The 56,555-nt window shown below is 70.8% G+C and carries 52 protein-coding genes and 2 tRNA genes (1 of these 54 only partly in view); 22 read left to right on the top strand and 32 right to left on the bottom strand.

What is annotated here, in order from left to right; all coding sequences use genetic code 11:
• The 3 genes from ACIRP7_RS04440 to ACIRP7_RS04430 all read right to left on the bottom strand — a co-directional run.
• Positions 1–274, bottom strand: the 5' portion of a protein-coding gene (locus ACIRP7_RS04440; RefSeq protein WP_403653798.1) for an ABC transporter ATP-binding protein. Its footprint begins 674 nt before the window's first position; only the first 274 of its 948 coding nucleotides appear in the window; it begins with the start codon at positions 272–274; the stop codon falls past the left edge of the window.
• A gap of 263 nt (positions 275–537) precedes the next feature.
• A complete protein-coding gene (locus ACIRP7_RS04435; protein ID WP_403653795.1) occupies positions 538–1,383 on the bottom strand; it encodes an EamA family transporter in 846 nt (281 codons plus the stop codon).
• Positions 1,380–1,877, bottom strand: a complete 498-nt coding sequence (locus ACIRP7_RS04430; protein ID WP_403653792.1) for a YbaK/EbsC family protein — start codon at positions 1,875–1,877, stop codon at positions 1,380–1,382. The genes ACIRP7_RS04435 and ACIRP7_RS04430 overlap by 4 nt, the downstream gene beginning before the upstream one ends.
• Before the next feature lie 99 nt (positions 1,878–1,976).
• Between ACIRP7_RS04430 and ACIRP7_RS04425 the strand changes: the two genes are divergently transcribed.
• Positions 1,977–2,630 (top strand): GNAT family N-acetyltransferase, encoded by a 654-nt coding sequence (locus ACIRP7_RS04425; protein WP_403653790.1) that lies wholly within the window; start codon positions 1,977–1,979, stop codon positions 2,628–2,630.
• A 42-nt stretch (positions 2,631–2,672) separates the two neighbouring features.
• On the opposite strand, the gene ACIRP7_RS04420 is transcribed toward ACIRP7_RS04425, so the two are convergent.
• The gene (locus tag ACIRP7_RS04420; RefSeq protein WP_403653787.1) at positions 2,673–4,871 is read right to left on the bottom strand and encodes an MMPL family transporter; all 2,199 of its coding nucleotides are present in this window, start codon (positions 4,869–4,871) and stop codon (positions 2,673–2,675) included.
• A 103-nt stretch (positions 4,872–4,974) separates the two neighbouring features.
• Complete coding sequence (locus ACIRP7_RS04415; RefSeq protein ID WP_403653784.1) at positions 4,975–5,580, bottom strand: TetR/AcrR family transcriptional regulator; 606 nt, start codon at positions 5,578–5,580, stop codon at positions 4,975–4,977.
• A 183-nt stretch (positions 5,581–5,763) separates the two neighbouring features.
• Here ACIRP7_RS04415 and ACIRP7_RS04410 point away from each other — a divergent pair, with 183 nt between their 5' ends.
• Positions 5,764–9,048: a S41 family peptidase gene (locus tag ACIRP7_RS04410; RefSeq protein WP_403653781.1), complete on the top strand. Its 3,285-nt coding sequence runs from the start codon at positions 5,764–5,766 to the stop codon at positions 9,046–9,048.
• Positions 9,049–9,132: 84 nt separating this feature from the next.
• On the opposite strand, the gene ACIRP7_RS04405 is transcribed toward ACIRP7_RS04410, so the two are convergent.
• The 4 genes from ACIRP7_RS04405 to ACIRP7_RS04390 form a co-directional block, all read right to left on the bottom strand.
• Positions 9,133–9,330, bottom strand: a complete 198-nt coding sequence (locus ACIRP7_RS04405; RefSeq protein ID WP_403653778.1) for a hypothetical protein — start codon at positions 9,328–9,330, stop codon at positions 9,133–9,135.
• Positions 9,331–9,419: 89 nt separating this feature from the next.
• Positions 9,420–10,304: an SDR family oxidoreductase gene (locus tag ACIRP7_RS04400; RefSeq protein WP_403653775.1), complete on the bottom strand. Its 885-nt coding sequence runs from the start codon at positions 10,302–10,304 to the stop codon at positions 9,420–9,422.
• The gene (locus ACIRP7_RS04395) at positions 10,301–11,218 is read right to left on the bottom strand and encodes an alpha/beta fold hydrolase (protein ID WP_403653772.1); all 918 of its coding nucleotides are present in this window, start codon (positions 11,216–11,218) and stop codon (positions 10,301–10,303) included. Before ACIRP7_RS04395 ends, ACIRP7_RS04400 begins: the two co-directional genes overlap by 4 nt.
• Positions 11,215–12,732 carry a flavin-containing monooxygenase gene (locus tag ACIRP7_RS04390; protein ID WP_403653769.1) on the bottom strand — a complete coding sequence of 506 codons (1,518 nt, stop codon included), beginning with the start codon at positions 12,730–12,732 and terminating at the stop codon, positions 11,215–11,217. The genes ACIRP7_RS04395 and ACIRP7_RS04390 overlap by 4 nt, the downstream gene beginning before the upstream one ends.
• 152 nt (positions 12,733–12,884) lie before the next feature.
• On the opposite strand from ACIRP7_RS04390, the gene ACIRP7_RS04385 reads away from it, so the two are divergent.
• On the top strand, positions 12,885–13,526 hold the full coding sequence (locus tag ACIRP7_RS04385; protein WP_403653766.1) for a MerR family transcriptional regulator: 642 nt from the start codon (positions 12,885–12,887) through the stop codon (positions 13,524–13,526).
• A gap of 7 nt (positions 13,527–13,533) precedes the next feature.
• Here ACIRP7_RS04385 and ACIRP7_RS04380 read toward each other — a convergent pair whose 3' ends face one another.
• Positions 13,534–14,337, bottom strand: coding sequence for an exodeoxyribonuclease III (locus ACIRP7_RS04380; protein WP_403653763.1), 804 nt, complete (start codon positions 14,335–14,337; stop codon positions 13,534–13,536).
• Positions 14,338–14,366: 29 nt separating this feature from the next.
• Here ACIRP7_RS04380 and ACIRP7_RS04375 point away from each other — a divergent pair, with 29 nt between their 5' ends.
• Positions 14,367–14,843 (top strand): GNAT family N-acetyltransferase, encoded by a 477-nt coding sequence (locus ACIRP7_RS04375; protein ID WP_403653760.1) that lies wholly within the window; start codon positions 14,367–14,369, stop codon positions 14,841–14,843.
• 60 nt (positions 14,844–14,903) lie between these two features.
• On the opposite strand, the gene ACIRP7_RS04370 is transcribed toward ACIRP7_RS04375, so the two are convergent.
• From ACIRP7_RS04370 to galU, 7 genes are all read right to left on the bottom strand, one after another.
• Positions 14,904–14,977 (bottom strand) — tRNA-Ala (locus tag ACIRP7_RS04370).
• An 89-nt stretch (positions 14,978–15,066) separates the two neighbouring features.
• A complete protein-coding gene (gene glpR / locus ACIRP7_RS04365) occupies positions 15,067–16,350 on the bottom strand; it encodes a gephyrin-like molybdotransferase receptor GlpR (RefSeq protein ID WP_403653757.1) in 1,284 nt (427 codons plus the stop codon).
• Positions 16,351–16,534: 184 nt separating this feature from the next.
• Positions 16,535–17,173 (bottom strand): GNAT family protein, encoded by a 639-nt coding sequence (locus ACIRP7_RS04360; RefSeq protein WP_352388887.1) that lies wholly within the window; start codon positions 17,171–17,173, stop codon positions 16,535–16,537.
• Positions 17,170–17,676 (bottom strand): molybdenum cofactor biosynthesis protein B, encoded by a 507-nt coding sequence (locus tag ACIRP7_RS04355; RefSeq protein WP_403653754.1) that lies wholly within the window; start codon positions 17,674–17,676, stop codon positions 17,170–17,172. Before ACIRP7_RS04355 ends, ACIRP7_RS04360 begins: the two co-directional genes overlap by 4 nt.
• On the bottom strand, positions 17,673–18,152 hold the full coding sequence (gene moaC / locus ACIRP7_RS04350) for a cyclic pyranopterin monophosphate synthase MoaC (RefSeq protein ID WP_053852462.1): 480 nt from the start codon (positions 18,150–18,152) through the stop codon (positions 17,673–17,675). The genes ACIRP7_RS04355 and moaC overlap by 4 nt, the downstream gene beginning before the upstream one ends.
• A gap of 62 nt (positions 18,153–18,214) precedes the next feature.
• Entirely contained in the window at positions 18,215–19,537 is a 1,323-nt protein-coding gene (glp, locus tag ACIRP7_RS04345; RefSeq protein WP_403653751.1) for a gephyrin-like molybdotransferase Glp, read from the bottom strand.
• A gap of 4 nt (positions 19,538–19,541) precedes the next feature.
• Positions 19,542–20,444, bottom strand: a complete 903-nt coding sequence (gene galU, locus ACIRP7_RS04340) for a UTP--glucose-1-phosphate uridylyltransferase GalU (protein ID WP_403653748.1) — start codon at positions 20,442–20,444, stop codon at positions 19,542–19,544.
• A gap of 93 nt (positions 20,445–20,537) precedes the next feature.
• Here galU and ACIRP7_RS04335 point away from each other — a divergent pair, with 93 nt between their 5' ends.
• Positions 20,538–21,161 carry a 5-formyltetrahydrofolate cyclo-ligase gene (locus tag ACIRP7_RS04335; RefSeq protein WP_403653745.1) on the top strand — a complete coding sequence of 208 codons (624 nt, stop codon included), beginning with the start codon at positions 20,538–20,540 and terminating at the stop codon, positions 21,159–21,161.
• A 54-nt stretch (positions 21,162–21,215) separates the two neighbouring features.
• On the opposite strand, the gene ACIRP7_RS04330 is transcribed toward ACIRP7_RS04335, so the two are convergent.
• Complete coding sequence (locus ACIRP7_RS04330) at positions 21,216–24,065, bottom strand: penicillin acylase family protein (RefSeq protein WP_403653742.1); 2,850 nt, start codon at positions 24,063–24,065, stop codon at positions 21,216–21,218.
• Between the two features lie 336 nt (positions 24,066–24,401).
• Here ACIRP7_RS04330 and ACIRP7_RS04325 point away from each other — a divergent pair, with 336 nt between their 5' ends.
• The 6 genes from ACIRP7_RS04325 (at position 24,402) to mscL (ending at position 30,020) form a co-directional block, all read left to right on the top strand.
• Positions 24,402–25,961, top strand: coding sequence for a potassium/proton antiporter (locus tag ACIRP7_RS04325; protein ID WP_403653739.1), 1,560 nt, complete (start codon positions 24,402–24,404; stop codon positions 25,959–25,961).
• A gap of 207 nt (positions 25,962–26,168) precedes the next feature.
• On the top strand, positions 26,169–27,434 hold the full coding sequence (locus ACIRP7_RS04320) for an MFS transporter (protein WP_403653737.1): 1,266 nt from the start codon (positions 26,169–26,171) through the stop codon (positions 27,432–27,434).
• A gap of 67 nt (positions 27,435–27,501) precedes the next feature.
• The gene (locus ACIRP7_RS04315) at positions 27,502–27,828 is read left to right on the top strand and encodes an FmdB family zinc ribbon protein (RefSeq protein WP_403653734.1); all 327 of its coding nucleotides are present in this window, start codon (positions 27,502–27,504) and stop codon (positions 27,826–27,828) included.
• A 97-nt stretch (positions 27,829–27,925) separates the two neighbouring features.
• Complete coding sequence (locus tag ACIRP7_RS04310; RefSeq protein WP_352388432.1) at positions 27,926–28,759, top strand: S-methyl-5'-thioadenosine phosphorylase; 834 nt, start codon at positions 27,926–27,928, stop codon at positions 28,757–28,759.
• Positions 28,760–28,904: 145 nt separating this feature from the next.
• Positions 28,905–29,441 carry a hypothetical protein gene (locus tag ACIRP7_RS04305; protein ID WP_403654246.1) on the top strand — a complete coding sequence of 179 codons (537 nt, stop codon included), beginning with the start codon at positions 28,905–28,907 and terminating at the stop codon, positions 29,439–29,441.
• A gap of 102 nt (positions 29,442–29,543) precedes the next feature.
• Complete coding sequence (mscL, locus tag ACIRP7_RS04300) at positions 29,544–30,020, top strand: large conductance mechanosensitive channel protein MscL (RefSeq protein ID WP_403653731.1); 477 nt, start codon at positions 29,544–29,546, stop codon at positions 30,018–30,020.
• 22 nt (positions 30,021–30,042) lie between these two features.
• On the opposite strand, the gene ACIRP7_RS04295 is transcribed toward mscL, so the two are convergent.
• Positions 30,043–30,225, bottom strand: a complete 183-nt coding sequence (locus ACIRP7_RS04295; protein WP_352388437.1) for a hypothetical protein — start codon at positions 30,223–30,225, stop codon at positions 30,043–30,045.
• Between the two features lie 134 nt (positions 30,226–30,359).
• Here ACIRP7_RS04295 and ACIRP7_RS04290 point away from each other — a divergent pair, with 134 nt between their 5' ends.
• The 3 genes from ACIRP7_RS04290 (at position 30,360) to ACIRP7_RS04280 (ending at position 33,777) form a co-directional block, all read left to right on the top strand.
• Positions 30,360–31,385, top strand: coding sequence for a P1 family peptidase (locus tag ACIRP7_RS04290; RefSeq protein ID WP_403653728.1), 1,026 nt, complete (start codon positions 30,360–30,362; stop codon positions 31,383–31,385).
• Positions 31,386–31,627: 242 nt separating this feature from the next.
• Positions 31,628–32,854 (top strand): Ig-like domain-containing protein, encoded by a 1,227-nt coding sequence (locus tag ACIRP7_RS04285; protein WP_403653725.1) that lies wholly within the window; start codon positions 31,628–31,630, stop codon positions 32,852–32,854.
• 176 nt (positions 32,855–33,030) lie between these two features.
• Positions 33,031–33,777 carry a DUF6227 family protein gene (locus ACIRP7_RS04280; RefSeq protein WP_403653722.1) on the top strand — a complete coding sequence of 249 codons (747 nt, stop codon included), beginning with the start codon at positions 33,031–33,033 and terminating at the stop codon, positions 33,775–33,777.
• 56 nt (positions 33,778–33,833) lie between these two features.
• Here the strand turns inward: ACIRP7_RS04280 and ACIRP7_RS04275 are convergent, their stop codons facing one another.
• From ACIRP7_RS04275 to ACIRP7_RS04255, 5 genes are all read right to left on the bottom strand, one after another.
• Positions 33,834–34,088, bottom strand: a complete 255-nt coding sequence (locus ACIRP7_RS04275) for a hypothetical protein (protein WP_352388445.1) — start codon at positions 34,086–34,088, stop codon at positions 33,834–33,836.
• 99 nt (positions 34,089–34,187) lie between these two features.
• On the bottom strand, positions 34,188–36,233 hold the full coding sequence (locus tag ACIRP7_RS04270) for a fructose-specific PTS transporter subunit EIIC (protein WP_403653719.1): 2,046 nt from the start codon (positions 36,231–36,233) through the stop codon (positions 34,188–34,190).
• A 163-nt stretch (positions 36,234–36,396) separates the two neighbouring features.
• Positions 36,397–37,344 carry a 1-phosphofructokinase gene (gene pfkB, locus ACIRP7_RS04265; RefSeq protein WP_403653716.1) on the bottom strand — a complete coding sequence of 316 codons (948 nt, stop codon included), beginning with the start codon at positions 37,342–37,344 and terminating at the stop codon, positions 36,397–36,399.
• Positions 37,345–37,356: 12 nt separating this feature from the next.
• Positions 37,357–38,118 (bottom strand): DeoR/GlpR family DNA-binding transcription regulator, encoded by a 762-nt coding sequence (locus tag ACIRP7_RS04260; protein WP_403653713.1) that lies wholly within the window; start codon positions 38,116–38,118, stop codon positions 37,357–37,359.
• Positions 38,119–38,315: 197 nt separating this feature from the next.
• Positions 38,316–39,833, bottom strand: a complete 1,518-nt coding sequence (locus tag ACIRP7_RS04255; RefSeq protein ID WP_403653710.1) for an MFS transporter — start codon at positions 39,831–39,833, stop codon at positions 38,316–38,318.
• Positions 39,834–39,895: 62 nt separating this feature from the next.
• Here ACIRP7_RS04255 and ACIRP7_RS04250 point away from each other — a divergent pair, with 62 nt between their 5' ends.
• Positions 39,896–40,909, top strand: coding sequence for a helix-turn-helix transcriptional regulator (locus ACIRP7_RS04250; protein WP_403654243.1), 1,014 nt, complete (start codon positions 39,896–39,898; stop codon positions 40,907–40,909).
• 292 nt (positions 40,910–41,201) lie between these two features.
• Here the strand turns inward: ACIRP7_RS04250 and ACIRP7_RS04245 are convergent, their stop codons facing one another.
• Positions 41,202–42,200, bottom strand: a complete 999-nt coding sequence (locus ACIRP7_RS04245) for an RNA polymerase sigma factor RpoD/SigA (RefSeq protein WP_403653707.1) — start codon at positions 42,198–42,200, stop codon at positions 41,202–41,204.
• A gap of 193 nt (positions 42,201–42,393) precedes the next feature.
• On the opposite strand from ACIRP7_RS04245, the gene ACIRP7_RS04240 reads away from it, so the two are divergent.
• Positions 42,394–42,924 carry a GNAT family N-acetyltransferase gene (locus ACIRP7_RS04240; RefSeq protein WP_403653704.1) on the top strand — a complete coding sequence of 177 codons (531 nt, stop codon included), beginning with the start codon at positions 42,394–42,396 and terminating at the stop codon, positions 42,922–42,924.
• A gap of 16 nt (positions 42,925–42,940) precedes the next feature.
• On the opposite strand, the gene ACIRP7_RS04235 is transcribed toward ACIRP7_RS04240, so the two are convergent.
• Positions 42,941–43,732, bottom strand: a complete 792-nt coding sequence (locus tag ACIRP7_RS04235) for a dioxygenase (protein WP_403653701.1) — start codon at positions 43,730–43,732, stop codon at positions 42,941–42,943.
• Between the two features lie 136 nt (positions 43,733–43,868).
• Between ACIRP7_RS04235 and ACIRP7_RS04230 the strand changes: the two genes are divergently transcribed.
• Positions 43,869–44,378, top strand: a complete 510-nt coding sequence (locus ACIRP7_RS04230; protein WP_393603016.1) for a MarR family winged helix-turn-helix transcriptional regulator — start codon at positions 43,869–43,871, stop codon at positions 44,376–44,378.
• 105 nt (positions 44,379–44,483) lie between these two features.
• On the opposite strand, the gene ACIRP7_RS04225 is transcribed toward ACIRP7_RS04230, so the two are convergent.
• A complete protein-coding gene (locus tag ACIRP7_RS04225; RefSeq protein ID WP_403653699.1) occupies positions 44,484–46,025 on the bottom strand; it encodes an MFS transporter in 1,542 nt (513 codons plus the stop codon).
• A gap of 130 nt (positions 46,026–46,155) precedes the next feature.
• Positions 46,156–46,794, bottom strand: coding sequence for a TetR/AcrR family transcriptional regulator (locus tag ACIRP7_RS04220; protein ID WP_403653696.1), 639 nt, complete (start codon positions 46,792–46,794; stop codon positions 46,156–46,158).
• A gap of 246 nt (positions 46,795–47,040) precedes the next feature.
• Here ACIRP7_RS04220 and ACIRP7_RS04215 point away from each other — a divergent pair, with 246 nt between their 5' ends.
• Together ACIRP7_RS04215 and ACIRP7_RS04210 are read left to right on the top strand one after the other, a co-directional pair.
• Positions 47,041–48,318 (top strand): M6 family metalloprotease domain-containing protein, encoded by a 1,278-nt coding sequence (locus ACIRP7_RS04215; RefSeq protein WP_403653693.1) that lies wholly within the window; start codon positions 47,041–47,043, stop codon positions 48,316–48,318.
• Positions 48,319–48,712: 394 nt separating this feature from the next.
• On the top strand, positions 48,713–50,305 hold the full coding sequence (locus ACIRP7_RS04210) for a helix-turn-helix domain-containing protein (RefSeq protein ID WP_403653691.1): 1,593 nt from the start codon (positions 48,713–48,715) through the stop codon (positions 50,303–50,305).
• Positions 50,306–50,313: 8 nt separating this feature from the next.
• On the opposite strand, the gene ACIRP7_RS04205 is transcribed toward ACIRP7_RS04210, so the two are convergent.
• Positions 50,314–51,075: an SDR family NAD(P)-dependent oxidoreductase gene (locus tag ACIRP7_RS04205; RefSeq protein ID WP_403653688.1), complete on the bottom strand. Its 762-nt coding sequence runs from the start codon at positions 51,073–51,075 to the stop codon at positions 50,314–50,316.
• A 269-nt stretch (positions 51,076–51,344) separates the two neighbouring features.
• On the opposite strand from ACIRP7_RS04205, the gene ACIRP7_RS04200 reads away from it, so the two are divergent.
• From ACIRP7_RS04200 to ACIRP7_RS04190, 3 genes are all read left to right on the top strand, one after another.
• Positions 51,345–51,420, top strand: a tRNA-Arg gene (locus ACIRP7_RS04200).
• 215 nt (positions 51,421–51,635) lie between these two features.
• Complete coding sequence (locus ACIRP7_RS04195) at positions 51,636–51,902, top strand: hypothetical protein (protein ID WP_403653685.1); 267 nt, start codon at positions 51,636–51,638, stop codon at positions 51,900–51,902.
• A complete protein-coding gene (locus ACIRP7_RS04190; RefSeq protein WP_403653682.1) occupies positions 51,899–52,345 on the top strand; it encodes a hypothetical protein in 447 nt (148 codons plus the stop codon). Before ACIRP7_RS04195 ends, ACIRP7_RS04190 begins: the two co-directional genes overlap by 4 nt.
• A 273-nt stretch (positions 52,346–52,618) precedes the next feature.
• Here ACIRP7_RS04190 and ACIRP7_RS04185 read toward each other — a convergent pair whose 3' ends face one another.
• From ACIRP7_RS04185 to ACIRP7_RS04175, 3 genes are all read right to left on the bottom strand, one after another.
• Positions 52,619–54,625, bottom strand: coding sequence for an ABC transporter substrate-binding protein (locus tag ACIRP7_RS04185; protein ID WP_403653679.1), 2,007 nt, complete (start codon positions 54,623–54,625; stop codon positions 52,619–52,621).
• Positions 54,588–55,319 carry a hypothetical protein gene (locus ACIRP7_RS04180; RefSeq protein WP_403653677.1) on the bottom strand — a complete coding sequence of 244 codons (732 nt, stop codon included), beginning with the start codon at positions 55,317–55,319 and terminating at the stop codon, positions 54,588–54,590. The genes ACIRP7_RS04185 and ACIRP7_RS04180 overlap by 38 nt, the downstream gene beginning before the upstream one ends.
• Positions 55,320–55,539: 220 nt before the next feature.
• Positions 55,540–56,004: an MFS transporter gene (locus ACIRP7_RS04175; RefSeq protein WP_403653674.1), complete on the bottom strand. Its 465-nt coding sequence runs from the start codon at positions 56,002–56,004 to the stop codon at positions 55,540–55,542.
• Positions 56,005–56,555 lie beyond the last annotated feature (551 nt).

Here is a 56,555-nt window from a genome sequence, read left to right as displayed (position 1 = left end):
AGGGGTAGAGACCGGGTCCGTCCACGAACCCGGCGACCCCGTCGGGAGCGGCGAACGCCCGCCCGAGCGGCGTCCCCAGGATCTCCAGGCGGCCGGAGTCGGCGACGGCGAGGCCCAGCAGGAGTCCGAGCAGGGTCGTCTTGCCGGCACCGTTCGGCCCGACCAGGCCATGGACCTGGCCCCGCGTCACATCGAGGTCGACGCCGTCGAGCGCCACGACATCACCGAAGGACTTGGTGATCCCGCGGGCCCGGACTGCGCGAGTTGCGTCCATGAGTCCCTTGCGTCCCTTCTTTGGCGGTCCGCCAGGACCTTAGGGACCGCACACGACCCAGCCACGGACGTCCGCCTGAACTCCCAGGGAACGAACCGTCAAGGCATCGGCAAGTAGGCGAACGCAGGGGCGGCGTTGGGCGGGGCTTGGGCAGCGCTTGGGAGAGACCTGGGCGCCGGACGGCGTGGCCCGGGGAGGCTGGAGCGGGGCCCGGCGCGCGACCAGGCGTCGCAGACCTGCGGCAGTCCGCGGACCCGTTGCGGCTAACCGGCGTGCAGCATCAGCCCGATGCCCGCGACCAGCAGCCCCGCCGCGAGCATCCTCGGCGCCCCGAACCGTTCCTTGAAGAACACGGCTCCGATGGCCGCGCCGACGATGATCGAGGACTCGCGCAGGGCCGCGACCGGTGCGAGTTCCGCCCTGGTCTGGGCCCACAGGACGAGTCCGTACGCGGCGACGGACAGGGCGGCGCCGACGAGTCCGATCCAGGCGAACGGCCTGAGTACGGCGACGGACCGGCCGCGCCACCGCGTGAGGGCGTACGCCGGGATCACGACCCCCTGCACCGCCATCAGCCAGGCGATGTACCCGAGGGAGGAGCCGGAGGCGCGCACGCCGAGCCCGTCGACGACGGTGTACGCGGCGATGGTGAGTCCGGTCGCCAACGCGGCGCCGATCGCCGCCCAGTCGGGCCTACGGCCGCGCAGCCCCCACAGCGCGACGCCGGTGAGTCCCGCGCAGGACAGGGCGATTCCGGCGGCGGCCCACCCGTCCGGCACCTCGTGCGCGAAGAGGGCGGCCAGCACGGTCACCACCAGGGGCGCGGTGCCGCGCGCGATCGGATAGGCCTGCCCGAAGTCACCGAGCCGGAAGGACTTCATCAGCAGCGCGTAGTACGCCATGTGGATGCAGGACGAGGCGAGGAGATACGGCCACGCGCCCGCCGCCGGGACCGCCGCGAACGGGATGATCACCAGCCCGATGAGCATCCCGCCGCCCGAGATCAGCGTGAACCCGGTCAGCTTGTCGGTGATCTGGTGCGCGATGGCGTTCCAACTGGCGTGCGTGACGGCGGCGAGGAGGACGGCCGCGGTGACGACCGGCGTCACGCGGTGCGCTCTCGCACGTCCACGAGGGTGGCACCGGCGTGGGCGACCAGGTCCTCGGGCGCGATGGGGAACACGGCGTACGGAGTGCCGGCGGCGGCCCAGACGAGGTCATGGTCGAACAGCGAGCGATCGGCCAGCACGCGGGTCTTCGTACGGTGCCCGAAGGGCGGCACGCCCCCGATGGCGTACCCGGTCGTCTCCCGTACGACATCGGCCTTGGCCCGGGTGACCTTGCCGGCGCCCAGCTCCTCCTGGACCCGCTCGAGGTCGACCCGGGAGGCCCCGTCCATGAGCACCAGCACCGGCACCCCGTCCGCCGCGAAGATCAGCGACTTGCAGATCTGACTCAGCTCGCACCCGATGGCCGCGGCGGCCTCGGCGGCGGTACGGGTGGCGTCCGGGAAGCGGCGGACCTGCGCGGTGAGCCCGTCGAGCCCCAACTCGCGCAGGGCCTCGGCGAAACGGGGGTGGGCTGCAGAGTCCGAAGGCGTCATGCCCGGCAGATTAGCTGCCGATACAAACGTCACGACTGAATTCACCGTCGCCTTCCGCCTTCGTTCCCCTGTCCGCTTCCCGTCGTGCAGGATGCTGCGATGACCCCACCACCGACCCCACCAACCACCCCCTCTCCCGCCGTACGCCCCTACCACCCGCACGACCGCGACGCCGTCGAGGACATCTGCGTCCGCACCGCCCACGCGGGCCGGGACAGCCGCCCGCACTACAAGGACCCCGGTGTCTTCCCCGCGGCCTTCGCGGCGCCGTACGTCCATCTCGAACCGGAGTTGGCCTTCGTGCTGGACGACGGGGCGGGACACGCCGTGGGGTACATCGTCGGAACCGCCGACACGCCCCGGTTCGTCGAGAACTACCGCGCGAGATGGCTGCCCCTGGTGGTCGGCCGCTACCCGGAGCCCCGCCACGAGCCACGCACCCCCGACGAGGAGATCGTCGCGCTCCTGCACCGCCCCGAGCGGATGCTCGTGCCCGAAGTCGCCGACTGCCCCGCCCACTTGCACATCGACCTGCTCCCCGAGTGGCAGGGGCGCGGGTACGGGCGCGCGCTCATGGAGAGCTTCCTGCGCGCGCTGCACGAGCGGGGCGTGGCCGCCGTACATCTGTCGATGGTGTCCGCCAACACGCCCGCGCGTGCCTTCTACGACCGTCTCGGCTTCCACGAGATCGCCGTACCGGATCCCGGGCCGATCACCTATCTCGGCCGGTCCACGACAGAAGAAGGCCGGTGAGGGCACCCCCTCACCGGCCTCGCCTCTCTCACGCGGTAGGCGTCAGACGCGTACCAGCTCCCGGTCCTCGTCCGGGTCCGCGTCCTTCTCCACCTGCGTACGCAGGCCCTCGCCCTCGACGTCGACGTTGGGCAGCGCGCGGTCCAGCCACTTCGGCAGCCACCAGGCGCGGTGGCCGAGCAGGGCGAGGACCGCGGGGACGATCGCCATGCGGACCACGAACGCGTCGAAGAGGACGGCGATCGCGAGGCCGAAGCCGATCATCTTGATCATCGACTCGCCGGAGCCGATGAAGCCTCCGAAGACGGCCATCATGATGACCGCGGCGGCGACCACGACCCGGGCGCTGTGCTTGAAGCCGGTGACGATGGCCTGGCTCGGTGACTCGCCGTGGACGTACGCCTCGCGCATGCGGGTCACGAGGAAGACCTCGTAGTCCATCGCGAGACCGAAGACCACGCCGACCATGAAGATCGGCATCATCGACATGATCGGGCCGGTCTCCTCGACGCCGAGCACACCGCCGAGCCAGCCCCACTGGAAGACCGCGACCACGGCACCGAGCGCGGCGAGCACCGACAGCAGGAAGCCGAGGGCCGCCTTCAGCGGGACGAGGATCGAGCGGAAGACCACGATCAGGAGGAGGAAGGCGAGGCCCACGACCAGGGCCAGGTACGGGATGAGGGCGTCGCTCAGCTTCTGCGAGAAGTCGATGTTCATCGCGGTCGTGCCGGTGACCAGGACGTCCGCGTCCGCCTTGGACGCGATGTCGTCACGGATCGCGTGCACCAGGTCCTCGGTCTGGGCCGAGGATGGCTTGGAGTCGGGGACGACCGTGATGGTCGCGGTGTCGCCGGCCTTGTTGAAGGTCGCCGGGGTGACCGTGACGACGTCCTTGAGCCCCTTGATCCCGTCGGTCACCGTGGCGGCCGCGGCCTTCGGGTCGTCGCTGTTCTTGGCGTCGACGACGATCATCAGGGGGCCGTTGAAGCCGGGCCCGAAGCCCTCCGAGAGAAGGTCGTAGGCGCGCCGCTGGGTCGTGGACGTCGGCTGCGAACCGTCGTCGGGCAGGCCGAGCTCCAACTGGCTGACCGGCAGCGCGACGGCGCCGAGGCCGACCACGCCGAGCAGCAGTACGGCGGCCGGGCGGCGGATGACGAAGCTCGCCCAGCGGGTGCCCAGGTTGGGCTTCGCGAGCGCCGTCCCGGTGGTCTTCCTGCGCTTCTCGCCCGCCGGGCGGACCTTGCCGCCCGCGTATCCGAGCAGCGCCGGGATCATGGTCAGCGCGATGAGGACGGCGATCACGACGGTGCCCGCCGCGGCGAGGCCCATCTTGGTCAGCATCGGCACGTTGACGACCGAGAGACCGGCCAGCGCGATCACGACGGTGAGGCCCGCGAAGACCACCGCGGAACCGGCGGTGCCGGTTGCCCGGCCCACCGCCTCCTCGCGGTCGCGGCCCTCGGCCAGCTCGGCGCGGTAGCGGGAGACGATGAAGAGCGCGTAGTCGATGCCGACCGCGAGGCCGATCATCGCCGCGAGGGTGTTGGTGGTGCTGCCGAGGTCGAGCGCCTTGGCGAGGGCGGTGATGGTGGAGACGCCGATCCCGACACCGATGATCGCGGTCAGCAGCGGCAGCCCGGCCGCGATCATCGAACCCAGGGTGATGACCAGGACGACCGCGGCGATGGCGAGACCGATGGCCTCGCCGACTCCCCCCGCGTCGGGCTGGGCCTGGAGCGCGTCGCCTCCGAGGTCGACGGTCAGGCCGGTGGCCCGGGCTTCGTCACCGGCGGTCTCCAGGGCGGCCTTGGTCGCGTCCTCGAGAGCGACGGCGGGAGCGTCGTACTTCACCGAGAGGTAGGCGACCATGCCGTCCTTGCTCACCGCGTTCGTCGTGAACGGGTCGGTGACGGAGACGACCTCGGAGCCGTCGCCGAGTTCCTTGACGGTCTTCGCGACGGTCGCCCTGTTGGCGGTGTCGGTCATCTTCTCGCCCTCGGGCGCCTTGAAGACCATGCGCCCGGTGGCGCCGTCGGCGCTGGCTCCGGGGAAGCGCTGTTCCAGCAGGTCGAAGGCCTTCTGGGCCTCCGTGCCCGGAATGGAGAAGGAGGTGGATCCGGCGGCGGGGGCACTGATCGCGCCGACGCCCGCGAGCGTCAGCAGGGCCACCCACATGAGGCCGACGAAGTGCCGTCGCCGGAAGGCGAGCCGGCCGAGGCGGTAGAGGAAAGTGGCCACGAAGGCGTACTCCCGGTCAGGTCGTGGGTTTTCAGGGCAGGGGTGATCAGCCCGACGACGTGAGCGGTTACGTCAGGTGGAGGGCTTGTCGGGGAGACTGGGGTCAGTCGGTCGCAACGCCGAGGGCGGGGAGGACCACGGCGTCGATGTACGAAAGGAGGAAGGCCTGCGTCGGCGGCAGCTCGTCGATCATCTGGCGGGCGGCGAACCCGCCGATCATCATGTGGATCATGAACTCGATCGCCGGGTTGTCCTCACGGACTTCGCCCCGGTCGATCGCCCGCTGCACAAGGCGGCGGAACTGCGCCATCTCCGGCTCGATGAGATGTTCCCGGAACGCCTTCAGGAGGTCCGGGTTGGCGTGGATGGCCATGGCCAGACCCCGCATGAGCGCGGAGTTCTGCTCCATCGTGCAGTCGTCCGAGCGCATGGTGAGCGCGTGCAGGTCGCCCTTGAGCGACCCGGTGTCGATCGCGTCGAGACCGATACCGCCCGGCTTGGTGTGCCGTACCGCCTTCGCCACCAGTTCGGCCTTGCCGCCCCACTGGCGGTAGAGCGTGGCCTTGCTGGAACGGGTGCGGGCGGCGACGGCGTCCATGGTGAGGGCGTCGTAGCCGACCTCGCGGAGCAGTTCGAGCACGGCGGCGTACAGCTCGGCCTCGCGCTCGGGGGTGATACGGCTGCGACGCGCGGTCGAGACCTCGGTCATGTCACTCACCCTTTCGCTCCGGGAGTTCGAACGACACTGTTTCGTACGACACGAATGTAGCGCATCCGCCAACGAAACGAAACGGTTTCGTTCGTGTTGTGGGTCACCCGGGCCGTCCGCGGGTCACCCCCGACCGATTTTTCATAAGTTGCTCCGGTCCATCCCCGGGAAAAGCATGGGGAGGTGAGCTATCTGCGCCTTCCGCATCTGAGCGGCGACCTGTTGTGCTTCGTGGCCGAGGACGACCTCTGGCTGGCCCCGCTCGACGGTCCGGGCCGCGCCTGGCGCCTGACCGTCGACCGCACCAAGGTCGGCCACCCGCGCTTCTCGCCCGACGGCCGCCACATCGCGTATACAAGCTGGCGCAGTCTGGTGCCCGAGATCCACCTCGCGGACGTGGACGGCGGACCGGGCCGCCGGCTCACCTACTGGGGCAGCGCCGACACCCAGGTCACCGGCTGGACGCCGTCCGAAGGAGACAACGGGGGCACCATCCTCGCCGTCGCCTCCCACGGCGAGCCCTTCTCCTACTTCACCTGGGCCTACAAGGTCCCCACCGACGGCTCCCCCGGCCACAAGCTCCCCTGGGGTCCGGTCTCCGACATCCAGGTCGCCGACCGCAAGACCCTGCTCCTCACCGGCACCCCGCCGCACGAGCCGGCCGCCTGGAAGCGCTACCGGGGCGGCGCCACGGGCCGCCTCTGGCTGCACGGCGAACGCCTGCTGCCCGACCTCGGCGGCCACCTCCACTCCCCCATGTTCGTCGGCGACCGGATCGCCTTCCTCTCCGACCACGAGGGCGTCGGCAACCTCTACTCCTGCGCCCACGACGGCTCCGACCTGCGCCGCCACACCGACCACGACGCCTTCTACGCCCGGCACGCCGCCAGCGACGGCACCCGGGTGGTGTACCAGTGCGGGGGCGACCTGTGGATCGTCGACGACCTCTCGGCCGAGGCCCGCAAACTCGACGTACGGCTGAGCGGCCCGCGCGCCGGACGCCGTACGTACCAGGTGCCCGCCGCCCAGCACGTGGACGGCATCTCGGTCGACGAGACGGGCCGCGCGAGCGCCGTCGTCGTCCGCGGCAGCCTGTACTGGCTGACCCACCGGGACGGCCCCGCACGCACCATCACCGACACGCCGGGGGTACGGGTCCGGCTCCCGGAGATGCTCGGTTCCGTCGGCCAGGTCGCGTATGTGACGGACGCGGAGGGCGAGGACGTCGTCGAGATCGCCTATCTGCCCCGGGCGACCGGTGACCGCGAGCCGCGACGGCCGGCCTCGGGCGGGCTGGGCCGGGTCCTGGAGCTGGTCTCGGACCCGCAGGGCGAGCGCCTGGCCATCGCCTCGCACGACGGACGCGTGCTGCTCCTCGACGCTACGGAGGACTCCGACGGCGAGATCACCGAACTCGTCCGCTCGGTCAACGGCCCGGTCCGGGACCTCGCCTTCTCCCCGGACGGCGCCTGGCTGACGTGGTCGCACCCGGGGATCGGCCGCTCGTTGCGCCAGATCAAGATGGCCCGCATAAAGGATCGCCTGATTCTCGACGTCACCAACGGCCGCTTCGAGGACGAGAACCCGGTCTTCACCCGCGACGGCCGCTACCTGGCCTTCCTCTCCTGGCGGGGCTTCGACCCGGTCTACGACGTCCACACCGGCGATCTGTCCTTCCCGCTCGGCTGCCGCCCCTACCTGGTCCCGCTGTCCTCGGCCACCCCCTCCCCCTTCGCACTGAATCCTGAGGGCCGCCCGGCCGCCGGAGGCCTGGACCCGGTCGAGGACGAGAGCGGCGAGGGCGGCGCGGTGACCGTCGAACTCGAAGGTCTGGAGAGCCGGGTGACCCCCTTCCCGGTCCCCGCCTCCAAGTACTCGGCGCTGTACCCCGTCGCGGGCGGCGGCCTGGTCTGGCTGCGCTGGCCCATCTCGGGAGCGCTCGGCGAGACCTTCGTCAACCCGGACGACACCTCCGAGCGCCCGACCCTCGAACACTTCGCCATCGGCAAGGCGAAGAAGACCGAACTGGTCGAACACCTGGACTGGTTCGCGGTCAGCGGCGACGGTTCCCGGCTGGTCGTGGTGGACGAGGGCGAGCTGCGCGCCACGCCCGCCACCGAGTCCGGCGACAGCGACTCGACCGTCTGGATCGACCTGCGCCGCATCCTCCACGAGGTCGACCCGGCCGCCGAGTGGCGCCAGTCCTACGAGGAGGCGGGCCGCCTGATCCGGGCCTACTTCTGGGAACCGGGGATGTGCGGCATCGACTGGGACGCGGTGCTCGACCAGTACCGTCCGCTGCTCGAACGGGTCGCCTCCCCCGACGAGTTCGCCGACCTCCTGCGCGAGGTCCTCGGCGAACTGGGCACCTCCCACGCCTATGTCACCGCCGCCCGCCGCAACGAGGGCCCACCCCACTACCAGCGCCGCCAGGGCCTGCTGGGCGCCAACTTGGTTCTCAGAGACGGGGGTTGGACGGTCCGGCGGATCCTGCCCGGCGACTCCTCGGACTCCAGGGCCCGCTCCCCGCTGGCCGGCACGGGCATCCGCGAGGGCGCGGTCCTCACCCACGTGGACGGCCGCCCGGTCGACGCGGTCGCGGGCCCGTATCCCCTGCTCGCGGCGGCGGGCGGTACGACGGTGGAGCTGACGTTCGCCCAACCCGTCGCCCACCACCACCCTTCCGAGGAAGGCCCTTCGGGCCCCTCTCGTTCCGCACCGGGCGAGGGCGGGGCCCGCCGGGTGGCGGTGGTCCCGCTCCTCGACGAACGTCCCCTGCGCTACCAGGACTGGGTGGCCAAACGCCGGGCGGTCGTAAGGGAGTTGAGCGGCGGCCGCTGCGGCTATCTGCACATCCCCGACATGGGCGGCTCGGGCTGGGCCCAGTTCAACAGGGATCTGCGCATGGAGGTCTCCCGGCCCGCCCTCATCGTCGACGTGCGCGGCAACGCGGGCGGCCACATCAGCGAGCTGGTGGTGGAGAAACTGACCCGCACGATCCTCGGCTGGGACCTGACGAGGAACGCCCAGCCGGTGTCGTACGCCTCGAACGCCCCGCGCGGCCCGGTCGTCGCCCTGGCCGACGAGGCGACCTCCTCGGACGGCGACATGATCACGGCGGCCTTCAAACTCCTCGGCCTCGGCCCGGTGGTGGGCCAGCGCACCTGGGGCGGAGTGGTCGGCATGACCGGCCGCCACCAGCTCGGCGACGGCACGGTGATCACGGTCCCGATGAACGCGGCGTGGTTCGACGCGTACGGCTGGTCGATCGAGAACCAGGGCGTCACCCCGGACCTGGAGATCCTGCGCACCCCGCTGGACTGGGCGGAGGGCCGCCACGCCCAACTGGACGACGCGGTGACGCTGGCGCTGAGCCTGCTGAAGACGAACCCTCCGGCGACACCGCCGGATTACCGGGACGTGCCGGACCGGTCCCGTCCGAAGCTGCCGCCCAGGGGAACTCCCTAGGGGCGCGGGGAACTGCGCAACCAGCGAAACGCAGGGTGCCCTCCCGACAAAGAGAGGGCACCCCACGCGTCAAGCAGCGACTACCTACATGTCGAAGTCGGGGTCCAGCCGCTCCTGCTCCTCGCGGCGCATCCGCTCGGACTCCTCGTCCCGCATGCTGTCGCGGTCCGGGCCCTGACCCGGGCGACCCCGCTGGCCCTTCTCCTTGGCCTGCTCGGCCTTCTGCTTGGCCTGCTGCTGCCACTGCTCGGACTTGTCCTGGAACTGGTCCTTGATACCCATGTGGGTTCACTCCCGTGGGGGTGAGGGGGAAAGGCCCCTGGCCGGGGCCTCGACCAGATTCACACGCCCGGACAAAGAACGCATTTCGATCAGTCACGGTGCGTAGCGCGCGCCTCCTCGTCCGCCGCCCCACCTGCACCGACGAGTCCCACCCTCATCCCCTCCAGCCGCTGTCCGAACCGCCGCATCTCCCGCTGCCCGACGCTCCCGATGAGCCCCGGCAGGTACCCGCGCATCCCCTGCATCCCGCGCAGCCACCCCTGGCCGTACACATGGCTCGACCGCCGCTCGATCCCGGCCACGATCCGCTCGACCGCCGGACCCAGCGGATACGTCTTGTTTGCCGGCCACGGCAGCCGCTGTCGCAACTCCCGCATGACGGCGTCCTGGTCGGCCCCGCGCACCATGTCCGTGTCGGTCCACGACAGATAACCGACCCCGACCCGCACGCCCTTGTGACCGACCTCGGCCCGCAGGCTGTGCGCGAACGCCTCCACACCGGACTTGGACGCGCAGTACGCGGTCATCATCGGCGCCGGCGTGATCGCGGCGAGGGAGGCGATCTGCAGCAGATAGCCCCGGCTCTCCATCAGCACCGGCAGGAACGCCCGGGCGGTGACGGCCGATCCGATGAGGTTGACCTCGATCACCCGCCGCCACGCCACCGGATCGGAGTCGACGAAGGGCCCGCCGGTCGCGACCCCCGCGTTGGCGACCACGATGTCGACCTTCCCGAACCGCGCCTTGACCTCCTGAGCGACCCGGGCCATCGCCGCGTGGTCGGTGACGTCGGCATACCAGTGGTCGCTGTCGCCGTGCAGCCGCTCGGAGAGCTGCTTGAGCGCGTCCGGTTCGAGGCCCACCAACGCGACCTTCGCCCCGCGCGCGGACAGCTTCCGGGCGAGCAACTCCCCGACGCCCCGCGCCGCTCCGGTGACGACCGCGACCTGTCCTTCGAGTCCGACCCTGCTCATGCGCCCTCCTTGACCTGGACGTACGTGGTGACGAGTTCCCGGATCCGCGCGCTGACCGGTTCCGGCGCCTCGATCGGTGTCATGTGGCCGAGGCCGGGCAGTTCGGTGACCCCGAGGCAGTTCGGCAGCGCGGCGGCCAACCGGTGTGCGTGCACGGGCGGGGTGAGCCGGTCGGCCGTACCGACGACGACGGCCACCGGCGCGGTGAGCTGCCGTACGCCGTGATCCAGATCGAGCAGACCGAGGACCTGCGACCAGGCGTACCGCACCTTGCGCGGGCACGCGTGCACGATCCGCGCGCACGCCTCCACCATGTGCGGGGCCGAACCGGGGCCCATGGTCCCGTACTTGAGGATCCGCAGGGCCGCCGGCGTGACGGGCCCGAGCGGCGCCCGCGCCCCGAGGACACGCCGGGTCAGCCAGGTGCGCAGCCGCCCGGCCCGGATCGGTACGAGGGTCGACTCGGCGACCAGCCGCGACGAACCGGTGCTGCACAGCAGGACGGCGGCCGCGTGGTCCCGGAACGCGGGGCGCTCCGCCGCCGCCATCACCGTCATCCCGCCCATGGAGTGACCGACGATCACCGCCTTCTCCCCTGCCCCGAGGGTCGCCTCCAGCACGGCTTCGAGGTCGTCGGCGAGCCCGTCCGCACTGCAGGCCGGGCTCGCCGGACTGCGTCCGTGGCCGCGCTGGTCGTAGGCGATGACCCGGTGGTCCACGGCGAGTTCGCGGATCTGGGCGGCCCAGAAGGCGGTGGAGCAGGTCCAGCCGTGGGCGAGGACGACGGGGGGCGCGTCCTCGGGGCCGTGCACCTCCACATGCAGGCGAGCGCCGTCGGCGGAGAAGGCGGTGAGCTCGCGCGCCGGGGCGGGCGGGGCGTACGGCCCGGAGACGACATGACTCAGACGGCTCATACGGCGGCCTCCGCGCTCTCCTCGGTGACCGCGCCCCGCTGCTCGGCAGGCCGCAGCACCTCGTACTCGGCGAGGTCCACCCGCCGGGTCGCCCGCCGGAACTCGGTCGTCGTACCCGGCCAGATCGTGGTGTTGCGGCCGTTCGCGTCCAGGTACCAGCTGGTGCAGCCGCCGGTGTTCCACACCGTGCGCTTCATGCGCTCCTGCACCCGGTGGTTCCAGTCCCGCACCGCGGAGGGGCGGGCGTCGAGGGCGACCCGGCCGCCGAGGACGTCGAGCTGCCGCAGAAAGTCGGCCAGGTAGTTCAGCTGGGACTCGATCATGAGGATCATCGAGGAGTTCCCGAGGCCGGTGTTCGGCCCGATGATCGTCATCCAGTTGGGGAACCCGGCGGCGGAGGCACCCCGCAGCGCCTCCATCCCGCCCTTCCACGCCTCGGCGAGCGTCCGCCCGTCCGCGCCGACGACCCGGTCGGCGATCGGCATGTCGGTGACGTGGAAGCCCGTACCGAAGACGATCGCGTCGACCTGGGCCTCGGTGCCGTCGGCGGCGACGAGTGTCGACCCCTCGACGCGGCTGAGCCCGCTCGCGACCACGTCCACGTTGGGCTGGGCGAGCGCCGGGTAGTACGTGCTGCTCAGCAGGATCCGCTTGCAGCCGATGCGGTAATCGGGGGTGAGCTTGGCGCGAAGCGCCGGGTCCTTGACGGCACGGGCCATGTTCCGCTTGGCCAGCTGCTCCACGGCACCGAGCTCACTCGGTCGCTTGGTGAACGCCTGGACCTGCAACTCCCTGATCCCCCACTGCAGTCCACGCCGGACTTGCGTGGTGAAGGGCAGCAGCCGGTGCAGCCGGCGCTCGGCGCCGCTGATCGCCCGGTCCATGCGGGGCAGGACCCAGGGCGGAGTGCGCTGGAACAGTGTGACGTGCTGGGCGAGCGGCTGGAGGGCCGGGACGATCTGGATGGCCGAGGCACCCGTCCCCACCATGGCGACCCGCTTGCCGCGCAGGTCGTAGTCGTGGTCCCAGCGGGCGGAGTGGAAGACCTTGCCGGGGAAGGAGTCCAGTCCCGGGATGTCGGGGATCTTCGGATCGGAGAGCGGCCCGGTGGCGGAGACGACGAGGTCGGCCGACAGCCGGCCACTGGTTGTCTCGATGTCCCACCGCAGCTTCTCGCCGTCCCAGGTCATCCGCTTCACCTCGGAGTTGAGGCGGATGTGCGGGCGGAGCCGGAAGACGTCCGTCACATGCTCAAGATAGGCGCGGATGTGCTCCTGCCCGGAGAAGGTGCGCGGCCAGTCGGGATGGGGCGCGAAGGAGAACGAGTACAGATGGGACGGCACATCGCAGGCACAGCCCGGATAGCTGTTGTCCCGCCACGTGCCGCCCACACTGTCGGCCCGCTCCAGCACGACGAAGTCGGTGACACCCTCCCGCCGCAGTCGTACGGCGGCCCCCAGTCCTCCGAACCCGGATCCGACCACCGCCACCCGCACATGTTCGTGTTCGGCCATGCCCGCCGCCTTCCCTGCCCGACTCTGCCAGTGAACACTGGCGCAATCGGAGGGTAGAGCAGCTCCGTACCGATGGGTAGGGGTCGGGGGGAAGGACGTTGACATCAGTGGCTACCGCCACGGGTTCCCGGGGTACGACATAAAGTTCGGGCGTGACGGAGAAGCGCGAATACCGCATGGAGGAACTGGCCCGCCTGGCCGGCATCACAGTGCGCACCCTGCGCTTCTACCGCGAACGCAAACTGATCCCGCCCCCTCGCCGCGAGGGCCGCATCGCCTGGTACGACGACCACCACCTGGCCCGCCTGCGCACGATCGCGGCCCTCCTGGAGCGCGGCCACACCCTCACCGGCATCGCGGAACTCGCCGAGGCCCTGGACCACGGCCGTGACGTGGCCGACGTCCTGGGAGTCGCGCCGACGGAGGAGGAGCCGGTCCGCCTCACCCCCGAGGAACTCGCCGCCCGCTTCGAGGGCGAGGTCACCGCGGAGAACCTGGCGGCCGCGCTCGACCTCGGCTACCTCGGCACCGACGGCGACGAGATCGTCCACATCAGCCGCCGCCTCCTGGACGTCTCCGCCGCCCTGGTCCGCGAGGGCATCCCCCTCGCCGAAGTCCTGGCGGCCGGCAGACACGTCCGCGAACACGCCGACGCCCTGGCCGAGATGTTCGCCGAACTCGTCCTCCGCCACGCCGACGAGAACGACCTCCACCGCCTGCGCCCCCTGGCACGCAGCGTGGTGGAGGCGGAACTGTCCCTGGCGCTGGACCGGCGGTTGCGGAAGCGGGACTGAAGGTGGACTAGAGCTCGTAGACGACCGTCACGGGCGCGTGGTCCGACCAGCGCTCGGCGTGCGTGGCGGCGCGCTCGACGTACCCCTTGACGGCCTTGGCCGCGAGCCCCGGCGTGGAGACGTGGAGGTCGATCCGCCATCCTGAATCGTTGTCGAAGGCCCGCCCCCGGTACGACCACCACGAGTACGGCCCAGCCACATCCGGATGCAGCAACCGTACGACGTCGACGTAACCGCCGTCGGTCTCGTCGAACACGCGGCTGAGCCAGGCCCGCTCCTCCGGCAGGAACCCGGAGCTCTTCTGGTTGGCGCGCCAGTTCTTCAGGTCGGCCTGCTGGTGGGCGATGTTCCAGTCGCCGCAGACGACGACTTCGCGGCCGTCGGCGGCGGAGCGTGCCCGCAGGTCCTTCAGGTGGGCGAGGAACTCGTCCATGAAGCGGACCTTCTCGTCCTGCCGCTCGGTGCCGACCTCGCCGGAGGGCAGGTAGAGGGAGGCGACGGTGACGCCGGGCAGGTCCGCCTCGACGTAGCGCCCGCTGGTGTCGAACTCGGCCGATCCGAAGCCGACCTGGACCCGGTCGGGCTCGCGGCGGGTGTAGAGGGAGACACCGGCGCGGCCCTTGGCGGCGGCGGGTGCGTGCACCACGTGCCAGCCCTCGGGAGCACGGACACTGTCGGGCAGTTGCTGCGGCTCGGCGCGCACCTCCTGCAGACAGAGCACATCGGCGGAGGTCTCCGCGAGCCACTCCACGAAGCCCTTCTTCGCGGCGGCGCGCAGCCCGTTCACATTGGCGGAGGTCACAGTGAGCACCCGGGAACGATACCGGCACACTGGAGGGCATGATGATCCGCCGTGTCCCCTTCGACCACCCCGACGCCGTCAAGCTCAACGACCAGGTCCAGGCCGAGTACCACGTCCGCTACGGCGACGGCGGCGACGCCACCGAGCTGGCCCCGACGGACTTCGATCCGCCGAACGGCGTGTACCTGATCGCGTACGACGAGAACGACAGCCCCGTCGCCACGGGCGGCTGGCGTTCCCAGGACGCGAACGGCGAGGGCAACCTGGACGGCGACGCCGAGCTCAAGCGCATGTACGTGATCGAGCAGATGCGCGGCCGCGGCCTCGCCCGCCGTGTCCTGGCGGCCCTGGAGGAGGACGCCCGCGCGGCGGGCCGGCTGCGCATGGTCCTGGAGACCGGCACCAAGCAGCCGGAGGCGATCGCCCTGTACACCTCCAGCGGCTACGAACCCTGCGTCAAGTTCGGCTACTACCGCCACTTCGAGGAGAGCCGCTGCTTCGCGAAGCCCCTGTGAAACCACCCCACGGATGACAGAAGACCCGCTCCTGAATCAGGAGCGGGTCTTCATGATGCGTGGACCTGAGGGGATTCGAACCCCTGGCCCCCTCGATGCGAACGAGGTGCGCTACCGGACTGCGCCACAGGCCCTTGCAACGAGTGAAACTCTAGCATCCCCGTCCGGATGCTTGGAAATCCGTTCCCGGCTGGTCAGGGCCCGCTGATCCCGGCCCCGTCCCTCACTCGTTGGCCGCGCGCGGCCGCTCGCCTTCCTCGTACTGGTCGAAGAGCGGCGTACGGCCGCGCTCGCGTGCCCGGCGTGCGGAGGCGGCGCGGCGGGCGTCGGTGCGGCCGTCCGCCTCGGGCTTGTCGTCCGCGTCGTCGGACCCGTCCTCCGATCCCCCGTCGTCCGCCATGGGCGCCGCCTCCTGGCCGGAGTGCTCGGGGGCCACGGTGCTGGACCGGGCCGAACTCCACGCGTCCGGCGCGCCGAGGTCCACGTCCGCGGTGGCCCGCGGAGCGACCGGCGCGGTCACGTACGTCGGCAACGGCACCGGTACCGGGTCCCAGCTGTCCCCGTGTCCCGGCCTGCGCTGCCGCTCGCGCTGCTGGTCGACCCACTCGGCGTGGTCGGTCTGCTCGACGAGGGCGCGCCGGTCGGCGGCGAGCGCGGAGAGCCCGGGATCGGTCTGCGCCCCTGGTCCCTCGTCCGGTTCGTCGGCGTCCGAGCCGGTGCTCACGGACGCGCGTCGGCGCGGCTGACGGGCCCGCTCCCGCAGGTGCTGGGCGGCGGCCTCGGCTCGGCGTCGGTCCATCTGGTAGGCGAAGCGGCGGCGTTCCTGGGAGCGCAGGTACGCGATGTACGCGCTGAGCATCACCGCGGGCACGCCCGGCGCCCACAGGAAGGCGAGTCCTCCTACGGCGGCGACGATCGTGCCGAGCGTGAAGGCGAGGAAGAGCATCACCGTCGTACGCCGTCGGCGCGCGAGTACCTTCACACGCCGGGCGCGCGCCGCGGCCGCTTCCGCGGCGGCCGTGCGCCGGGCGGCGGAGGCGGGTGTCTGCTTCCGCGTCGGGGCGCCACCGTGTTCGGGCGCGGGCGCGTTGGTCTTCGCGCGCGCCGGGTCGCCGTGCCCTGCTTCCCGCCCCGCCTGCCGCCCGCGCTCCGGCTCGGCTTCCCGCGCGTGTTCGCGCGGCGCCTGGCGCTCGGACGCAGGCGGCTGGACCGTCGCCTGGGTCTGCGGACGGGTCGGAGGCATGGCGAAGGCCCGGACGTCCACCGAGTCGGTGACGACATCCGGTTCGTCGGCGCCGTGCTCCCCCTCGTCGGTGGAGCGCGCGCGCAGGTCCTTGGCGTATCGACGCTCCATGCCCGCCCGTCCGGACAGCAGCCGGATGGCGGTGCTGAAGCGTTCCGTCGGACGGGCCTCGTTCAGCTCGTCCTGCCTACGGAGCCACATCGGCACCAAGTAGGCGGCCCAGGCCCCGACAATGACTGCGTAGATGAGGCCGCTGCTGCTCACGCCTCACACGGTAGAGGGGTTTGCGTGAGGCCATCTGCCAATTGCGCCGGTGTGTCGCACGATCTGGCTGATATTTCGAGCTTTTTTTCCGACCGATCCGATCAGCAGGCCGCCTCAGTCGGGAATTCAATGCCCTGAGACGGTCATGCACCGATCATTTTCGAACACGTATTCCATTTCCCGGCTATGCGGGATTGTCGTGCGGTGTTCCGCTGGAGCGGGCCCGCTGCCAGCGCCTGAGCAGCCCGTCGGGCACCTCTTCCGCGGTGAGCGCGAACACGAGATGGTCCCGCCAGGCCCCGTCGATGTGGAGATAGCGCGGCCGCAGTCCCTCCTCGCGGAATCCGAGTTTCTCCACGACCCGTCGGCTGGGCACGTTCTCGGGGCGAATGCAGACTTCGATGCGGTGCAGACCGACCGTACGGAAACAGTGGTCCACGACAAGCGCCACAGCGGTCGGCATCACCCCGCGCCCGGCCACCGACTGGTCCACCCAGTAGCCGACGTGCCCCGAGCACATCGAGCCCCAGGTGATCCCGGCGACCGTCAACTGCCCGACGAGCTGGCCCCGGTACTCGATGACGAACGGCAGCATCCGCCCCGCGTTCGCCTCGGACCTCAGGTGGCGGACCATCTGGCGGTAGGTCGGGCGGTGCGCGATCGGGCCGCTCGGGGTGGGCGGCGGGATGGTCGCCTCCCAGGGGCGCAGCCAGTCCCGGTTGCGCCGGTTGACCTCGCGCCAGACCCGCTGGTCGCGCATCTTTATCGGCCTCAGGACGACATCGCCGTCCGCCAGTACGACGGGCCAGGACGGGCTGTTCAGCTCGCACCCCCACTGCCGGCGCCGGGTCTGGGATGGTCGCCGCCGCGGATCTGGTCGACGGCGTGGATCAACAGGGGCTCCAGGACGGCCAGTCCGTCCTTCACCCCGCCACTGGAACCCGGCAGGTTGACGATCAGCGTGTGTCCCGCCACCCCGGCCAGGCCCCGGGAGAGCGCGGCGGTCGGCACCTTCTGCCGTCCGAACGCCCGCACGGCCTCCGCGATGCCCGGCACCTCGTGGTCGATCACCGCGCGGGTCGCCTCGGGGGTGCGGTCGGTGGGCGAGATGCCGGTGCCGCCGGTGGTGACGATGACGTCGTATCCGGCATCGGCACCGGCTCGCAGGGCGGCCTCCACGGGGTCACCGTCGGGGACGACCTGAGGGCCGTCGACGGTGAAGCCGAATCTCTTCAGGCCGTCGGCGATCAGCGGGCCGCCCTTGTCCTCGTAGACACCGGCGGCGGCCCGGTTGGACGCGGTGACCACAAGAGCGCGATACGTCATGCCCGGCTCCAGTCGCCCGACTTGCCGCCCGTCTTCTCCTCGACCCGTACGTCCGTGATGACCGCTCCCTTGTCGACCGCCTTGACCATGTCGATCACGGTGAGCGCGGCGACGGAGACCGCGGTGAGGGCCTCCATCTCGACGCCCGTGCGGTCCGTGGTCTTCACCGTGGCCAGGATCTCCACGGCGTCGTCCGCGACCGACAGATCCAGTTTCACACCGGACACCGACAACGGGTGGCACAGCGGGATGAGGTCGGGGGTGCGTTTGGCGCCCATGATGCCCGCGATCCGCGCGGTGGCCAGGGCGTCGCCCTTGGGGACACCCTCGCCGCGCAGCAGCTCGATCACTCGGGGCGAGACGAGGACGCGTCCACTCGCGCGCGCGGTGCGTGCGGTGACGTCCTTGCCGGAGACATCGACCATACGGGCGGCTCCCGCCTCGTCGATGTGCGTCAGTCGGTCCTGCGTACTCATGGTTGTGCGGCGCTCCCGGTCCGGCCTGTTGTGCGCGACACGGTACCGCCAACCTGGAGTGGTCAGCCGAGCAGGACCACTTCGACCTCGGTGCCGGGCTCCACGGACTCCACGTCCTCCGGTACGACGATCAGCGCGTCGGCCTGTGCGAGGGCGGCCACCAGGTGGGAGCCGGCGCCGCCGACCGGGCTGACGGAGCCGTCGGCGTACGCGCCGCGCAGGAACTGCCGGCGGCCCTTGGGCGAGGTCAGCGCCTTGTCCGCGGTCAGGGTGGCCCTGGTCCGCGGCCGGTGGACGTCGTCGAGGCCCATGAGGGTGCGGATCGCGGGGCGGACGAACAGTTCGAAGGAGACGTACGACGACACCGGGTTGCCCGGCAGGGCCAGCAGCGGGGTGTGGTCGGGGCCGATGGTACCGAAGCCCTGGGGCTTGCCGGGCTGCATGGCGAGCTTGCGGAAGTCGATGCCGCTGCCCGGCTCGTCCGCGTCGCCGACGGAGGACAGCGCCTCCTTGACGACGTCGTACGCCCCGACGCTGACGCCGCCCGTGGTGACCAGGAGGTCGGCGCGGACGAGCTGGTCCTCGATGGTGGCGCGCAGGGTCTCGGCGTCGTCGGCGACGGCCCCCACGCGGTAGGCGATGGCGCCGGCGTCCCGGGCGGCCGCGGTGAGGGCGAAGCTGTTGGAGTCGTAGATCTGGCCGGTGCCGAGACCCTCGTCGGGCTGGACGAGTTCGCTGCCGGTGGACATGACGACCACGCGCGGGCGCGGGCGCACGCGTACGGTGCCGCGGCCGATGGCGGCGAGCAGGGCGATCTGCGGCGGGCCGAGGACGGTTCCGGCGTCCAGGGCGCGGTCGCCGGCGCGGACGTCGCTGCCCTGGCCACGCACATGCGCGCGGGCCTCGGCGGGCCGGTACACGTGCACGTGCCCCTCGGCGCCCTCGGGGGCGAGGCTGCGGGCGCGCATCCCGCTGACCGGGCCCTCGCCGAGGCCGCCGTCGGTCCACTCGACGGGCACGACGGTCTCTGCGCCGGGCGGCAGCGGGGCGCCGGTCATGATGCGGGCGGCCTGTCCGGGGCCGACCTCGAGCGGCTCGGCCTGGCCCGCCGCCACGTCCCCGACGACGTCCAGGACGGCCGGGAACTCCTCGCTCGCGCCCGTCACGTCCGCGACCCGTACCGCGTACCCGTCCATGGAGCTGTTGTCGAACGGGGGCAGGGACACCGGGACCGTGACGTCCTCGACCAGGACGCAGCCCTGGGCGTCGAGCAGTTGCAGCTCGATGGGTTCGAGGGGGCGGACGGTCGCGAGGATGTCCTCCAGGTGTTCGTCCACCGACCAGAGGTGGTCCTGGTCGGCGGGGCGGGGCGCGGCGCTGCTCAAGTGCCTACATCTCCTCGGCTACGTAACTGCGAAGCCAGGTCCGGAAGTCCGGGCCCAGGTCTTCACGTTCGCACGCGAGTCTGACAATGGCACGCAGATAGTCGCCGCGGTCCCCGGTGTCATAGCGGCGGCCCTTGAAGACGACGCCGTGCACCGGGCCGCCGACCTTCTCGTCCTGGGCGAGTTGCTGGAGGGCGTCGGTGAGCTGGATCTCGTTGCCCCGGCCGGGCTCGGTCTTGCGGAGTATGTCGAAGATGTGCGGGTCGAGGACGTAGCGGCCGATGACCGCGTAGTTCGACGGGGCGTCGGCCGCGTCCGGCTTCTCGACGAGGCCGCTCACCCGGACGACGTCGCTGTCCTCGGTCTCCTCGACGACGGCACAGCCGTAGAGGTGGATCTGCTCGGGCGCGACCTCCATCAGCGCGATGACGCTGCCGCCGTGCTGCTCCTGCACCTCGATCATCCGCTTGAGCAGGGGGTCGCGGGCGTCGATCAGGTCGTCGCCGAGGAGGACCGCGAAGGGCTCCTGGCCCACGTGGGGCGCCGCGCACAGGACAGCGTGGCCGAGGCCGCGGGGGTCGCCCTGGCGCACGTAGTGCATGGTGGCGAGGTCGCTGGACTGCTGGACCTTGGCGAGCCGGTCGGCGTCGCCCTTCTTCTGGAGGGCGGACTCGAGCTCGTAGTTGCGGTCGAAGTGGTCCTCCAGGGGGCGCTTGTTGCGTCCCGTGATCATGAGGACGTCATCGAGGCCCGCCGAGACGGCCTCCTCGACCACGTACTGGATCGCCGGCTTGTCGACCACCGGCAGCATCTCCTTGGGAGTGGCCTTGGTGGCGGGCAGGAAGCGGGTGCCGAGCCCTGCTGCCGGAATGACAGCCTTGCTGATCCGAGGGTGCGACTGAGTCATGTCCGCAACCCTATCCGGTGCCTTTGCCTGGAATCTGTGGCTCCGGTTAATAAGCTCTTATATGAGCGCATTGAAAGGGTACGGGTGCAGACCTTGAGTCATGTCGGACGTCCCACCGAGCCTGACAAGCGAACGTTGCGACGAGAGTACCTGGCGGTGAGGAACAGGTTGACGGCCGATGACGTACGGGAAGCGGCTTCCGCGCTGGCCGGCCGGGCCCTCGGGCTGCCCGAGCTGGCGCGTGCGCGCACGGTGGCGGCGTACGTCTCCGTGGGGAGCGAACCCGGCACGCTCACCCTCCTCGACGCGCTGCGCGAGCGGGGCGTGCGGGTCCTGCTCCCGGCGCTGCTGCCGGACAACGATCTGGACTGGGGCGCCTACACCGGCGAGGGCTCCGTCACGCGCGTCCAACACGGCGGGAAAATGGCCCTCTTCGAGCCCGCCGGGGAGCGTCTGGGCCCGGACGCCGTGACCGGCGCCGACGTCGTGCTGCTGCCCGGCCTCGCCGTGGACGGGCGCGGGATGCGCCTGGGGCGCGGCGGGGGGTCGTACGACCGGGTGCTCGCGCGCCTGGAGCGCGCGGGCGCACGGCCTGCGCTGGTGGTGCTCCTGTACGACTCCGAGGTCGTCGCGCATGTCCCGGAGGAGGCGCACGACCGCCCGGTGGACGCGGTGGTGACGCCGTCGGGTGTGCGCCGCCTCCGCACCCCCGCATGAGGAAGGGCCCTCCACACGCGTGTGGAGGGCCCTTCCGCGGTCTGCCGCCTCAGCTCACGGTTTGAGCACCAGCGTGTCGGTGGTGCTCTTGTCGACGGCGTCGTCCGAGAAGGACCAGTCCAGCAGCTCCCCCTTGACCCACTTGCCGGTCTGGTCGGTGTAGTGCGCGCTGTAGGCGTGCCCGGAGGCGCCGGTGAGGTTGATCCACTTCGACTTGTCGAGGTCGCCGAGGTTGACCACCATGCGCATCGACGGCACCCAGACGACGCCGTAACCGCCCGCGGCGTTCCAGCCGGTCGCGTTGACCGTCGCCTCGCCGCCGCTGAGCTTCCAGGGGCCGCGGTTGAGCATGTACTGGACGAAGCCGGGGCCCTCGATGCCCAGGGTCTGGTTCTTCAGGAACAGGCGGTGCAGCCGGCCCCAGCTCCAGGTGTCGATGTCCTTGCCGAGCTTCGCGGTCAGCTCCCAGCGGGCGTCGATCATGGCGCGCTTGAACAGCTGGTCGCGGTTGTCGGCCTTGGGACGGTGGCCGACGCCGGCCGGGGTCTTCCACCAGTCGCTGTTCTCGTCGTCCATGAGCTTGCGCACCACCTCGAACCAGCGGTCGCCGCCGTCGGGCTGCGCCTGGTCGGCGTCGCGCTGGCCGCACTCGCGGACCTTGTCCGTCTCGTCCGCGGGCCCGACGGTGTTGACCGGGTCGACCCACAGGCACTGGCCCTTGACCCGCAGCTCCTTGGGCAGCTTGTTGCCGAAGGCGAGCTTGAGGATGTTGCGCCAGACGGCGTTGAAGTAGGCGGCCGCGGCCGAGTCGGCGTCCTGGGTGTAGTCCCAGCCCTCCAGGAGCTCCTGCGCCTGACGGACGTCCTTGTCCTCGACGTCGATCTTCAGCAGCTTCGGTACGAGCAGCTTGGCGATCTCACTGCTGTTGTCGAGCTGCATCTGGCGCATGTCGTCGGTGGAGATCTTGCCGCCGCCCTTGATCTTCTGCTCGATCAGGTCGGTGATGCGCTGGCTGCGGGTGCCGTAGCCCCAGTCCGTGGTGAGCGTGTAGGGGTACTTGTCCTTGTCGACCACGGCCTGGTTGGCGGTGACGATGTAGCCGCGCTCCGGGTTGTACTCGTAGGGCAGCTCGTCCTGCCCGATGTACTTGCCGGTCCAGGTGTACTTCGGGTTCCAGCCCGGGGCCGGGATGGCGCCGGTGTCGCCCTTCGCGCGGATCGGGATGCGGCCGGGCAGGGTGTAGCCGATGTTCTCGGAGTCGGCGTAGACGAGATTCTGCGAGGGCACGTCGAACAACGCGGCCGCCGAGCGGAATTCGCTCCAGTTCGACGCCCGGTCCATCGCGAACACGGCGTCCATGGAGGTGCCGGGGTCGAGCGCGGTCCAGCGCAGCGCGACGCCGTAGCCTTCGCCGCGGTCGGGGGCCGCGTTGTCGACGGTGGCCTTCTTGCCGACCTTCACGAGTTCGTCGGAGCGGTCGGAGACCAGGGGGCCGTTGTTCGTCTCACGGACGACGATCTTCTTGGAGGCGCCGCCGGCAACCTTGATGGTCTCCTCGCGCGTGGTGAAGGGAACCGTCTTGCCGCCGTACAGGTAGCCGTCGCCGGAGAGCTTCTCCAGGTAGAGGTCGGTGACGTCGACGCCGGAGTTCGTCATGCCCCAGGCGATCTTCGCGTTGTGACCGATGATCACGCCGGGCATGCCCGCGAAGGTGTAGCCGGAGACGTCGTACTGGCACTTGCTGGAGACGGTCCGGCAGTGCAGGCCCATCTGGTACCAGACGGACGGCAGCGAGGCCGACAGGTGCGGGTCGTTGGCGAGCAGCGGCTTGCCGGTGATGGTGTGCGAGCCGGCGACGACCCACGAGTTGGAGCCGATGCCCTGGCCGTTGACGCCGACGGCCGTGGGGACGTCGTCCAGGACGTCGTAGAGGCCGGAGAGCTGGCTCTGGAGGGCCGAGGCGGTCGAGGAGGAGGTCGAGGCCGACGTGCCCGTGACGGTGCCGCCCGCGGCCGTTCCCGAGCCGCTCGTGGAGGTGCCGGTGCCGCTCGTGGACGTTCCGGTGCCGCTCGTGGAGGTGCCGGTGCCGGACAGACCGTTCTCCTGCGAGCTGCCGTTCTGCTCGAAGGTCTCGGTCAGCTCGTTGTACTGGCCCTCCTGGACGATCGCCTGGTTGCGGCTGTACGGGTACTCCGGGTACAGGTCGGCGATCTGCTTCGGGCCGAGGCGGCTGGTCATCAGGGCGCGGTCGATCTCGTCCTGCATGTTGCCGCGCAGGTCCCAGGCCATCGCCTTGAGCCACGCGAGCGAGTCGACCGGGGTCCACTTCTCGGGCTTGTAGTCGTTCTTGAAGGCGAGCGCCGCGTACTCCAGGGAGATGCCCTTGCCGCTCCGGCCCTGGAGGTAGGCGTTGACCCCCTTGGCGTAGGCCTGGAGGTACTTCTTGGTGGAGGCCGACAGTTTGGTGTCGTACTCCTTCTTCGCGACCCGGTCCCAGCCCAGCGTGCGCAGGAACTCGTCGTCCTTGACCTGGCCCTGGCCGAACATCTCCGACAGGCGCCCGGAGGTCATGTGCCGGCGCACGTCCATCTCGTAGAACCGGTCCTGGGCCTGGACGTAGCCCTGCGCCATGAACAGGTCCGCGTCCGAGGAGGCGTAGATCTGCGGAATGCCGTAACTGTCGCGTTTGACGTCCACGGGGCCCGACAGGCCCTTGAGCTCGGTCGAACCCTTGGTCTGCGGGAAGGACGCGCGGACGGTGCTCACCGACCAGTACCCGCCGTAGGCGACACCGCCGATGACGGCCAGTACGAGGACGAGAACGATCAGGCGGGCTCGGCGCCCCTTCTTCCTGCCGGACTTGCCGGGCTGCTGACCCGATGAGGCGGTGGTGGTGGGGGGCATCGCTGTCCTTGCTGTCCTAACGCGAGCGGCAGGGCGGGCTGTGCTTTCGACGGGGAGCCTGCGTCACATTCCCGACTGGATCAGCGCGCGGCGTCTGGTGCGTGCGATCGCAACGCGGCGAGCGTGCGTGCCAGGCGTCGCGCGCCCAGCCGGGGATGTGACGCAGGCTCTGCGCGCTGGAGCAACCATAGGCGCAGGGCTCAGGCGGACTTGACGCGGAGTCGGGTACGAACGCGGACGAGCGTTCGATCTCGCCGCGCGAAGCGTCAAGAAATCGTCAAGAGTTAGGTAAGGTAACGAAGTACTTGGATGCGCTGCTCCACCGCTTCGTGTCCTATGTACGTGAGCTCACACGCGCGTGATGCGGTGAGCCAGGGAAGGGAACGGCCGCTGACTGTCCACCACCTCAACCAGCTCCTGTTCGTCTGCTCGCTCGTCCTGCTCGTCGCCGTGGCAGCGGTCCGGATCTCCTCGCGCAGCGGGCTCCCCAGCCTGCTCGTCTACCTGGGGATCGGCATCGCCATGGGCCAGGACGGCATCGGCGACATCCACTTCGACAACGCCGAGCTGACCCAGGTCATCGGGTACGCGGCCCTGGTCGTGATCCTGGCCGAGGGCGGACTCGGCACGAAGTGGAAGGAGATCAAACCGGCCCTGCCGGCCGCCACCGCGCTGGCGCTGGGCGGGGTCGCGGTGAGCGTCGGGGTCACGGCGACGGCCGCGCACTACCTGATCGGCCTCGAATGGCGCCAGGCGCTCATCATCGGGGCGGTCGTCTCCTCGACGGACGCGGCGGCGGTCTTCTCGGTCCTGCGCAGGATCCCGCTGCCCGCGCGCGTGACGGGCACGCTGGAGGCCGAGTCCGGCTTCAACGACGCCCCCGTGGTCATCCTGGTGGTCGCCTTCTCCCAGACCGGTCCGGTCGAGCACTGGTACACGCTGCTCGCCGAGATAACGCTGGAGCTGGCCATCGGCGCCGCCATCGGCATCGCGGTGGGCTGGCTGGGCTCCTGGGGCCTGCGGCACGTCGCCCTGCCCGCCTCCGGCCTCTATCCGATCGCGGTCATGGCGATCGCGGTCACCGCGTACGCGGCGGGCGCGCTGGCGCACGGCAGCGGGTTCCTCGCGGTCTATCTCGCCGCCATGGCGATGGGCAACGCCAAGCTGCCGCACTGGCCCGCCACCCGCGGCTTCGCGGACGGGCTCGGCTGGATCGCCCAGATCGGCATGTTCGTCCTGCTCGGCCTGCTCGTCACCCCGCACGAGCTGGGCGACGACGTACTGCCCGGGCTCGTCATAGGGCTGGTGCTGACCATGGTGGCGCGACCGCTGAGCGTCTTCCTGTGCCTGACGCCGTTCCGGGTGCCGTGGCAGGAGCAGACGCTCATGTCCTGGGCCGGACTGCGCGGCGCCGTGCCCATCATCCTGGCGACGATCCCCATGGTGAGCGGTGTCGAGGGCAGCCGTCGCGTCTTCAACATCGTCTTCGTCCTGGTCGTCGTCTACACCCTCGTCCAGGGCCCGACACTGCCCTGGCTGGCGCGCACACTGCGGCTGGGCGGCGACTCCGACACCGCCGACCTCGGGATCGAGTCGGCGCCCCTGGAGCGGCTGCGCGGGCACCTGCTGTCCGTCGCGATCCCCGACGGGTCCCGGATGCACGGCGTCGAGGTCAACGAGCTGCGGCTGCCGGCCGGGGCCGCGGTCACCCTCGTCGTCCGCGATGAAAAATCGTTCGTCCCGCTGCCCACGACCGTGCTGCGGCGCGGGGACGAACTGCTCGTGGTCGCCACCGACCCGGTCCGCGACGCCGCCGAACGACGGCTGCGCGCGGTCGGCCACGGCGGCAAGCTGGCCGACTGGCTGGGCACGGACGGCACCGACAGCGCACGTTAAGGGTGTGTTACGCGCCCCCTGTAGGATGGTGACCGACCCCTGATCGAACCAACTCTGCCTGACGCAGAGCTGGCGCGACCGTATGGCGGCCGAGACGTCCCTGAGAGCGGTCTTCGGCATCTACCGCAGTCCGCGCAAGAGGACAGCTCTCGGCGCCCTCCCTTGGGAAAGGGAGCCGCGCTACCAGGCGGCAGAAAGGCACGGGCCGTGGCATCCACGGTCACCTCCCCCCGCCCGGGATACGGACAGCTGCTGCGTACCCGCGGCGCCTGGACGTTCCTGCTCCCCGGCTTCGCGGCACGCCAGCCGTTCGCGATGCTCACCCTCTCCCTCGTGCTGCTCGTCCAGCACACCACCGGCTCCTACGGCGCGGCGGGCGCCGTCGCGGCCGTCACCGGTGTCGCCATGGCACTGTTCGCGCCCTACAGCGGCCGTCTCGCGGACCGCTACGGGCAGCGCGCCGTGCTGGTCCCCGGCGTCCTGGTGCACACCCTGGCGGGCCTGTCCCTGACGGCTCTCGCCCTCGCGCACGCGCCCTTGTGGGCGCTGTTCGTCGCGGCCGTGCCCACCGGCGCCTCGGTGCCGCAGATCGGGCCCATGGTGCGCGCCCGCTGGGGAGCCAAGCTCCAGGACTCCCCCCTGATGACCACGGCGGCCGCCTTCGAGTCCGTCACGGACGAGCTGACCTTCGTCTTCGGCCCGCTGCTGGCCACCGCTCTGTGCACCGCCGTCCACCCCGCCGCGGGGCTGCTGACGGAGGCGTCCCTGACGCTGCTGGGCGGCCTGCTGTTCGCCGCGCAGAAGAGCACGCAGCCCTCCGTCGTTCTCGGGGAGCACACGCGCGTGGAGCACACCCCGGCACTGCGCGTCCCCGGGGTGCGCGTCCTGATCGTGACCTTCCTGGGCATCGGGTCCGTCTTCGGCGGCATGCAGGTCTCCCTGGCCGCGTTCAGCGAGTCGATCGGCGAGCCCGGCCTGAACGGTGTCCTGTACGGCGTCTTCGCCGCGGGCAACATGCTCTCCGGCCTGGTCTGCGGTGCCATCGCCTGGAAGGTGGCCCCCCGGCGGCGCCTGGTCGTCGCCTACGGCGCCCTCGCGCTGACGGCCTCCGGCCTGTGGGCCGCGCACTCGGTGCTCGTCCTGGCCGGCCTCGGCCTCCTGGTCGGCATGTGCATCGCGCCCGCCCTGATCACCGGCTACACCCTGGTCGAGAACCTGGTCCCGGCCGGCGCCCGCACCGAGGCCTTCACCTGGCTGACCGGGGCGGTGGCGCTCGGCCAGGCGGCCGCCGTCACGATCGCCGGGCAGCTGGAGGACCGCTTCTGGGGCGGCGCCGGGTTCCTGGTGCCGATGGGCGGCACGCTGCTCGCCCTGGCGACCCTGGTGGCGCTGCGTTCACACCTCGCGACCCGGCCTCGCGGGCGGACGGTCGCACGTGGCATGGGTCACCGAGTGCCGGTGGCAGTGGACTGATCCCCGGGAATGCGTCACTATGGACCATCGTTAGCACTCATTGAGTGAGAGTGCCAGGAGGAAGACAGTGCCCACCTATCAGTACCAGTGCACCGAGTGCGGCGAGGGCCTCGAGGCGGTGCAGAAGTTCACCGACGACGCTCTGACCGAGTGCCCGAATTGCCAGGGCCGCCTCAAGAAGGTGTTCTCCGCGGTCGGCATCGTCTTCAAGGGCTCCGGCTTCTACCGCAACGACAGCCGCGGCTCCTCGTCGAGCAGCTCGCCGGCGTCGTCGCCCTCGAAGCCGTCGACGTCCACGTCGTCGTCCGAGTCGTCCTCGTCGTCTTCCTCGTCCTCCTCGGACACGAAGTCGTCGAGCTCGGGCACCTCGTCCAGCAGCAGCTCCGCCGCATAGCTCCCCCTTGTGAACCCTGCCGTCACGGGACGGCAGGGTTTTCGGCGTTGTCCGGGCCGGTCGCCGCGGGTTTTCGGGGCCGGATACTGTGCTGTTCATGGCGAACGCAGAGATCGGCGTAATCGGCGGCTCGGGCTTCTACTCGTTCCTCGAGGACGTGACCGAGGTCCAGGTGGACACCCCCTACGGTCCGCCCAGCGACTCCCTCTTCCTCGGCGAGGTCGCCGGCCGGCGGGTCGCCTTCCTGCCCCGGCACGGACGCGGCCACCATCTGCCGCCCCACCGGATCAACTACCGGGCCAATCTGTGGGCGCTCAGGTCGGTGGGGGCACGCCAGATCCTCGGGCCGTGCGCCGTGGGCGGGCTGCGTCCCGAGTACGGACCGGGCACCCTGCTGGTGCCGGACCAGCTGGTCGACCGTACGAAGTCCCGGGCGGGGACGTACTTCGACGGGCTGCCGCTGCCGGACGGGGCCGTGCCGAACGTGGTGCACGTGTCCCTGGCCGATCCGTACTGCCCCGCCGGACGGGCGGCCGCGCTGAAGGCTGCCCGCGGGCGGGACTGGGAGGCGGTGGACGGCGGCACGCTCGTCGTGATCGAGGGTCCGCGCTTCTCGACCCGCGCCGAATCGCTGTGGCACCAGGCGCAGGGCTGGTCGGTGGTGGGCATGACCGGTCACCCCGAGGCGTCCCTCGCCCGCGAACTGGAGCTCTGCTACACGTCGTTGACCCTGGTCACCGATCTCGACGCGGGCGCCGAGACCGGTGAGGGCGTCTCGCACGACGAGGTGCTGCGGGTGTTCGCGGCGAACGTGGACCGGCTGCGGGGTGTGCTGTTCGACGCGGTGGCGGCGCTGCCCGCCCAGGACGAGCGGGACTGCCTGTGCGTCGGCGCACTGGGCGGGATGGACCCCGGGTTCGAACTGCCCTAGCCGGCGCCCGGATTGAGGCGGAAGTCCTCGTTCGGGTGAGGAAGTTTTCCACAACCGGCAGGTAGTCCACCGGGCTCGGCGGGATTCGGCGCGAAGCCGCATCGTGGCAGGGCAAGCCGATGTCCCGTCGCTGGTGGTGGTCCACATGTCCTTCGCTCCCTCGCCCTCTCCCCTCCTTCCGTGCCCGCCCGGCACCGACGCTCCCCCGACCTGCGAGGTCCCGCACTTCGCGCCGGTCCGAGTAGGGCGCGGGCGGTATCGACTACGGCGACTCGTCCGCAGCCGCAGGCGTGCCGTGGCCCTCGGCCTGGCCGTCACCGCGGCCGCACTGGTGGCGGCGGGCCCGCGGGGCGGCGACGGGGCGCGGGGTCATCCGGCAGCCCAGCCCGTGCGCGAACACCGGGTCGTGGAGACGGTGTCGGCGCCGGTACGGATCGCCGACGGTGCGACGGTCCGGCTGTTGCGCCCCGGGGACCGGGTCGACGTCATCGCCGCCGAGGAGTCGGCGCTGGGCGGGGACGCCCGAGTGGTCGCCCGCGGCGCGCGGGTGACGAAGGTGCCGGAGCCGGCGGACGGTGTGAGCGAGGGCGGGGCGCTGATCGTGCTCTCGGTGCCGCGGTCCACGGCGGCTCGCCTCGCGGGCGCGAGCGCGACGGCACGGCTGGCGGTGACGTTGTGTTGAGCCGCCTTTTAGAGCTACCCCATGGGGCAGGCCCACCTCGCGTTGACGTAGGTTGCGGAGCTGTTTGTTCCACAACGTGCGCGTGCGAGAAGAGGCCTCTGGGTGAGCGAGAAGAAGCCGAGCGTCCTGGAGGGCTTCAAGGCCTTTCTGATGCGAGGGAACGTCATCGATCTGGCAGTCGCGGTGGTCATCGGCGCCGCCTTCACCAACATCGTCAACTCGGTGGTGAAGGGCGTGATCAACCCGCTGGTGGGGGCGATCGGCACGAAGAACCTCGACAGCTACAACTCGTGCCTCAAGGGCCCCTGCACGGGTACCGGCGACAGCGCGGAGGGTGTACGGATCCTGTGGGGCTCGGTCCTCGGCGCCACGCTCACGTTCGTGATCACCGCGGCCGTCGTCTACTTCCTGATGGTCCTGCCGATGTCGAAGTACCTGGCCCGGATGGAGGCCCGCCGGAAGGCGAAGGAGGGCACCCACGAGGTCATGGAGGTGACCGAGCTGGAGGTTCTCAAGGAGATCCGCGACGCCCTGGTCGCCCAGCGGGGCTCGGGCCACGAGGGTCACGACTGGCGCTAGCGATCCGGGTGGTGCGGCCCGATCACAGGTGGTGGGGCGGCTTCTCGTCGAGGAAGCGCTTCAGGTCGGCCGCGCTGTCGCTGTCGGTGCGCGGCCGGTCGCCCCAGCCTCGGTCGGTGTCGTCCGAGGACTGCTGGTCCAGCGGATCGTCGAAGACCAGCGCGGGCTTCGGCTCGCGGGGCTCGGGGCGGGGGGCGCTACTCATGGATCCAGGGTACGGCCCCGCCGGACGCACACCGTGGGAGCGGCCATCTGCTCTTCACGGCGTTGCCGGTGGTTCGGGTGGTGTGACCTCCTGGTCTCGGCGGGTCGAGGTGGTGCCTGGACGAGACTGGTCCCATGACAGTTGACGCTCTGACGGATGTCACCGGGGTACGGGTGGGGCACGCGACGCGTACCGGCGGCGGTTGGCTCACCGGCACCACCGTCGTGCTCGCCCCGGAGGGCGGGGCCGTCGCCGCGGTGGACGTGCGCGGCGGAGGTCCTGGCACCAAGGAGACCGACGCGCTCGACCCGCGCAACCTGGTGCAGAAGGTCGAGGCGATCGTGCTGACCGGGGGCAGCGCGTACGGGCTGGACGCGGCCTCCGGGGTGATGGCCTGGCTGGAGGAGCAGGGGCGGGGGGTGCGGGTCGGACCCGATCCCACGCATGTGGTGCCGGTCGTGCCTGCCGCGTGTGTCTTCGATCTCGGGCGGGGCGGCGACTTCCGGGCCCGGCCGGACGCGGCGACCGGGCGGGCCGCTGTCGAGGCCGCCGCGGCGAGTGCCTTCGGTGCGGAGGTGACGGAAGGGTGTGTGGGGGCGGGGACCGGAGCCGCGGTCGGGGCGATGAAGGGCGGGGTGGGGACGGCGAGTGTCGTGCTCCCCTCGGGGGTCACCGTGGCGGCGTTGGTGGTGGCCAACGCGGTGGGGGCGGTGTCGGATCCGGAGACGGGGGTTCTGTACGGGGAGTTGTTCGACGGGAGGGTGCGGTATCCGGAGCCGCGGGTGCACGAGGCGGCGCGACGGCGGCTCGCCGAGACCGCGGCGAGGAATGCGCCGCCCCCGCTGAACACCACGCTCGCGGTGGTGGCCACGGATGCGGAACTGTCGAAGGCGCAGGCCCAGAAGGTGGCGGGGACCGCGCACGACGGCATCGCGCGTGCCGTGCGGCCGGTGCACCTGCTGCACGACGGCGACACGGTGTTCGCCCTGGCCACGGGGGCGCGGCCGCTCGACGCCGTGGACCCGCTCGCGCTCAACGCGGTGCTCGCAGCGGGTGCGGATGTGGTGACGCGCGCGATTGTGCGGGCGGTGCGGGCGGCGGAGTCGGTGGAGGGGGTGGGCGGGGCGTGGCCGGCCTATCGGGAGCTGTACGGCGAGTGAAGCCTGGGGCTGTGTGTGCGGGTTCGGTGGGGGCGGGCGTTGTGCGTAGCGCCCCCAGGGGCGCGGGGAACTGCGCGACCAGCCCCCACCGGCCCGCACCCGACCGACAACCTCACCGCCCCCATTCTGATGGCATTCGTCTGGCATTCGTCGCGCTGGTAGGGAACCCGGGCGGGGACCGGGTCCCTCTTTCTTCACGGAGTGGAGCGGACAACGCATATCACACCAATCTGGAGCAGCCCGTGACAACGCCGGACATAGCAGCGCGGCGCGCACTGGGGGCCTGTGCCGTCCTGATGGTCGGCACCCTCACCCTCACCGCGTGCGGAGGCGACTCCGACGGCAAGAGTGAAGGCAAGGGCGGCAAGGACCCCGCGAAGACCTCCGCGGCGCAGATCGTCATCTCCGCCAAGAACGGTTCGACGGGCGCGTCCATCAACTCGACCGGCGTGAAGGTCAGCGACGGCACGCTGACCGGCGTGAGGATGACGGTGGCCGGCTCGGGCCAGCAAGTGTCCGGGGAGATCGTCGCGGGCGGGAAGGGCTGGAAGCCCGAGGAGCAGCTGGAGCGGGGGACGAAGTACGAGATAGCCGCGACGGCCAAGGACTCGGACGGCAAGGCCGTGAGCGCGAAGTCCGTCTTCACGACCGTCTCCAAGGCGAACAGCTTCGTCGGGACGTACACGCCGGACAACGGCACGACGGTCGGCGTGGGGATGCCGGTGTCGTTCACTTTCGACAAGGCGATCAGCGACAAGAAGGCCGTGCAGTCGCACATCGAGGTCAGCTCCAGCAGTGGGCAGCAGGTGGTCGGGCACTGGTTCGGGGCGCAGCGGCTCGACTTCCGGCCCGAGGAGTACTGGAAGGCCGGCTCCAAGGTCACGATGAAGATCGACCTGGACGGGGTCGAGGGCGCGGGCGGGGTCACCGGTGTGCAGGAGAAGACCGCCAGCTTCGCCGTGGGGCGCTCGCAAGTGTCCACCGTGGACGCGGACACGCAGACCATGAAGGTCGTGCGGGACGGGCGGACCGTCCAGTCGGTGCCGATCTCCACGGGCAGCCCGGAGTTCACCACGTACAACGGGCAGATGGTGATCTCCGAGAAGTACAAGAAGATTCGCATGGACAGCCGGACGGTCGCCCTCGCCAACGCGTACGACATCCCCGACGTCCCGGACGCGATGCGGCTGACGCAGTCGGGGACCTTCATCCACGGCAACTACTGGTACAACAAGGGGAATCCGCCCTTCGGGCGCACCGGCACCAGCCACGGCTGCGTCGGGTTGCGGGACGTCAAGGGCGGGCAGTCGGACACTCCGGCCAAGTGGTTCTACGACAACTCGCTGATCGGGGACGTGGTGATCGTGAAGAACTCCCCCGACAAGACGGTGGCGCCCGACAACGGGCTGAACGGCTGGAACATGCCGTGGGACGAGTGGGTCGCGGGCAGTGCCGTCGGCACCTCCTGATCGTCGCAAGCCCTGTCTGACCGGGGGTTTTTGACGGGTCGTCGGCCGCGTGGGAATTTCCCGCGTGGCCCGGTCGTTTTCCGGGCGTACGTTTTCTCGGTTCCCGGACATGATGTCCGACCGAGGGGCTACGGTATGCACCCACAAGGTGACATGCAGCAACGCCGGGAGAAGCCTTGAGCGTTCCGTACGAGACGGCAGCGTACGAACCACACGAGTCGCCCGAGTCTCCGGAGGAGCATCTCGCGCGGCTCCTCGGTCGTGCCCTGAACTCCTTCGAGCTGCCCGACGAGGCGATACGGCAGCTGGACTGCGCGCTGGCGTACGACAGTTCGCTGCACTCCGCGCACCACAGCGCGGGGCTGCACCGGGAGACGTACCGGCACACGTGGCTGCTCGCCGACGGCTCGGCGCTCACTCTGTGGGAGCTCGTCCACAACACCGCGCGGGACAGCGTTCCGCAGCACGAGGTCTACGTCGACGAGGAGGAGCTGCGTGCGGCGACCGCGCGGCTGCCCTTACCGCCCGACACCCCGGACTTCGAGCTCCCGGTGACGGTGCAGCTCTCGCCTGTGTACGGGCCGCGGCACGCCTACGTCCCGGACGATTCCGCGGACCACGCGCGCCGGCTGCTGCGCCGCGCCGAGAACACGGACCGGCCGGGCCCGGAGACGGCCGCGCGGCTGGCGGAGGCGTTCGCCCACCAGATCACGCAGGCGTTCGGGCGCCCGTGCCGGGCGGGGCGTGCCGGGCTGGGCTTCTCGCTGTACGAGCACGCGTTCCTGCTGCGCGACGGAGCGGAGATCTCCCTGTGGGAGGTCGAGCACACGGCGACACCCGACGGACGGCACATGTGCGAGGTGTACCTCACCGAGGACGCGGCCCGCGACGCCATGGAGCGGCGCGCGGCCCAGGTCTCCTGACCGGGCTCACACCCCGGGCGCGGCTACTCACGTAGGTCCTGGTTCCGGCGCCCGTGTCAGCGGCCGCCGCCGAGTTGTCGTACCAGACCCGCGAACGCGTCCTCCTCCGCCGGGGTCAGCTCGACGCACTCGCGTCCGGGGGCGGCCCGTCGTTGGTGGGGCAGGGCCGGCAGACCGCGTCCGTAGTGCCACGGCACGGTCTTGTAGCGACCGCGGCGCAGCATGAAGGCCAGCCCGATCCCCCAGGCGACGGTCACCAGGACGAGCAGGGTCATACCAAGCAACTGGTAGACGGAATGGTGCTCAGGCATGCGTTCCAGTAGACACCACGGTCCGGGATTTCTGCCCCGGACCGTGACGTATCTCGCAGGTGCCGTGAACGACTCACAGCCGCCCCAAAGGGGCACGGTTCACGCGGCGACCGGCTGCTTCGGCTCGGTCGCCGGGGTGCCGGTGGCATCGGTCGCCGCGGCGGCCGCGGTCCCCGGCGCCGGCTTGCGCATGCTCTTCAGGACGACCACCAGGGCGGTCGTGACGCACACGCCCGCCGCGATGGCGATCAGGTAGAGGAACGGGCTGCCGATCAGCGGGACCACGAAGATACCGCCGTGCGGGGCGCGCAGGGTGGCGCCGAAGGCCATCGACAGGGCGCCGGTGACGGCGCCGCCCGCCATCGAGGCCGGGATGACGCGCAGCGGGTCGGCCGCCGCGAACGGGATCGCGCCCTCGGAGATGAAGGACGCGCCAAGGACCCAGGCGGCCTTGCCGTTCTCGCGCTCGGTCTCGGTGAAGAGCTTCTTGCGGACGGTGGTCGCGAGCGCCATGCCCAGCGGTGGGACCATGCCCGCGGCCATCACGGCGGCCATGACCTTCATCGCGGAGTCGCTCGGGCTCTGCACGGCGATTCCGGCGGTGGCGAAGGCGTACGCGACCTTGTTGACCGGGCCGCCGAGGTCGAAGCACATCATCAGGCCGAGGAGGACACCGAGCAGGATCGCGTTGGTGCCGGAGAGGCCGTTGAGCCAGTTCGTCATGCCCTTCTGGGCCTCGGCGATGGGCTTGCCGATCACCACGAACATCAGGAAGCCGACGATGAGCGAGGAGATCAGCGGGATCACCACCACCGGCATGATGCCGCGCAGCACCGGTGGAATCTTGATCCGCTGGATCGCGAGGACCACACCACCCGCCAGCAGACCGGCGACCAGACCGCCGAGGAAGCCCGCGGCGATGTTGGAGGCGATCATTCCGCCGACGAAGCCGGGGACGAGACCGGGGCGGTCCGCCATGCCGTACGCGATGTATCCGGCGAGGACCGGGATGAGGAAGCCGAAGGCGACCTGGCCGATCTGGAACAGCAGGGCGCCCCAGCTGTCGATCTCGGTCCAGGAGAAGTGCTTCATGACCGAGGGCGCGCTCGCGATCTGCCAGCCGCCGATCGCGAACCCGAGGGCGAGCAGCAGACCGCCCGCGGCGACGAACGGGACCATGTAACTCACGCCGGTCATCAGCCACTTGCGGAGCTTGGTGCCGTAGCCGTCGCCGGGCTCGCCGGCCCGCTCGACAGGCGTCCCCGCGCCCGCGGCGCCCGCCGTCACCTCACCGCGCGCGGCTTTGGCGCGTACTTCGGTGATGAGTTCCGCGGGCCGGTTGATTCCCGCCTTCACGCCGACGTCGACGGTGGGCTTGCCGGCGAAGCGGTCCTTGTCGCGTACGGGGACGTCGTGCGCGAAGATCACGCCGTCCGCCGCCGCGATGACGGCCGGGTCGAGCCGGTCGAAGCCGGCCGAGCCCTGGGTCTCGACGACGAGTTCGACGCCCGCCTCGCGGCCGGCGTTCTCCAGGGACTCGGCCGCCATGTAGGTGTGGGCGATACCGGTCGGGCAGGAGGTGACGGCGACGATCCGGAAGGGGTGCGTGTCGTCGGCGCTCGGTGGGGTGGTGGCCGTTGCGGCATCGGCGGAGGCCGCCGCCGATGCCGCAACGGAGTCTTCGCCGGCGTCCGGCGCCGGCGGCTCGTCCCCGCGGATCAGCACGGCCGCGCTCTCCGCGTTGTCCGCGACCCGCAGCGCGTCCGTGAACTCGGTGTTCATCAGCTGCCGCGCGAGGGAGGAGAGGATCGTCAGGTGGGCGTCGTCCGCGCCGGCCGGTGCGGCGATCAGGAAGATCAGGTCGGCGGGTCCGTCCGTGGCGCCGAAGTCGATCCCGGAGGAGCTGCGCCCGAAGGCGAGCGTCGGCTCGGTGACGTGTTCGCTGCGGCAGTGCGGGATGCCGATGCCGCCGTCGAGGCCGGTCGGCATCTGGGCCTCGCGGGCGGCCACGTCGGCGAGGAAGCCCTCCAGGTCGGTCACCCGGCCCAGGGCGACCATGCGCTCGGCGAGGGCACGGGCCGCCGCTTCCTTGGTATCGGCGGACAGGTCGAGATCGACCAGGTCCGCGGTGATCATGTCGCTCATCGCGGGCTCCTTCGCACGCGTATCGCCCGGGGAGTGGGGTGGGCGGTGGGGAGGGGGACGGGGGTGCAGCGGTGTGGGGTCTCGGGGGTGGTGGCCGTACGGTTCGGCACGGCGTGGTTCCTCGCCGTACGGTTCGCCACCGTCGGGGAAGGCATCGGGCCGGTCATGTCACCGGCTCCGTCAGCACGCGGTCCACCGGCACCTCGGCCGTGACCGTCACCGCTGCCGGGTCCAGGTCGTCCGGTGTCGGCATGACGCTGCCGGGCAGCTGAACGGCCGCCGCGCCGTGCGCGACCGCGGAGGCGAGGGCCCCGGGGCCGCTGCCGCCGGCGATCAGGAACCCGGCCAGGGACGAGTCGCCGGCGCCGACATTGCTGCGTACGGCGTCCACGCGCGCGCTGCCGAACCAGGCACCGGAGCCGTCCACGAGCAGCTGCCCGTCGGCGCCCAGGCTCGCGAGCACCGCCCGCGCACCCATCTCCCGCAGCTCCTCGGCCGCCTTCACCGCGTCACCCACCGTCGACAGGGGGCGTCCGACGGCCTCCGCCAGCTCATCGGCGTTCGGCTTGACCACGTCGGGCCGTTCGCGCAGCGCCTCCAGGAGCGCGCGCCCCGAGGTGTCCAGGGCGATCCGAGCGCCTCCGGCGTGCGCCCGCGCGACCACCTCGGCGTACCAGGAGGGCGCGAGCCCCCGGGGCAGGCTTCCGCAGCACGCGATCCACGAGGCGTCACGCGACTGCGTGCGGACCGTCTCCAGCAGCAACTCCTGCTCGGCTGCGGACAGTTCGGGACCCGGCGCGTTGATCTTCGTGAGCACCCCGTCCGACTCGGCGAGCGCGATGTTCGACCGGGTCGCTCCGGCGACCGGGACCGGTGCGACCTCGATGCCCTGCGCGTCGAGCAGGTCGGCGACGAGGGCCCCCGGCGCCCCGCCCAGGGGCAGGACCGCGACCGTGCGCCGTCCGGCGGCCGCGACGGCACGTGAGACGTTGACGCCCTTGCCGCCGGGGTCCATGCGTTCACCGGTGGCGCGGATGACCTCGCCGCGCTCCAGGGACGGGACCTCGTACGTACGGTCCAGGGACGGGTTCGGGGTGACGGTGAGGATCATGCGCACTCGTTTCTAAACACACAGCACTTCCGTGCCGCCGCGCTCGATCACGGCGGCGTCGTCGGGGCTCAGCCCGCTGTCGGTGATCAGCAGGTCCACATCGCTCAGGTCACCGAAGCGGGCGAAGTGCTCCTGGCCGTGCTTGGAGGAGTCGGCGAGCAGCACCACGCGGCGGGCGGCGCCGAGTGCAGCGCGCTTGACCGCGGCCTCGGCGAGGTCGGGGGTGGTGAGGCCGTGCTCGGCGGAGAAGCCATTGGCCGCCACGAAGAGGACATCGGCCCGGATCTCGCCGTACGCCCGCAGCGCCCAGGCGTCGACAGCGGCGCGCGTACGGTGCCGTACGCGCCCCCCGACCAGGTGGAGCTGGATGCCGGGGTGGTCCGCGAGGCGGGCCGCGATCGGCAGGCTGTGCGTGACGACGGTGAGCGAGGCCTCCAGCGGCACGGCGGCGGCCAGGCGGGCCACGGTCGTACCGGCGTCGAGGATCAGGGTGCCCTCGGCCGGCAGTTCGGCGAGGGCGGCCTTGGCGATGTGGTCCTTCTCGTCGGCCGCGGTCGTCTCGCGCTCGGCGAGGTCCGGCTCGAAGTCGAGGCGCCCGGCCGGGATGGCCCCGCCGTGCACCCGGCGCAGCAGGCCCGCGCGGTCGAGGGCCTTCAGGTCGCGCCGGATGGTCTCGGCGGTGACCTGGAACTCCTCGGCCAGCGAGACGACGTCCACCCGCCCGCCGTCACGGGCGAGCCGGAGGATCTCCTGCTGCCGTTCCGGTGCGTACATGTCCGCTCGCCTCCGACCGATGCCCGAACGTGTGGTTTCAGACGGGAGGCTACGCCCGGATTTCCGGAAAGTAAACAGGTTCGGATGCCATTCGGGCATGAACGGACTTTCACGGGCTTCCTGCGGACCTCCAGTTGTGTCCGGATACGGCACAGGGCCCGGTACCGCAGCCGGTACCGGGCCCCTCACCTCGGATGTCAGGAGACGAGTGCGGGCTCCTGCTCCGCCTGCACCGGAAGCTCGGCCGCCCCCTCCACGTGCTGCGCGGGCCGCTTCGGCAGCGCGAACATCAGCAGGAAGATGACGCCCATCACCGCCGCGACCCATCCGAGCGCGTGCTGGAAGGCGTCCACGAAGGCCGGGCCCACCTGCTCCGGCCGCAGGTCGTCGCCGATGACCCCGAAGAACACCACCGACACCAGCCCGAGCCCGAGCGCGTTGCCCATCTGCTGCACGGTGTTGATGAGTCCCGACGCCGAACCGGCGTGCTCGCGCGGCACCTCGGAGAGCACCGCGTCGGTGAGCGGGGCGACGATCAGGCCCATGCCGACCCCCATCACGACCAGCGGCAACGCCATCTGCCACGAGCTGATCGCCATGCCGTACCGCTCGGCCTCCCACAGGTAGAGGAGCACGCCCACCGCCATCAGCAGCGCACCGGCCTGGAGCACCCCGCGTCCGAACCGCGGCACGAGCACCTGCACGGACAGCCCCGCGGCCGTGGAGACGGCGAGCGAGAACGGCACCCCGGTCAGCCCGGCCCGCAGCGGGCTCCAGCCCAGCCCGGTCTGCATGTACAGCGTCCACACCAGGAAGAAGATGCCGAGCCCGACCCCGAACACCGTCTGCACGGCGATCCCGGCCGCGAAGCTCTTCACCCTGAACAGCGACAGCTCGACCAGCGGCGACCCGTCCCGCGCGGCCTTGCGCCTCTCGTACGCCACCAGCGCCGCGAACACGAGGGGTGCGCCGGCCATCGACACGTACCCCCACACCGGCCAGTCCAGCTCCTCGCCGCGGGTCAGCGGGTAGAGCAGCATCAGCAGCCCGAGCACGACCATGGCCACGCCCACCAGGTCCAGCTTCAGCGCCCGCGGGGCCTTGGACTCGGTGATGAAACGGCTCCCGAGCACCAGCCCCATGATCCCGACCGGCAGGTTGATGAGGAAGATCGGCCGCCACTCCAGCCCGAAGAGGTTCCACTCGGTCAGCAGCGCCCCGAGCAGCGGACCGGACACGGCCCCCAGCCCGACGACCGCGCCGAACAGCCCGAACACCTTGCCGCGCTCGTGCGCGGGGAAGGTCGCGTGCACGATCGACAGGACCTGCGGCACCATCATCGCCGCCATGCCGCCCTGCAGGATCCGGGCCGCGACCAGCATCTCCGGGTTCGCGGCGAAGCCGCACAGCGCCGACGCGAGCGTGAACCCGCCGATACCGACGAGGAACAGCCGCTTGCGCCCGTGGATGTCACCGAGCCGCCCTCCGGTGATCAGTCCCGCGGCGAAGGCCAGGGCGTAACCGGCGGTGATCCACTGGATCTGGCTGACGGAGGCGCCGGCGTCCTGCCGGATGGACGGGATGGCGATGTTGACGATCGTGACGTCGACGAGGTCCATGAAGGCCGCGGTCATCACGATGGCGAGGGCGAACCAGCGGCGCCGGTCGCCCGCGGCGGGCCGCGGAGCGGTGGATGTGGTCTCGGTGGAGGTCATGCAGTGAAGCTACGACCCCATTAGGTCAGATCGTGTCCTACTTCTACGGCATTCTCGAACTCATGACGACGGACACCCCCGCACGGCTCCTGACGCTCCTCTCCCTCCTCCAGACGCCCCGCGAATGGCCCGGCGGCGAGCTCGCCGGCCGGCTCGGGGTCTCCCGCCGCACGGTCCGGCGGGACATCGACCGCCTGCGCGAACTGGGCTACCCCGTCGAGGCGTCCAAGGGCTCGGACGGCGGCTACCGGCTGGTCGCGGGCAAGGCCATGCCCCCGCTCGTCCTCGACGACGAGGAGGCGGTGGCCATCGCGGTCGGGCTGCGGGCGGGGGCGGGGCACGCGGTCGAGGGGATGGAGGAGGCGTCCGTACGGGCGCTGGCGAAACTCGAACAGGTCCTGCCGTCCCGCCTGCGGCACCGCGTGTCCACGCTGCAGGCCGCGACGACTCCGCTGACCAGCGGGGACGGGGCGAGCATCGCGACCGAGACCCTGACGGTGATGGCGTCCACGGTGGCCGGACACGAACGGCTGCGGTTCGCCTACCGCGCCAAGGACGGCGCCGAGTCCCGACGCGTCGTGGAGCCGTACCGTCTGGTCTCCACCGGGCGCCGCTGGTACCTGGTCGCCTACGACCTCGACCGCGGCGACTGGCGGACCTTCCGGGTCGACCGGGTGAAGGACCCCTTCGCCACGGGGGCGCGGTTCGCTCCGCGGGAGTTGCCGACGGGAGGCGCGGCGGAGTACCTGCGGCAGTCGATGTACCACCGCCAGGAGACCTACGAACTGGTCGTGACGTTCGAGGGCGACGCGTCCGTGGTGGGGGCCCGGGTGCCGGCGTGGATGGGGGTGCCGGAGCCGGTGGGCGAGGGACGGTGCCGGCTGCGGACGACCGTCGGGGACGCGGTGGACTGGATGGCGGTGCGGCTGGCCATGACCGGAGTCGAGTTCGTGGTGGAGGAGCCCGTGGAACTGGCGGCCGCGGTGCGGGAGTTGGGGGGACGGTTGGTCCGGGCGGCAGAGGGGTGGAAGAATCTGCCGTCCGGTGGGTCACCCCGTGGTTCAGGTACGGGGTGACCCACCGTTCCGCTGTGCCGGGGCATGCGAAGACGGGCGTGAGCAGGCGGGGCATGAAAAAGAGCCGGACCCCGGCGCCCGGGGGGAGGGGCGCCGAGATCCGGCTCGGGGAGAGTCCCGGCGCCGGGGGGGATTGCGACGGGACTTGGTTCGGGAGGGTCCGAAGGCTTGGTCTCCGGGCCCGAACACCTGGACCCTGAAGTCTTGTTCCCTGGGGCCCGCCGGTTAAGCGGCCTAGTACAGCCATGTTTACGCGGTCTTTCGCCACCCGGCGTACGCGGGCACACCCCGCCTACGCCGCCGCGTCGAACCCGGTGGACCGCGCCAGCTTCTTCAGCTCCAGCAGGGCATGCTTCTCGATCTGCCGGATCCGCTCGCGGGTGAGCCCGTGCTCCTTGCCGACCTCGGTCAGCGTGCGCTCGCGCCCGTCCTCGATGCCGTACCGCATCTTGATGATGGAAGCGGTGCGCTGGTCGAGGCGGCCGATGAGGTCGTCCAGTTCCTCGCTGCGCAGCAGCGTCAGCACCGACTGCTCCGGCGAGACCGCGGAGGTGTCCTCCAGGAGGTCACCGAACTGGGTGTCGCCGTTGTCGTCCACCGACATGTTCAGCGAGACCGGGTCGCGGGCCCAGTCCAGGACGTCGATCACGCGCTCGGGGTTCGAGCCGAGCTCGGCGGCGACCTCCGCGGGCTCCGGGTCGCGGCCGTGCTCGCGGTTGAACTCGCGCTGCACACGGCGGATGCGGCCCAGCTCCTCCACGAGGTGGACGGGCAGCCGGATGGTGCGGGACTGGTCGGCGATGGAGCGGGTGATGGCCTGACGGATCCACCAGGTCGCGTACGTCGAGAACTTGAAGCCCTTGCGGTAGTCGAACTTCTCGACCGCGCGCACCAGGCCGGCGTTGCCCTCCTGGATCAGGTCGAGCAGGGGCAGTCCGCTGCGGGGGTAGCGGCGGGCCACGGCCACGACCAGGCGGAGGTTGGAGCGGATGAACACGTCCTTGGCACGCTCACCCTCCTCCACCAGGGCTTCCAGCTCCTCGCGGGTGGCGTCCGCCTTGGCTTCCTCGTATCCGTCGAGGACCTGCCGGGCGAACACACCCGCCTCGATGATCTGGGACAGCTCGACTTCCTTGGCGGCGTCGAGCAGCGGCGTACGCGCGATCTCGTCGAGGTACATGCCGACCAGGTCGCGGTCGGCGATCTCGCCGCCATGGACGCGAACACTGCGTGCCGCGTCGGTAGACCCGCCGGTGGCGGACTTACGACGGGCGACGGCACGGGTTGCCATGCGTGCTCCCTTGCGATGTTGGGTCAGCGGGTGGTCCGTCGGACGCTGGGTCCCGGTTCCGGTTGCTTTCCGGACTCTCCTCGGGTGCCCTGCATCCGATGGAAACAACGACTGGAAACCGGACAGAATTCCCAAGCCGTGCCGCTATTTTTCTGATCTTGCAGTACCCTGTCCGGCCACATGAGGAGGAGCGATGCCGTCGGAACGTACGGAGGTGCAGGTCAGGCCGGGAGTCGAAAGCGACCTCGGGGCCCTCACCGACCTCTACAACCACTACGTTCGTGAGACGCCGATCACATTCGACACCGCCGTCTTCACCCCGGAGGAGCGCCGCCCCTGGCTGCTCTCCCACCCTGAAGACGGCCCGTACCGCCTGAAGGTTGCCACCGACACGGACCCGACAGGAACCTCACAGCGGATCCTCGGGTATGCCACGTCCAGCCCGTTCCGCGCGAAGCCCGCGTACGCGACCTCCGTGGAGGTCACCGTCTACGTCGCCCCGGACGCGGGCGGCCGGGGCATCGGCACCCTCCTCTACAAGGCCCTCTTCGAGGCCCTGGCCGGCGAGGACGTGCACCGCGCCTACGCGGGCATCGCACAGCCCAACGAAGCGTCCACGCGGCTGCATGAACGCTTCGGTTTCCGGCACGTCGGCACGTACCGGGAAGTGGGCAGGAAGTTCGGCCGCTACTGGGACGTGGCCTGGTACGAGAAGGGCCTGTAGGTCCCGCGGGAGAGTGTCAGCCGAACTGCACGGACCGCTTGGCCATCCCCATCCAGAACCCGTCGATGACGGACCTCTGCGCGTCCAGCTCGCCGCTCACGTCCGCCGCGCCCATCGTCACGAACAGGGGGGCGAAGTGCTCGGTGCGCGGGTGGGCGTAGCGCCCGGCCGGGGCCTTGTGCAGGAAGTCCAGCAGGGAGTCCACGTCCCGCGCCTCAAGGGCCCGCCGGCCCCAGTCGTCGAACTCCGAGGACCAGGTGGGCACTCCGCCACCGGTGTGGCGCAGGGCGGCGAGGTTGTGGGTGAAGAAACCGGAGCCGACGATCAGGACGCCCTCGTCGCGCAGCGGGGCGAGCTTGCGGCCGATCTCCATGAGCCGGACCGGGTCGAGGGTCGGCATGGAGATCTGGAGGACGGGGATGTCGGCCTCGGGGAACATCTCGACGAGGGGGACGTAGGCGCCGTGGTCCAGTCCGCGGTCCGGGATGTCCTGCACGGGGATGCCGGGGGCGCGCAGCAACTTGCGGATGGAGTCGGCGAGTTGGGGGGCGCCGGGGGCGTCGTACGTCACCTGGTAGTAGTGCTCGGGGAAGCCCCAGAAGTCGTAGACGAGCGGGACGGGCTGCACCGCGCCGAGGGCGAGGGGGGCCTCCTCCCAGTGGGCGGAGACCATGAGGATCGCCTTGGGGCGGGGCAGTTCCGCGGACCAGGCGGCGAGCTCACCGGGCCAGATGGGGTCGTCGGCGAGCGGCGGGGCGCCGTGGCTCAGATAGAGGGCGGGCATGCGCTCCAGCGTGGCGGCGGACATGGCGGGGGCTCCTCCGGTACTTCCGATGCGTCGAGTGCTTCACATGGGTCGGTGCTTCAAATTTAAAGCTTCTTCTGACATGACTGTACGCCTCACTTGTTTAAGATTCAAGGAGAGAGCTCGTAGAGTGGGAAACATGAACACGGCATCCGTCCCCGACGAGGAGCCCCAGTGGCTCGACGACGAAGAGCAGCGCATCTGGCGCTCGTACATCCACGCCACGACCCTTCTCGAGGATCACCTCGACCGCCAGCTGCAGCGGGACGCGGGCATGCCACACATCTACTACGGCCTGCTCGTCGGCCTCGCCGAGGCCCCGCAGCGGCGGCTGCGGATGACCGAGCTGGCCATGAAGGCGAAGATCACCCGGTCCCGGCTCTCGCACGCCATCGCCCGGCTGGAGCGCAACGGCTGGGTGCGCCGGGAGGACTGCCCGGACGACAGGCGCGGCCAGTTCGCGGTGCTCACCGACCCGGGCCTGGAGATGCTGCGGGGCGCCGCGCCGGGCCATGTGCGGGCCGTACGCAACGCCGTCTTCGACCGGCTCACCCCGGAACAGCAGAAGTCCCTCGGCGAGATCATGCAGATCGTCGCCGAGGGACTCCAGCCGAACGAGGCCGGCGCGGATCTGCCCTGGCTCCGCTGAGCCGCTCACTCAGCTGGGCCAGGGCAGTTCCTGGGTCGTACGTACGGGGCGTCCCCTTCCCCGTACGTACGTGGTTCTCGAAGGGGTACGACCGACCGGTCGCCGTCAGTGGGCGACGACCGGGATCGCCAGCTCGTCCTCGGCGCCTTCCGCGGACCCGGTCACGGCGGTCGTGTCCGGGCGGCCGGCGTTGACGAGGGTCACGACGATGGCCGCGGCGAGCACCAGCATGCCGACGGCGAACCAGATCGCGTTGGTGTAGCCGTGCACCTGGCCCTCCAGCGCGACCAGCTGCTGCTGCGACTTGGAGCCCGCGGAGCCGATGTGGTCGGCGATGTAGGAGGTCGTGGCGGAGGCGGCGATCGTGTTCAGCAGGGCCGTACCGATCGCGCCGCCCACCTGCTGCGAGGTGTTGACCATCGCGGAGGCGACACCGGCGTCCCGGGGCTCGACGCCCAGGGTGGCCAGGGACATGGCGGGCATGAACGCCGTACCCATGCCGAGGCCGAGCAGCAGCATCGCCGGCAGGATCGTCGAGGCGTACGACGAGCCGATCTCCAGCTGGGTCATCAGGAGCATGCCGACCGCGGCGACCAGGAAGCCGGGGCCCATCAGCAGGCGGGCCGGCAGGCGGGTCATCAGACGGGTGCCGATCTGGGTCGAGCCCACCATCATGCCGACGATCATCGGCATGAAGGCGAAGCCGGTCTTGATCGGCGAGAAGCCCTTCACGATCTGCAGGTAGTAGGTGAGGAACAGGAAGGTGCCGAACATCGCGATGATCGCGATGCCGAGGGAGAGGTAGATCCCGCCGCGGTTGCGGTCGGTGATCACGCGCAGCGGCAGCAGCGGGGCCTTGACCTTGGCCTCGGTGACGACGAAGGCGGTCAGCAGCACGGCCGACGCGACGAACATGCCGACGGTCACGGAGTCGCCCCAGCCGTTGGACTCGGCGCGGGTGAAGCCGTAGACCAGCGCGACCAGGCCCAGGGTGGACAGCAGGACGCCGGGGATGTCGAGCGGGTTGCGGTTGCGGCCGCCCTCGGGCTCACGGATGACGAAGTACGCGCCGAGCGCGGCCGCGATCGCGAACGGGATGTTCACGAAGAACGTCCAGCGCCAGTCCATGTACTCGGTCAGCACACCGCCGAGGATGAAGCCCACGGCGCCGCCGCCGCCGGCGATCGCGCCGTAGATGCCGAAGGCCTTGGCGCGCTCCTTGGCGTCCGTGAACATCACGGCGAGCAGGGAGAGCGCGGCGGGCGCGAGCAGCGCGCCGAAGGCGCCCTGGAGGGCACGGGCACCGAACATCATGGCGCCGCTGGTGGCCGCGCCGCCGAGCGCGGAGGCACCGGCGAAGCCGATCAGGCCGACGACGAAGGCGTTCTTGCGGCCCCACAGGTCGGCTATGCGGCCGCCGAAGAGCAGGAGTCCGCCGAAGGCGAGCGCGTAGGCCGTCACGACCCACTGGCGGTTGCCGTCGGAGATGCCCAGGTCGGTCTGGGCGGAGGGCAGGGCGATGTTCACGATGGTCGCGTCGAGGACGACCATCAGCTGGGCGAGCGCGATGAAGACGAGCGCTTTCCAGCGGTTGGCGTCGCCGGACACGGCCGGTGCGCCGGAAGCCTTTGCGGCTGTTGCAGACATGGGGGTACCCACTTCGGGACTTCGGAACGGAAAAGAATGAAGAAAGGGGACGGTCCGTCATCGGCGACGGCCGGTCGAAAGTCGTTGTAGAGACTGTTCTCGCGCTCTGAACTAATCGGTTCTCGTCGGATCAGGCCTGGCGGAGGTCCTCCATGGTCAGGGCCGCGCCCGGCAGCTGGGAGCGGGCCGGGGCCCGCAGTCCGTCCAGGAACAGCTGAAGGGTGCGGTGCACGAACCCGTCGAGGGTGAGGCAGCCGGTGCCGGCCGGGGGCCGGGACAGCTGGGCCACGGCGACCATCAGGTCACCGACGCTCACGTCGCCGCGCAGCTGACCGGCCGTCCTGGCCCGGTCCATGAGCTGCTCGACGAGCTGCTCGATGCGTACGCGTGCGGCCACCAGGTCGGGGTGGTACTGGTCGAAGGTGCCCTGCACCATCGGGCACAGTGCGGTGATCCGCTCGTCGGCGGCGCTGTGCACGAAGCGCTCCAGCGCGCCGAAGGCGTCCCCGGTCGCCGCGAGCGCCAGCTCGGCCGCCTCCGCCGTCCGGTCCATGACGGAGCAGACGACCTCGCGGACGAGCGCGTCGCGATCGGGGAAGTTCCGGTACACCGTGGCATTGCCGACGCCGGCCCGGCGGGCGATCTCGTCGAGCGGCACATCGGGGCCGAACTCGGTGAACATCTCGCTGGCGGCGGTGACGATCCGCTCGCGGTTGCGCAGGGCGTCGGCGCGGGGCGCCTTGCGCTGTGCGGAGAGAGCGGTCTGCACGGTGTGCTCCTCGGTTGACGGTTGATCCGGGGACTCAATCCCCGTTTCGCTCGGACACTGGTCTAAACGGGGAGACGCTCCCCGGTTATTTCAGGTTGAGGAGAAATCATGGTGTGACCTGAGTCACAGTCTCGCGATACCCACGTTCGGTCTCCTCCAGCGCGCGTGCACCCCTGCCCCGGCAGAGGGTGATCGAGAAGGTGCAGCCTTTTGACCAGCGGCTGCCGCGCTCCGGAGGGTGCTCGCATGCCGTGGACCAGACGTCGGATACGCCCGCGCCGGGTCGCCGCCCTCGCGTCCGTGACCGCTCTGACCGTCGCGGTCAACACCTCGGCCGGCACCGAGCGCCCGGTCCCCGGGGCCACGACCGCCGGCCCGGTCGCCGTGGCCCGCTCCGACAGCCACGGCGCCTGTCTGATCAGCGGCAGCCCGGCCGTCCAGATGTCCGAGGGCCTGCCCACGCCCGGCGGCTACTCCCGCTCCACCGGGACCGTCCGCGCCCTCACCCTGATGATCGACTTCTCCGACGCGCCCGGTTCCGGCAGCGCCCAGAGCCGCTTCCGCGAGTTCTTCCCGCAGACCCAGGACTGGTTCCGCACCAGTTCCTACGGCCGTCTCGACTACCGCCCCGAGACCCCGATCACCGACTGGCTGCGCATGCCGAAGTCCTTCCGGGCCTACGGCATAGAGCGCGGCGCCCCCTTCGACCCCGGCTACCGCCGACTCGTCCAGGACATCGTGACCGCCGCCGATCCCCGGGTGGACTTCCGGTCGTACGACTTCCTGAACGTCCTGGTGACCCCGAATGCCGGACCTTCCGCCCTCGACACGGTCCTGTCGGTGACCTTCGCCGGCAACACCGACGCCCCGGTCGCCGACGGCGTCCCCGTCGCCAACGCCTCCTTCGTGTACTCCCGCCAGGACGACGGCTCCGGTTCCCTCCCGCAGACCGGCTACCGGGTACTGCCCCACGAGAACGGCCATGTCTTCGGCCTGCCCGACCTCTACACCCAGGACGGCGGGGGCGCGGTCGGCCACTGGGACATCATGAGCGAGGACTGGGGCACCAACAACGACCTCCTCGGCTGGCACAAGTGGAAGCTCGGCTGGCTGGACTCGACGCAGGTCAACTGCGTGACGGCGCCCGGGACTTCGGAGTACACGCTGACTCCGCTGGCCGGGCCCGGCCTCGGCACCAAGCTCCTCTTCGTCCCCCTCGGCCGCCGCACCGGCTACGCGGTCGAGCTGCGCACCCGCGAGGGCAACGACGAGACAGTGTGCCGGCCGGGCGTCCTCGTCTACAAGGTCGACGCGAACGTGGACACCGGGCGGGGCCCGGTCCGCGTGTACGACGCGCGCCGCAACAGCGGGGGCTGCACCCGGAGCCCCAACGTCCACGCGGAACTCTCGGACGCACCATTCGCACCGGGGGAGGAGTTCCGGGACCCGGTGAGGGGGGTGCGGGTGCGGGTGCTGGGGGTGGACGGGGGCGGGAACTATCGGGTGGGGGTGACTCGGGGGTAGGGGTTCTCGGGGGGTAGGGGTTCTCTGGCGTAGGGGGTTCTCTTGGATAGGGGGTTCTCGGCGAGGGCGGTGGCGTGCTGGGGGTGCACGGCACGGCCGTGGCGAGCCGGGGTGCACGGGGCGGCCGCTGCGGGTGTGGTCACGCGGGGGTAGGGGCGGGCACCGGGCGCCCTCCGGTCCAGGACGGGCGGTGGCGCCCTCCGGTCCGGGACGGACGGTGGCGTGTGGCGGGCGCTACCAGGTGTGGTCACCGGGGACAGCAGCGGACCACTGGCCCCTGAGTCGTGTACGGGCGTGGACACCTCCGCCGCCGGTCCCGGCGAGGGCCGTGGCGCGCTGGGGGCGCGGTATCGGATTACCGTAGGCCTGCCGCGACCGCCGTACCGGAGAGCCGATGCCCGCTGAGACCACCACTCCCCCGCCGGTACCGCAGTCCGCCGTGCCGGCCGAGGCGGTCACGCCGCTGATCCGGGGGGTCGGGGTGCTGCGGGAGCTGACCGCGGCGGGCGGGACACTGAGCCTGAGCGGCCTGGAGCGCGCGACGGGCCTGGCGCGTTCGACGGTCGACCGCATCACGGCGACGCTGGCCCGCATGGGATACGTCCGCCTCGACGGCCGGGACGCGGTGACGACCCCCCGCCTCATGGAACTCGGCAACGCCTACCTCGCCGCCCTGCGCCTGCCCGCCCTGCTCTCCCGGCGGGCCGACGCCCTCGCCGACGAGCTGGACGAGTCGGTGTCGCTGGCCGTCGCCGACCGGGACGGCATCCGTTTCATCCACCAGGCCACCCGCCGCCGCGCGATGTCCCTCAGCTTCCGCATCGGCGACCTGCTCCCCGCCGAACGCACCGCGCCGGGCCCCCTGTTCGCGTCCGAGTGGACGGACGGCGACTGGCGGACGTGGCGCGAACGCCGGGCGGCGGACCCGGAGAACCGGGCATTTTCGGCCGTACCCCCTCGACAACTCCCTCTCCCGAATGGCGAGTTCGAGGCGAAGGCGGCACAGGCCGGCCGGGACGGCTGGGCGCTGGACGACCAGTTGATCGAACCGGGCCTGGTGGCGGTCTCCGTCCCCGTACGGGACCCCCGCACGGGCCGGATCGCCTGTGTGGCGAACGTCGTGAGCCACACCAGCCGCCACACCGCGACCGACCTGCGCGACACCCTGCTGCCGCGACTACGGGCGACGGTGGCCGAGATGGAACGCGAACTGGCCGCCGCCCCCGAGCCGGACCCGGCCCCGCCGCCCTCGGAATCGGCCGCCTGGATCGGCACGGCCAAGAAAGAACTGGGCCGGGAGTTCATCGAGTCCCTCGCGCGCGGCCTGACGGTCCTGACGGCGTTCGGCGAGGGCAGGGCCGCGCTGACCCTGACGGACGTGGCCCGGGCGACCGGCCTGGCGAGGGCGACGGCCCGCCGCGCCCTGATCACCTACGAGCACCTGGGCCTGGTCCGCGGACAGCCGGAGTCCCGCACCTTCAGCCTCACCCCCCGTGTCCTGTCCCTGGGCTTCCCACCCCTCTCCCGTACGACCCTCCCCCGCATCGCGACCCCTCACCTGGCCGACCTCTCGGCACTCGTCGGGGAGTCGACGGCGCTGGCGATCCTGGTGCCGTCGGGGCCGGACTCCGCCCCGGAGATCCAGTACACGGCGAGGGCCGTGTCCCCCCGGATCATGGGCGTGGACATCAGGGTGGGCACCCGGCTGCCGGCGTCGGCGACCTCCCTGGGCCGGGTGCTGCTGACGGAGAACCAGGGGTACGCCCTGCTGGACGAGGACTGGGAGGACGGCCTGCGCACCATCGCCGTCCCCCTCCGCGACCGTACGGGCCGGGCGGTCGCCGCCGTGAACGTGGCCCTGCACGCGGCGGGCCGCACGGAGCGGGAGTGCGTCGAGGAGATCCTCCCGGAACTCCGCCGCACGGCGACCCGTATAGAGCGGGAACTCCACACGGCAGGCCACTTCACCCGGGTCGCCCTCCTCTGACAGGAGGATCAGCTGGTGACACCACCGTCGACGACGAGGTCGTGGCCGACGACGAAGCTCGACTCCTCGGACGCCAGCCACAGCACCGCGGCCACGATCTCGTCCGTCGTCGCGACGCGGGCGATCGGAACCGTCGTCGCCAGCCGGGCGGCGCGGTCGGCGTCGCTCTCTCCGGGACGCAGGGACATGCCGGTGTCCGTGGCGCCGGGGCTGACCGCGTTGATGCGCACGTTGTCCTTGATGTGGTCCAGGGCGGCGACCCGGGTGAGGGTACTCACCGCGGCCTTGGACGCGGCGTAGGCGGCCATGCCGGGACGGCGCCCGTGGTAGCCGATGTTGGACGCGGTGTTGACGATGACGCCGCCGCCGTTCGCCCGCATGTGCGCGATCTCCTGCTGCATGCCGATCAGGACGCCGTTCAGGTTGACGTCCAGCACGGACCGCCACATGGACAGGTCCAGGTCACCGACCGGGGCGGGCTTGCCGAAGATGCCCGCGTTGTTGTGGGCTACGTGCAGGCCACCGTGGCGCTCCACCGTGGTGCGCACCAGACGCTCCATGTCCTCGGGCCGGGTGACATCGGCGACGACCGCGTCGGCCACACCACCGTCCTCGTCGACCAGCCGCACGGTCTCCTCGATGGACTCCGGCCGGGCCCCGGCGGCCACGACGGTGGCACCCTCACGGGCAAAGGCCCGAGCGGCGGCCCTGCCGATGCCGGATCCGGCCCCGGTGACGATGACGACCTTGTCCTTGAAGCGGGCGGTCATGTGGGGTGCTCCTCGGTACTTGTCGTGACGGATGGACCGGAGCCGCCCGAGCCCACACACGGCGACGGCGACGCCGACGAAGACGAAGACGAAACCGTAGCCGGAGTTCAGGCGGACGTCGTGGTGATCGACAGACCTCAGCCACGACGGACGGAGAGACCGGCCGCAGGCCCCGAACCCCGATCGAGGCTTCAGCCCCAGCTCCACCACCCCCGCCCGATCCGCTAACCTGTCAGGGACCACCTCCGAGGTGGTCCACGCAAAGCCCCGCCTTCGTAGCTCAGGGGATAGAGCACCGCTCTCCTAAAGCGGGTGTCGCAGGTTCGAATCCTGCCGGGGGCACCACCTGCACCGCAGGTAAGAGAGATCCCGGCCCCTCGTTCCATTCGAACGGGGGGCCTTCCTCACGTCTGGAGTCCACCAAAGAGTCCACATCCCCACGCGCACCCCAGGCGCGCCTGTCGCAGACCTGCGCGGTATCCATCGGGAGGGCGACCCGGACAGGTGAGAACCCCGAGGAAGGCCAGGGTGCGGTGGATGAGATCTGGCATACTTGAAGTATGGCAACTCGGAAGATCACCATCACTGTGCCGGAAGAGCTGGTGGAATCGATCAAGGAGCGCGTCGACGCGCGCGGAGTGTCCGGCTACATCGCGGCCGCCGCCGCTCATCAGGACGCCATGGATCGACTGCGCGAGTTGGCCGAACGTCTCGAAGAAGAGCACGGCGTCGTGACGGACGACGAGCAGCAAGCAGCGCTGGACCGCATCGCCGCGATTGACGGCTGGCATGACGAGCAGCGATCACACTCCGACGAGGCCGCGTGAGCCGCACCGCCCGAGCGAAGCTGCACCGGCCGCGACAGCGCGTCTTCGTCTTCGACTCCGAGGCTCTCTCCAAGGCGGTTCAGGGCGATCGGGAGATGGCTGCGCTGATCAAGACGGCTCCGCGGCTGGACATCCCGATCGTCACCTCGGCGCTCACGACCTTGGAGGCGTGGGACCCTCGCGAAACGTCGAGGCAGGCACTGTGGAACTGGACGCTGTCCCGGATCCGCATCGTGCACACGGACGACCAGGTGATCGCCATGGCGCGCGACATGCTGAAGGCAGCCGGCCTGCATGGGCACAAGTACGCCATCGACGCCATTCTGGCGGCCGTAGCCGGGCGGGAAGCCGTGCAGGGAACTCAAGCAACCGTCTTCACCTCCGACACCGACGACATGAATCGACTCCTCGCGGGACACCCGGTGCGAGTCGAGAAGGTCTGACGAGACGCCGCCCGTACCTGACTCCGACCACTCGCCGCCCTCCTGAACAACCCGTGCCCTCGTCGGACAGCATCCACCGGCACGTATGCAGCACACACGGGAACGGGAAGCACCGCGAAGACGTGAGAACTACGGAGGCTTGGACTGGCATCCACGCCCCGACGGCCCCGGCAAAACGGTCTGGGCGGAGTACGTCATGCCGACGAGAGGCTGACCGGCCGCCGCCCGTAGCCGCCCGTCCTTCGGCCGTGAAGTGGCACCGACAGCGGCTCATCAGCCCGCGCAGGGCGGCCCCTGAACCTCGCTCGACTCGCCCTGGCGGTAGGCGCCGCAGGTGAGGACGGCCTCCGGGAGGTTCCCCGACTGGCGCAGCAGGACCAGGGTCTTGTCGTGCGGCGGGGCGTTGGCGCCGTCGTAGGAGACGTATCCCGTCGCTCCGTCGAAGGCGATGCCGCTACCGAGGACCAGCAGGACGGACTTGCGGTCGATGTCCGGGTCGTGCACTCCGGCCTCACGCACCGCCTCCGACAGGACGTGGAAGGCGTCGTACGAGACCGCCGAGTGCCCGTCCTGCCGCCAGGGGTCCGTGCCCCTGGTGGTGGCCTTCACATAGGCGTCGTACGCGGCCACGAACTGTCGGGTCCTGTCGCTCGCACCCGGAGCGTCGGCGGGCAGCCGGTGCGCGGAGTAGTACAGGCGCAGCCAGTCCTTGTTGGCGAAGGCCCCGGTCTGCGCCACGTTGGTCAGCTCGTTGCCGCCGAGCACGGTCAGGTCGCGCCCGGTGCACGTCCCCGCGGTGTTCATGGAGTTGATGAGCGCGGTGAAGTCCTTGGCCCGAGCCGACCAGTACACGACCGAGTCCGGCTTGTCGTCGACCGCGTCGCACAGGGCCCGCGCCAGCAGGCCGGCAGTGGGCTGGCTGACGGCACCGCTCAGCGGAGCGGGGCCGAAGTCGCCGTCCTGATTGAAATCGAACACCTCGTGCGTGCCCTTGAACGCGCTGATGAACTGGCCTGCCAGGCTGTGGCTGTACAGGTCCACGGAGCTCTCGATCACGATCGCGTGCCGGGCCGGGGTGCAGACGTCCTCGGCGCCGGGCTCGGCCAGGATGTTCTCCGAATACGCGAAGTCCGCCTCGATCCTGGCCTCGCGCGAGTTGAACGGCGTGGACGGCCAGTAGGTCCGGGTGGCCGGCCCGGAGAGCATCTCGTCGGCGGTCGCCGTGGTGCCGATCGTGGGGATGCCCGCCTCGCCGAGCACCCGGAGGGCGGCCCGGGTCTCGTTCCGGCTCTGCGCGAAGCCGAGGACGCCGACGACCCGTTCGCGCGCCGGGACCCTCTCCTCGTCCGCCATCTCCGCGACGAGCTTCTTCGCCTCGCTCTCGGCGTCACGGAAGGCGACCCCGGCCTGGCGTACGTCCACGTGCAGGGGTATCAGGGAGTCGTCTGCGGCCGCCTCTTTGTTCAGCTTCTCCTGCCACATCGCGATGCCGCGCAGCTCCGGGATCGTCCCGTCGAAACGCGTGTCGTCGTCGGTTTCCGGCGGGTCGGACACGAAGGCGACGACGGTCCGTACGGTCCGGCCCTGGGCGGCGTACCGCGCGGCCCGCTTGTTCTGTTCTTCGATGGTCTTCACGGCCGCCTTGTACCAGCCGGCGGTATCCACCCCTATCGGCTCCGCGGGGGCGGACTCCGCCACGGACCCGATGCCGCCGAGGCAGTCCCGGGGAGCGGGGAAGAGGCGCGGGACCAACAGCGCCACCGCGAGCAGGGCCAAGGCGGTCACCCCGCTCACGATCGATGACGGGACATACCGGCTGAACCTGAACGTCCGCGTCGTCACGTGCGGGACGGGTACCCCGCCCGCCGCGAGGGCTCCTTCCGAGATGGTGACGAGGACCGGGGGTTCGCCGGCGGAGGCATTGTCGGCGAGCCGCACGCTCGCGTCCGGAAACGTGCTCTCGGACGGATTGCCCAGCTCCGCCAGCAGGGTGGCGGAGGGCACGCCCACGGCGATGACGAGCGGGCCCGGCGGCTCGGCCGCGCCCTGGACCCGATACACAGAGCGCAGAAAGCGCTCCGCGGCGCGGGCGCCGGGCTCTCCCTCCGGCGGGATCTTCACGAACAGGACCGGGCGGCAGGTCCGGCGACGTCTACCGGGCAGGATCCTGCCGATCGCGGGTCTGCGCAGGTCCTCCAGGAGGGCCCGCAGAACGAGCCAGTCGAACTCCTGCAGCGTCTCCTCATCGGCCGGGTCGTCCATGAGCTGCACGGAACGCACTGCGGCCACCTGGTCCATCACCCGGAACAGGTTCGTGCTGCCCTGCGCCACCCGCTCCGCGCCCAGCCAACTCCGCACGACTGTGCGGGAGATACGGCGTGCCCAGAGCCACCGGGGCAGCAACTGGACGAACGACAGGCCAGCTGAGCTTCGCCAGGAAGCCGGCAATCCCGCCCCCGTCCTCCGGGCCCTGCATCCTGGTGAACGCCAACAGGCCGCCCCGCTGGGCCCGTCGCTCGCCGGCGTCCCTCCGCAGTGCCGCTTCCATGTCATTGATGGTGGCCCACTTGCCCGGGTTCGACCTGATGTACTCGACGAGGCCGCACATGACGTTGAACTGCGGGAAGCGGTCGGGCGTCATGTGCTCTGGAGCACTGCGGAACAGCTGTCTCCCAGCATCCACGGCGAGCAGACCTGAGTCGGGAGCCGCCCTGACGGAGCTGGCGCCCTCCCTGGTTCCGGCGGGCAGATGGGCGTACGGCACGCGCTGGCTGAGCGCCCCGGTCAGGGCGGCTACGACGCGGTTCACGCCGCTCTGGTACGACGCCTGCGGCACACGCAGGAGGAACAACGGCGGACTCGTCTCCAGCTTCGCCCGGTTCTCGTACCTGGGGGCCACAGTGGCCTGGAACTCCCGCACGAAGTCGGTGGCCTGGTCGTTCGGGAATCTGGGGCCGTCAATAGATGCATTCACGAGGGACTCCCCCTGGTCATCCTGATGAACCGCGTCATGAGACGACACTGGCTCGTGGCCAACTGGACGTGGCGCGAAGGAGGTTGGAAAGAGATTTATGAATGGGGCGGAAGAAAGGGACGCGGAAGAAAGGGAAGTTGAAGGGTAGCTGCGGTGTGGGCTGGGTCACAATAGGGTGCCGGAAGCGCTTCGACACTCTGCACACGCGCCCCCTGCGCCCTCACTGCGCGCCCCTGAGACTCAGGGCACGTCGTCGAGTTGAGGTCTCCGAGGGGCCTTCTGGCCTTGAAGTGGGAACGCCCGGCACTGCGGGCACGCCGCGCTTCGGACGCGCACGGAGCGCACGAGCGGGCACGGAAAATCGCCGCACCGGACGAAGGCCCAGGAGCTCCTCATGGGCGCGCAGGCCGAGGCTCCCGAGGGCGTCGGAGCTGCCGGCCGAGCGTTCCCTGGTGGCGGGCACGAGGAGGGCGCCGGCGACGAGGGTGACGACCGAGACGGGCACGTTGACCAGGAAGACGGAGCGCCGACCCCAGCCGAACAGGTCGGCGTCCGTGAGGGCCCCGCCGAGCAGCAGCCCGATCGCCGAGGCGAACCCGGCGACGGCGCTGTACATACCGAAGGCCGCGCCGCGTTCCTTGCCGTGGCAGGTCATGCCCCAGACCCAGACCCAGCGCAAGGCCACGGCCCGCCTGACGGGCTGAGCTGGGCGGAGTACGTCATGCCGGAGGGAGGCTGCCCGGCCGCCGCACCGTCCTGCCCCTCGTCCACCGACCACCGTGCCCAAGTCCATGTTCCGACGCGACCGCTGGACGGCAGATCGACACAACGGTCGCACGGCACAGACCGTATCAAGTGGCTCGCCGTGCGTTTCTGACCAGGGGAAACAACACCGCGCGGCACCGCCAGGTCCCGGCCAGCTCAGGAGGGTTTCCTCCCAGGCTGGCCCTTTGTCGTGTTCGAGGCCGTGTCACACGCGTGCCACAGAGTCCACGCGGAGTCCACTTGGTAGAGAGACGGTGTCTCTCACTGTCGGATACGGACGTGCCGAAGAGCGATGACTACGCGAGAACCAGCAGGCGACTGACCATATGGGGTTGCCTTGCCGGGTTGGCCGTGGCCTTGGCTATCCCGGTGGACACAGTGGTGGCCGTGCTCCTGGGCGGGATGCCGACCCCGTGAAGCTGTCGGCCGCCCAGTGGCACACCCTCTTGCGGTGCAGGTGGCGGATGGAGC

Source organism: Streptomyces sp. NPDC102270 (assembly GCF_044766405.1).
Classification (GTDB): Bacteria; Actinomycetota; Actinomycetes; order Streptomycetales; family Streptomycetaceae; genus Streptomyces.
The sequence above is the reverse complement of the archived record's forward strand: the minus strand, read 5'-3'. Positions and strand labels throughout refer to the sequence as shown.

Bases quoted from the DNA above. Each gene is read 5' to 3' on its own strand.
- ACIRP7_RS04430 (WP_403653792.1), bottom strand. From the start codon at position 1,877: ATGACGCCTTCGGACTCTGCAGCCCACCCCCGTTTCGCCGAGGCCCTG.
- ACIRP7_RS04425 (WP_403653790.1), top strand. From the start codon at position 1,977: ATGACCCCACCACCGACCCCACCAACCACCCCCTCTCCCGCCGTACGC.
- ACIRP7_RS04415 (WP_403653784.1), bottom strand. From the start codon at position 5,580: ATGACCGAGGTCTCGACCGCGCGTCGCAGCCGTATCACCCCCGAGCGC.
- ACIRP7_RS04405 (WP_403653778.1), bottom strand. From the start codon at position 9,330: ATGGGTATCAAGGACCAGTTCCAGGACAAGTCCGAGCAGTGGCAGCAG.
- ACIRP7_RS04400 (WP_403653775.1), bottom strand. From the start codon at position 10,304: ATGAGCAGGGTCGGACTCGAAGGACAGGTCGCGGTCGTCACCGGAGCG.
- ACIRP7_RS04395 (WP_403653772.1), bottom strand. From the start codon at position 11,218: ATGAGCCGTCTGAGTCATGTCGTCTCCGGGCCGTACGCCCCGCCCGCC.
- ACIRP7_RS04390 (WP_403653769.1), bottom strand. From the start codon at position 12,732: ATGGCCGAACACGAACATGTGCGGGTGGCGGTGGTCGGATCCGGGTTC.
- ACIRP7_RS04375 (WP_403653760.1), top strand. From the start codon at position 14,367: ATGATGATCCGCCGTGTCCCCTTCGACCACCCCGACGCCGTCAAGCTC.
- ACIRP7_RS04355 (WP_403653754.1), bottom strand. From the start codon at position 17,676: ATGACGTATCGCGCTCTTGTGGTCACCGCGTCCAACCGGGCCGCCGCC.
- moaC (WP_053852462.1), bottom strand. From the start codon at position 18,152: ATGAGTACGCAGGACCGACTGACGCACATCGACGAGGCGGGAGCCGCC.
- galU (WP_403653748.1), bottom strand. From the start codon at position 20,444: ATGACTCAGTCGCACCCTCGGATCAGCAAGGCTGTCATTCCGGCAGCA.
- ACIRP7_RS04330 (WP_403653742.1), bottom strand. From the start codon at position 24,065: ATGCCCCCCACCACCACCGCCTCATCGGGTCAGCAGCCCGGCAAGTCC.
- ACIRP7_RS04325 (WP_403653739.1), top strand. From the start codon at position 24,402: ATGTACGTGAGCTCACACGCGCGTGATGCGGTGAGCCAGGGAAGGGAA.
- ACIRP7_RS04310 (WP_352388432.1), top strand. From the start codon at position 27,926: ATGGCGAACGCAGAGATCGGCGTAATCGGCGGCTCGGGCTTCTACTCG.
- ACIRP7_RS04305 (WP_403654246.1), top strand. From the start codon at position 28,905: ATGTCCTTCGCTCCCTCGCCCTCTCCCCTCCTTCCGTGCCCGCCCGGC.
- ACIRP7_RS04295 (WP_352388437.1), bottom strand. From the start codon at position 30,225: ATGAGTAGCGCCCCCCGCCCCGAGCCCCGCGAGCCGAAGCCCGCGCTG.
- ACIRP7_RS04290 (WP_403653728.1), top strand. From the start codon at position 30,360: ATGACAGTTGACGCTCTGACGGATGTCACCGGGGTACGGGTGGGGCAC.
- ACIRP7_RS04275 (WP_352388445.1), bottom strand. From the start codon at position 34,088: ATGCCTGAGCACCATTCCGTCTACCAGTTGCTTGGTATGACCCTGCTC.
- ACIRP7_RS04270 (WP_403653719.1), bottom strand. From the start codon at position 36,233: ATGAGCGACATGATCACCGCGGACCTGGTCGATCTCGACCTGTCCGCC.
- pfkB (WP_403653716.1), bottom strand. From the start codon at position 37,344: ATGATCCTCACCGTCACCCCGAACCCGTCCCTGGACCGTACGTACGAG.
- ACIRP7_RS04260 (WP_403653713.1), bottom strand. From the start codon at position 38,118: ATGTACGCACCGGAACGGCAGCAGGAGATCCTCCGGCTCGCCCGTGAC.
- ACIRP7_RS04255 (WP_403653710.1), bottom strand. From the start codon at position 39,833: ATGACCTCCACCGAGACCACATCCACCGCTCCGCGGCCCGCCGCGGGC.
- ACIRP7_RS04250 (WP_403654243.1), top strand. From the start codon at position 39,896: ATGACGACGGACACCCCCGCACGGCTCCTGACGCTCCTCTCCCTCCTC.
- ACIRP7_RS04245 (WP_403653707.1), bottom strand. From the start codon at position 42,200: ATGGCAACCCGTGCCGTCGCCCGTCGTAAGTCCGCCACCGGCGGGTCT.
- ACIRP7_RS04240 (WP_403653704.1), top strand. From the start codon at position 42,394: ATGCCGTCGGAACGTACGGAGGTGCAGGTCAGGCCGGGAGTCGAAAGC.
- ACIRP7_RS04235 (WP_403653701.1), bottom strand. From the start codon at position 43,732: ATGTCCGCCGCCACGCTGGAGCGCATGCCCGCCCTCTATCTGAGCCAC.
- ACIRP7_RS04230 (WP_393603016.1), top strand. From the start codon at position 43,869: ATGAACACGGCATCCGTCCCCGACGAGGAGCCCCAGTGGCTCGACGAC.
- ACIRP7_RS04225 (WP_403653699.1), bottom strand. From the start codon at position 46,025: ATGTCTGCAACAGCCGCAAAGGCTTCCGGCGCACCGGCCGTGTCCGGC.
- ACIRP7_RS04215 (WP_403653693.1), top strand. From the start codon at position 47,041: ATGCCGTGGACCAGACGTCGGATACGCCCGCGCCGGGTCGCCGCCCTC.
- ACIRP7_RS04210 (WP_403653691.1), top strand. From the start codon at position 48,713: ATGCCCGCTGAGACCACCACTCCCCCGCCGGTACCGCAGTCCGCCGTG.
- ACIRP7_RS04205 (WP_403653688.1), bottom strand. From the start codon at position 51,075: ATGACCGCCCGCTTCAAGGACAAGGTCGTCATCGTCACCGGGGCCGGA.
- ACIRP7_RS04195 (WP_403653685.1), top strand. From the start codon at position 51,636: ATGGCAACTCGGAAGATCACCATCACTGTGCCGGAAGAGCTGGTGGAA.